The organism is Marinobacter shunpengi (assembly GCF_045449715.1).
Classification (GTDB): Bacteria; Pseudomonadota; Gammaproteobacteria; order Pseudomonadales; family Oleiphilaceae; genus Marinobacter.
This window is the reverse complement of sequence record NZ_JBJJLA010000024.1, coordinates 1-55,753: the sequence shown is the minus strand read 5'-3', so window position 1 is coordinate 55,753 and position 55,753 is coordinate 1. Positions and strand designations below refer to the sequence as shown.

The following is a 55,753-nucleotide window of genomic DNA, read 5'->3' as shown; positions in this document are numbered from 1 at the left end:
ACTCGGCCACCTCCAGGTTCTCCCGTACCGTCAGACCGGGAAAGATCCGCCGATCCTCAGGCACATAGCCAATACCCAGTCGGGCAATGCGGTGGGCGGGAATACCGGCAATGGAATGGCCATCAAAGGTGATACGGCCGTGTCTTGGGGGTGTCAGTCCCATGATGCTTTTGAGGGTGGTGCTCTTGCCGGCCCCGTTGCGACCAAGCAGGCAGACGGTCTCCCCTTCGTTCACCGAAAAGCTGAGCCCCTGCAGGGCCAGGCTTTCGCCATAATAGGTATGGATATTATCAACCTCGAGCATCATGCGCTGGCCTCCTCTTGCTCTTCCTCTCCCAGGTACGCCCGGCGCACTTCGGGATGGGCCCTGACCTCCTCCGGGGTGCCGAAGAACAGCTTTTCCCCCCGGTGCATGACCAGGATCCGGTCAGCCAGACCGAAGACCACGTCCATGTCATGCTCGGTGATCAGGAAGGTGTAGTCACCGGAATCCGCCAGTTGCCGGATCAGGGTGGTGGTGCGTCGGGTCTCATCCGGGGTCATGCCGGCGGTGGGTTCGTCCAGCAGTACCAGATGGGGACGGGTGGCCAGTACCACCGCAATTTCCAGCAGGCGTTTATCGCCGTAGCTGATCACTTCCGCCCGCCGTTCCGCCAGATCCAGGATTTGCAGGCGCTCCAACAGGCCCCGGGCTTCCTCCTGGACGGCGCGGTTGCGGCTGGCCAGATTGAACAGTTTGCGGCTGTGGCCGTGGAAGGCGGTCAACGCCACCTCAACATTCTCCTGTACCGTCATTTCCGGGAAGATATTATTGATCTGGAATGACCGGGAAACGCCCATACGGCTGATCCGGTGCGGTGCCAGCCCGGTGATGTCCCGGCCTTCGAGCAGGATACGGCCGTCACTGGGCATCATCCGTCCTGACACCATGTTGTAGAAGGTCGTCTTGCCCGCCCCGTTGGGCCCGATAATGGCAATGGTTTCCCGGGGTTGCAGCTCCAGATCTATCCCGGAGACGGCGGTATTACCCCCAAAGCGTTTCGTAAGGTTACTTATAGTAAGTATGGGATCAGTCATGTTTGTTGGTCCACCAGTCCAGCAGGGTTCCGAGGGCACCCCGGCGGAAGAACATCACCATTAACGCCAGCACGATACCCAGGAACAGCATCCAGGCCTCGGTAAAGCTGGTGATCCAGGTTTCCAGTAACACGAAGATGGCGGCGCCCACAAAGGGCCCCAGGAAATACCCGGTGCCACCGAGGATGGACATCAGTACCGGTTCCGCCGACATCGACCAGTGCATCAACTCCGGACTGGCCACCCTCAGGAACGGTGCGATCAGGGCGCCGGCCAGTCCGGCGAAGGTGCCGGCAATGGTGAACGAGGCCAGCCGGTAGCTGCGTACGTTCAGGCCACAGAAAGCCACCCGCTCCGGGTTCTGACGGATCGCCCTGAGAATCAGCCCGAAGGAGCTGCGGCTGATAAGGTAGAGCACCAGCAAGGCGATACCGACCACGGCGAGGGTGACGTGGTAGTAAACCGCTGGATTGCCCAGGGTCAGGTCCAGCCCGAGGCCGAACTCGCTGATCCGGAAGCCGGCAATGCCGTCACTGCCGTTGGTTACATCGCGCCAGGAATGGGCAATGGTGAATACCATCATGCCGAAGGCCAGGGTCAGCATGGCGAAGTAGACCTCGCTGAGCCGCACGCAGAAGAACCCGATCACCAGGGCAAGCAGCCCGGAGAGCGCCATGGCGGCCACCAGGGTGTAGACCAGTGGCCAGTCCAGGTGCAACAGAAGCATGGCGGTGGTGTAGGCACCCATGCCGAAATAGGCGGCGTGGCCGAAACTGAGCATGCCGGTAAAGCCGAACACCAGGTTGAAGCTGACGGCGAACAATCCGAGAATCAGGATCTCGGTGAAAATAAAGAGGTAAAAATACGGTGCGAACCAGGGCAAGGCGATCAGCAGTACCACGGCAAGCAGTAATACCCCCATCACGATGGTCTGTTTCATGCGCTTGCCCCCCTGCCCATGATGCCCGTGGGTCTGAACAGCAGCACCAGGGCCATGCCGAGGAAAGGCAGTAACAGGTTGAAGTCGGGCAGGTAGCGTCCGCCGAAACCGTAGATGGCGCCGAGAATCAGGGCCCCGATCAGCGCACCGGGGAAGCTGCCCAGGCCGCCGATGACCACCACAATGAACGACTCGATAATGATCTTGTCCCCCATGCCGGGATCGATGGTGCGCATGGGGGCCGCAATAACGCCGCCAACTCCGGCGAGCCAGGCGCCAAAGGCGAACACGCCTGTGACCACCAACCGGGTATTGATGCACAGGGCTTCGGCCATGTCCCGGTCGAGGGCGGCGGCACGCATGATCTTGCCAACCCGGGTACGATTGAACAGGTACCACAGCCCCGCCACGATGATCAGGCCCATGGCGATCACAAACAGGCTGTAGACCGGGTAGGGGCTGCCCAGCAGCGACACTGTGCCTTCCAGCAGTGCCGGCGGGTAGACGGTCTGTATATTGGAGCCGTAGATGCTGCGTACGCTCTCGCTGATGATCAGCAGGATGGCGAAGGTCAGCAGCAGGCTGTCCGCCACATCCCGGCCATAGATGAAACGCAGCATCAGGCGGTCGATCACCACGGCAATCACGGCGACGCCCAGGGGCGCGATCAGCAATGCCATCCAGAACGGCAGGCCGACCAGGGCAATCAGGGTGTACCCGAAATACGCCCCCAGCATGTACAGGGCCCCGTGGGCAAAGTTGATGATATTGAGCACGCCAAAGACGATGTTCAGTCCCACCGCAATCACAAACAGCAGCAGGCCCATCTCCAGGCTATTGAGTAATGCCGCTCCCAGGCCAGACATAGACACCTCGATTCAGTGATTGTCGGATCAGCCGGCTTCCCTGCCCTACTGATGATCCTTTGGTCCGGGGACTGGTTACAGGGAGCAACCGGTTTCGGACACGGGGCGGGCCACCTGTTCGCCATCAAACACCCTGACGTTGGTCAGGGTGCGAATGCCGTGTTCCGGGTGCATGGGACCGGAGACACCCCAGTTGGGACTGACCATGGCCTGGTTGTCGCCCTTGCGGAAGGTCACCTGGCCATTGGGGGCGTCCATGGTCATGCCGGACAGGGCGCTGGCCACTGCCGGGCCATCGGTGGTGCCGGCGGCTTCCATGGCCTGCTTGTAGGCATAGACCGCGGCGTAGGCGCCTTCGGCGTTGTAGCTCGGGGCACTGCCGTACTTATCGAGGTAGGCTTTGACGAAAGCCCGGTTGATGTCGTTGTCGTAGGCGTCATACCAGTACCGGGTGGACAGCCACACGCCTTCCGGCATCTGGTCACCCAGGGCGTCGAGCACCTCGGTGGCGGCCCCGACGGTGAACATCACCTCGTAGCCCTGCTCGAAGAAGCCCAGGTTGTTGGCCTGGCGGATAAAGTTAACCAGGTCGCCACCCCAGGTGGAAATGATGATGCCTTCCGGCTCGGCGTCCATGACACCGTTGATAAATGGGGTGAAGTCCTCGGCACCGAAGCGGGGAAAGGCGGTGTACTCCATCAGTTCCACCTCTGGCTTCATCTCCTTGAGGTAGTTGCCGAAGTATTCCCAGGTCTGGTGACCGAAGGCATAGTCCGGTCCTATGGTGGTCCAGCGGGTGGCGTCCAGCTCCGAGGCGATCATCGCTGCTGCCTTCTGGTTCTGGGCTACGTTGACGCTGATGCGGTAGGTGAATTCATTACACAGCGAGCCGGTGACATCCGGCGTGGCGGCGTGGGTGATGATCAGCGGCTTCTGCAGTTCCGGCACAGTAGGCACCATCCCCTGAGCCACACCGGAACTGTCCAGCCCGACCAGGGCGTCGACGTCATCCTGGTAGACCAGCTTGCGGGCCGCCTGGATGGCGGTGGCCGCCTTGCCCTGACTGTCTTCGTAGATGACTTCCACCTGACGCCCGAGAATGCCGCCGGAGGCGTTAATCTCCTCCACGGCGAGGTTGATGCCCCGCTGGGCAAACTCACCATAGGTGGCGGCGCTGCCGGACAGGATATAGATGCCGCCGAGGCGGATCGGATCCTCCGCGGTGGCATTGCCGGCCCCGAGGGCAAGGGTGGTCGCAGTAGCCGCGGAAACCAGCAGGTTCTTGGCACTGAACTGTTTCATGTTCGATCGCTCCTGACGTTGTTGTCTTTGTTGTTACTGAAAGCAGCTTTCCGGATACCGTCCCTTTGGGCTTGTTATGGCCTTCCCTGTGGTCCTGCAGCGGGAGATTCCCCGCTGGTTACTACGGGGCCAACTGGTCCCGCAGGATGTTCTTGCGGATCTTGCCGGTGGCGGTCTTTGGAAGTTCGCCGATCACCACCCGCTTGGGCACCTTGAACCGGGCCAGTCGCTCACGGCAGTGGTCGATGATCATCGCCTCGGTAAGTGAGCCGTCGTCGTGAGCCGGGGCCACGAAGGCGCAGGGCACCTCACCCCAGGTGTCGTCGGCCATCGCCACCACTGCGGCTTCGGAGACCGCCGGGTGCTGGTAGAGGGCTTCCTCCACCTCCAGGCTGGAGATGTTCTCGCCCCCGGAGATGATGATGTCCTTGGCCCGGTCGCGGATCTCGATGTAGTGGTCCGGGTGCACCACGGCCAGGTCACCGGAATTGAACCAGCCCCGGTGGAAGGCCCGGGTGGTAGCATCCGGGTTCTTCAGGTAACCCTTCATGATGGTGTTGCCACGGATGCAGATTTCGCCGAGGGTCTGGCCATCGTGGGGCACGGGCTCGCCGGTGCTCCGGTCGAGCACGGTAATGTCCTCCACCGACAGGGTCCGCACGCCCTGGCGGGCCATTTTCAGGGCCTTCTTATCCAGCGGCAGGTCCACCCATTCCGGCTGTGGCACACACAGGCTGGCGGGGCCGTAGGACTCGGTGAGGCCGTAGAGGTGAGTGATCTGGAAACCGATCTCCCCGGCCTTGCGGATCACCGCGCTGGGTGGCGCCGCACCACCGAGGGCAAACTGTGCCGGTGAGGATAGCCGCCTGCCCTGCCGGCCCAGCTCGGTCAGCACCATGTTCAGCACAATGGGTGCCCCACACAGGTGGGTGACGCCGTATCGCTCGATGCGCTGGTAGATCTCGTCCGCGTTCACCTGCCGCAGGCAGACATGGGTGCCCCCCACCGCGGTGATGGCCCAGGTATAGCCCCAGCCGTTGCAGTGGAACATGGGCAGGGTCCAGAGGTAGACGGTGCTGTCATTCATGTTGAAGGCCATGGCATCACTCATGGCCGCCAGGTAGGCGCCCCGGTGGTGGTAGACCACGCCCTTGGGGTTGCCGGTGGTGCCGGAGGTGTAGTTGAGGCTGATGGCGTCCCATTCATCCCCGGGCCCCGGCCCGTTGTCCCTGGTATCGGCGGCGGCGAGCCAGCCTTCGTAACCCTGGTCGGCGAGGCCGTCGCTGGCGCCGGCGTCCCGCTCCACGGCGATCAGCATCGGTCGCTCGTCCACCGACTCCAGGGTTTCCCGCACCAGGGATTCGAACCCGGTGTCATAGACCAGCACCCGGGCCTCACCGTGGTTGAGGATAAACCCCAGGGTGGCGGCGTCCAGGCGGATATTGAGGGTATTGAGCACGGCGCCGGCCATGGGCACGCCGTAGTGGGCTTCCAGCATCTCATGACTGTTGGGGCAGAGCATCGCCACGGTGTCGTCCCGACCAATGCCGGCGTCGGTCAGGGCATTGGCCAGACGGCAGCTCCGCTCCAGGAACTGGCGATAGCTGAGAGTCATGTCCTCGTCGATGACAGCTGTCTTGTCGGGGTAGACGGTGGCCGAACGCCTGAGGAAGCTTACCGGGCTCAGGGTCGCGTAGTTGGCCACGGTTTTACCCAGTTCATTGTATTTGTTCATGGGTGTAACCGTTATTGTCCGGGCCCCGTGGGCATCCGTTGTGGTTTCTGTGGTGTGGACGGGATCACAGCCATCGACGGGTGCCGGGGGTGTGCCTTTCGAGACCACCTGTTTTGTTGTTTGGGCTTAAGAGAACGTAGAGCGAGCGTTCGACATATTCAAATAACTATGCCATTGAATTTCGCTATGAAGGTCTTTGGAAAAAACAGGAAGGTATCGGAAGGCAGTATTTGTCGGGCATGCGGGGTCAGTGAGTGCTCGCTTTTAGACATTAGTCCAAGAGCGGTAACGCCAGGCAACAGCGTCTTCAGCTATCGCCCTTGCCTTGCCCGGCGGCACCGGGCGCTATCACTTCTTCCAGGGTGTGCCCGGTCAGGCGGCGGATGGTACGCCACAGATAGAAGAAGATGGCGATCATCATCACCATGGAGGGAATGGCAATCATCGGGTAGCTCACCAGGGTCATGCGCCCCAGTTCCTCGTTGAACGCCTGGGTGCCGGAGGGGCTGGTGACAATCCAGCGGGCCAGGATGTAGTTCATGATGGCGGAGAACAGGAAGGTGCCGGCGAAGAAATAACTGGCCTTCATCAGTCGGCTTTCGAACTCATCCTCGCAGTTCCTTTCCTTCAGGGATTGCTGGATCTTGTGTACATCCAGCACCGCGGGGTTATACAGCAGGGTCCGCACCAGTGGATATTTTGTACGGGTGGAAATCAGTACCGCCAGACCAATGACCAGTGGCACGGCGGCTTCCTTGACGGCCAGCCAGCGGGCGTCGATCTCCATCAGGCCGATACCACCGGTGAGCCCCACGCTGATGACACCCAGTACCGCGATAAAGTTCTTCTTGCGATAGCGGATCAGTTCGAACAGCCCCCACCCCAGGGGAAACGCCAGGCCGATCAGCAGCGCCCAGGTGCTGCCCAGATAGTCGTCGCCACTGAGCTTCATCAGGATCAGGGACGGGATAACGATGCTGACCAGCAGGTCGACCCAGGGGCGGGGTTTATGGTCTGGGATGGAGGATGTCTGTTCGGTCATGGAGCGGACCCTGTGGCGTGTTCGAATTGCATCTGATGATAACACGGGGTCGGTGCAAAGTTGGTGTCCGGAGATGGAAACCGGGGACCGGTCACGGCGGGTACCAGTCTCCGGACCTGGTGGGCATGTCGGCTTATGATTCCTGGTTCAGCTCAGGTGTCAGCAACCATTCGGCACTGTCATTCCAGACATCCATACGGGTGATCCTGCCATTGCGTACCTCGAAGCGGTCGAGGTAGCGGTTGCCGGCGAAGGGGCGACCATCGGGCCATTCCCCGTAGAGGGTGCCGTTGGAGTAAACCACGGTATGGTCCTCATGTTCGGTCCAGTCAAAAGGCCCGAGGGCCTTCTTCACCCACGCGTAGCGACCACTGTTGAAATCGGTGATTGCCTGGGGGCTGGCCATTGCACGCCCACCGGTAAAGGTAATACGCACGTCCGCCGCCATATAGGTGGCGGCAAGCTCCGGGTCCGGTGCCATGGAGGCTTCCAGAAAATTGCTAACAATTGTTATGGCTTCGTCTTTATTAGACATACGCTTTTCTCCAGGGTAATGATCACGGATTGGTTGTAAATTGCTCTATTTCGGTGCAGAAAACCACATAAAGCGCCTTTAAGGTGCCAGTTTTTAGATTTTCTTTCGATATAGACTTCATTTTACTGGCATCCATGTTGCTAGCAACATTCATACAAACGCTAGCAAACTGGAGAAAGACAATGGGTGTCAAAACACGTATTAAACACGGGATCCTGACCCTGGCCACCGCCAGTCTGGTTTCCCTGGCCGGTCTGGCACAGGCGGAGGAAACCCTCAAGGTCGGACTGGTGGCCGCCCTCTCAGGCCAGTCGGCCAAGTCTGGTGAAGCCATTACCCGCGGACTGACCATTGCCATCGACGAGATCAACGCCAACGGCGGTATTCTCGGCCAGCAGGTGGAACTGCTGCGTCGGGATGACGAAAGCAACCCCAACAAGGGCCTGCTCGCTGCCCGGGAACTGGTTCAGAAAGAAGAGGTGGCGGTACTGTTCGGTGGCCTGGACACTCCCGTGTCCCTGGCTATCGTGCCGCTCGCCAACCGCATGCAGTTCCCGTTCATGGGCGTCTGGGCGGCAGGCACCCCCATTACCCACAACGGTGCCGGGGAGAACTACGTGTTCCGGGTATCCGCCGTGGATGAGCTGGTGGATGAAGCCCTGGTGCAATACGGTATTGACCAGTACGACATGAAGAAGCCAGGGATGATCCTGATCAACAATCCCTGGGGCGAGTCCAATGAAAAGGGTTTCCGCAAGGCGCTGGAATCCCGGGGTATGGAATGGGCCGGTATCGAACGTTTTGAGAGTGGCGATACCGATGTCGTGCCGCAGCTCATCCGTCTGAAAGACTCCGGTGCCGATGCCCTGCTGATGGTGGCCAATGTTTCTCCGTCCGCCCAGGTGGTGAAGTCCCTGGACCGTATGGGTTGGGAGGTACCCATCGTCTCCCACTGGGGCCCGGCAGGCGGCCGTTTCAGTGAACTGGCCGGCGAGAACGCTGACAGGGTTCACTTCATCCAGACTTTCACCTTTGTGGAAAATCAGCAGGGCAAGGGCGCCGACGTCCTGGCGGCGCTGAAGGAAAAGTATCCCGAGATCCAGGGCCTGGCGGACGTCACCCCGGCGGTGGGTATCGCCAACGCCTATGACGCCATGCACCTGACCGCGCTGGCTATCGAGAATGCCGGCAACACCGAGGGACCGGCGATTCGCCAGGGCTACTACGATATCGACGCCTATGAGGGTCTGATCAAGACCTACCAGTCGCCCTTCTCGCCGGATCAGCACGACGCCGTGGGTCCGGAAGACTATGTGTTCACCCATTTTGTGGATGGCCAGATCGTACCCCTCGACCTGTAACACCCTTGACCGATAAGCCCCTGCACGGGGCCATAGCCGGTCGGGCCGAATCCCGGCCGGCGGAGGACACCACATGATTACCGCAAGCATCATCAGTGGCCTGGGCATGGGCAGCATGTATGCCCTGCTGGCCCTGGGTTTCCATATCACCTTTATCGTGTCCCGCACCGTCAACTTCGCCCAGGGCAGCGCGATGATGGTGGGTGCCGTGCTGGGCTATACCTTCTGCATCACGCTTGGGTTGCCCTGGATTGTCGCGGCTGCCCTCGCCCTGGGCCTGTGTGCGATCTACGGCCTGGCTATCGAGCGTTTCCTCGTACGTCCTTTCCATAGCCGGGGCTCCGAAGCCTGGCTGATGGCTACCGTGGCGGGTGGTCTGCTGGTGGACAACCTGGTGATGTTCACCTTCGGCAAGGAGCCGCGCCGCTTCCTGCTGGAGCCTGTGGATATCCGCCTGGAACTGTTCGGCACCGGGGTCGACCTGATGCAGCTGATCATTCCGGCGGTGGTGGCGGTGATCGTGATAGCGCTGATCCTGATCCGCCGCTACACGCGACTGGGCAAGGTGTTGGGCGCCACAGTCCAGAACCCGTCGGCGGCGCGAATGATGGGGATTCATGTGAACCGGGTGGTGGCGGTGTCCTTTGCCATCTCCACGGTGTTTGCCGGTATCGCCGGTCTGCTGATCGCGCCGCTGGTGAGCGTGCATTCCGAAATGGGCACATTGTTTGGTCTCAAGGCCTTTGCAGTGGCGATCCTCGGGGGGATTGCCAGTGCCAACGGTGTGGTGATGGCCGGACTGCTGTTCGGTCTGGCGGAGGCGCTGATCATTGTCTACCTGGGCTCGACGGTGGCCCAGATCGTGACCTTTTCCCTGGTGATCGTTGCCCTGGCCATCCGGCCCAACGGTCTGTTCGGAACCAGAACGCTGGTGAAAGTATGACTGCTTCGACAAGACCCTGGCTGGCGCCGGGACTGTTGGTCTTGCTGGCGCTGGGGGCCACCATTCTGTCGTTCACTCTCGGTGGATACGGACTGCTGGTGCTGACCCTGATTGCCCTGACCACCACCGTGTGCAGCGGCCTCAATATCCTGATTGGTCTCAGTGGCCAGATTTCGTTTGGCCATGTGGCGTTCTACGCCATTGGCGCCTACATCTCGGCTCTGATGACCATGGCAGGCCTGCCTCTTCCCCTCGCCATGGTCACCGCCGCCGTGGCAACCGCAGTGGTTGGCGCGTTGCTGGCATTGCCCGCGGTGAGGGTCAGCGGGCCCTACCTGGCGATGGTGACTATCGCCTTTGGCTTTATCATTCACCATGGTCTCATCGAATGGCGTTCCGTGACCGGCGGTGCCAATGGTCTGGCCGGTGTGCCCATGCCGGAAACTGGTCCGTTACCGGCAGATACCGGCCTGGCGCTGATGGCCTGCGCATTGATGGTGGCGTCGCTGGTGTTCTTTCATCGCCTGGTGGGCAGTGGCTGGGGGCGCGCGATCCGTTCGGTAAAGGCCACGGAGATCGCGGCCCGTTCCCTGGGCTTCAGTCCTTTGCAGACCAAGACCCTGGCTTTTGCCCTGTCGGCTCTGTTCGCCGGCGTGGCGGGGTCCTTGCTGTCGCCGCTGATGATGTTCATTAACCCGGAGTCCTTCCCCTTCACCCAGTCGATCCTGTTTGTGCTGGCGGTCATCGTTGGTGGCGCCGGTACGGTATTCGGACCGCTGCTGGGGGCCATCCTGATCGTGCTGGTGCCGGAACTGCTTTCCGGCATGGCGGAGATGCGGCTGTTACTGTTCTCCGGTGTGTTGCTGGCGGTGCTGTGGATTGCGCCGACTGGCGTGCTGGGTGTACTACAGGCAAGGTTTGCCCGACCCGCCAAACTCACCCCGGCTGAGCAGCCCGATCAACAACGCCTTGCGGATTTCCTCACCCGTCAGGGGACGGATACCGGCCTGGTGGTGGAGAATATCGGCATCCGTTTTGGCGGAGTGAAGGCCGCGGACAAGGTGAGTTTCAGTGCCACGCCGGGGTCGGTCACCAGCATTATCGGGCCCAATGGCGCTGGCAAGACCACCGTACTGAACATGGTCAGTGGCTTCTATGCCCCGGACAGTGGCCGGATTACCCTGGACTCGGACCTTGCTGGCCTGCCGGCCTGGAAAATCGCCCGGGCGGGCATTGGCCGGACCTACCAGACCACCCAGCTGTTTGCCGGAATGACCGTGCTGGAGAACCTGCTGGCCGGTATGCAGCAGGGAAGACTGGAGGATTGCTGGCACCGGCCGGATCCGGACCAGGTGGCCATGGCCATGGATCTGCTGGCCCTGGTGGGGTACCGGGGCTCGGTGCATACACCGGCCGAGGCCCTGCCCCACGTGGACCGCCGTCTGGTGGAGATTGCCCGCGCCCTGGCCCTGGCACCCAAGGTGCTGTTGCTGGACGAGCCGGCGGCGGGCCTGAGCCGGGCCGACACGGACCGGGTGTCCGAACTGCTGCGGACCATCGCGGGCTACGGCATCGCCGTGATCCTGGTGGAGCACGACATGACCATGGTGATGTCGGTCTCCGATCGCATCCTGGTGCTGGACTCCGGCCGTCCCATTGCCTGGGGTGAACCGGAGGAGGTGCGCGACAATCCGGATGTGGTACGGGCCTACCTGGGCAGTACCGATTACCAGGCTCCACCCCGACCGGAGCCCTGGAACGGCAGCCGCGACGCCACCCTGTTCGTCAAGGACCTGGTGATCGACTACGGTGCCGCGCCGGTGGTGGAGGGTGTCAGCCTGGTGGTGAATCCCGGGGAGCTGATCGCCATCCTTGGGGCGAATGGCGCCGGCAAGTCCAGCATCCTGCAGACCATCGCCGGCCTGCATCCGGCCTCCGGTGGTTCGATGGTGCTCAACAACGTGAGTATCGAAAGCCTCGATGCGGCCCGTATCGCCGGCAAGGGCCTGGCCCTGGTACCGGAAGGCCGCCAGGTATTCCCGGAGCTGAGCGTGCGGGACAACCTGCGGATGGGGGCCTATACCCGAACCGATCAGGGCAACCTGAATCAGGACATCGAACGTATCCTGGAGCGCTTCCCACGCCTGAGGGACCGTATCGACAGTCCTGCCGGACTGTTGTCCGGTGGCGAGCAGCAGATGGTGGCCATCGGCCGCGGTTTGATGGCGAAGCCGTCGATCCTGTTGCTGGACGAACCCTCGCTGGGGCTGGCACCGGCCATGGTGGCGGAGCTATATGATGCCCTGGCCGCACTGCGGGATGAGGGCGTCACCCTGCTGCTGGTGGACCAGATGGCCAACCTGGCGCTGCAGGTGGCCGACCGGGCCTACGTGCTTGAAACCGGTCGCGTGGTGCATTCCGGCAGCGCTGAGGATTTGCGTAACGATCCCGAACTGGAAGCCGCTTATCTGGGAGAGAATGTCGCATGAGCGTGATCCACTTTACCAACCTGCGTCTGCCCGAGCGCCCGCAACATGTTGCGGAACTGCGAGTGGAGGACGGGCGCTTTGTCAGCCGGTTCAGCGACGCAGCTTCACCCCGGACCATGGACCTGGGCGGACACCTGGTGCTGCCGGGTCTGATCGAAACCCATATCCACCTGGACAAGGCCTGTATCATGGACCGCTGTCAGCTCAGTGAGGGCACCCTGGACGAGGCCGTCTCCAGCACCAGCAAGGCCAAGGCCGGATTCACCGAAGCCGACGTCTACCAGCGGGGTGCAGGAATCCTTGAACAGGCCATCACCCAGGGCACTACCCATATGCGCACCCATGTGGAGCTGGACCCCGGCATCGGCCTGACCGGGTTCCGGGCGATTCAGCGCCTGCAGCGGGACTACGCCTGGGCCATCGGCCTGGAAATCTGTGTGTTTCCCCAGGAAGGGCTGCTTAGCAACCCGGGTACCGAGGCGCTGCTGTGCGAGGCCCTGGAGAGTGGTGCCACGGTGCTGGGGGGCTGCCCCTACATGGACAGTGATCCTCCGGGCCAGATCCGCCGGCTGTTCGAACTGGCCCGCCACTATGACTGTGACCTGGACCTGCACCTGGATTTCGACCTGAACCCGGAGGGCATGACGATTCCGGAAGTGATCCGCTGCACCCGGGAACATGGCTGGCAGCACCGGGTGACCATCGGCCATGTCACCAAGCTGTCGGCGTTACCCCCGGAGACCTTCCGGGAAACCGCCCTGGCCCTGGCCGAAGCCGGAGTGCAGGTAACGGCCTTGCCCTCCACCGACCTGTTCCTGACCGGTCGCGATGCCAGCCATAACGTCCCCCGGGGCGTGGCGCCGCTACCGAAACTGCACGATTGTGGCGTGACCTGTTCCCTGTCCACCAACAATGTTGGCAATCCGTTCACGCCCTTTGGCGATGTCTCTTTGATCCGCCAGGCCAACCTGCTGGCCAACGTCTGTCACCTGGGCACCCCGGCGGAACTGGCCCGGTGCCTGACCTGGGTGTCGGAAGAATCCGCGAGGATGATCCGCCTGCCGGATTATGGCCTGACGCCGGGCTGCCATGCCGATTTCCTGGTGGTGGATGCCCCCACGCCGGCGGATGTGATCGGTGAGCTGGGTCAGCCGCTGATGGGATTCAAGGCCGGCCGGCAAACCTTCGAGCGGTCTCCGGCGACCCTGTTGCGGCCCTGAACCTATTGTGAATGCCGACTCGCTGGCGGATCAGGCATTGGAGAGTACGGCCTTGAGATCCACTTCCGGCTCCCGGTTGTCCTCCAGCGCCAGTTCCGCTTCCAGATGATCCAGATGGTGCTCCATCAGCCTTACGGCCCGGGCCCTGTCGCCCTCTGACAGGGCTTGCAGGATGCCGCGATGCTCGTCGTGCTGGCAGGAGGGTTCGTCGTTGCGCTGATACAGGGCGACGATCAGTGAGCTGCGTACCATCAGATTGTCCAGTATGTCGGCCAGCACGCTGTTGCCGCTGATTTTCCCCAGCAACTTATGAAAGGCACTCAGTTCCCCAATGATGGCCCGACGGTCGCTGTCCCGGGTGGCCTTTCCTTCAGCCCTCATATGGGCGTCCACCTGGCGTGAAAACTTGCGCATCCGTTCCGGAGTGATGGACTTCACCACCGCCCCTTCGATGGCACGACGGGCCACGAAGATTTCCCGTGCCTCCTCTGCCGTGGGCTGGGACACATGGGCGCCACGGTTGGGCTCGATGGTGACGATCTTCTGCAGGGCCAGGCGCTGGAGGGCGGCCTGAACGTGGTTGCGGTTGGCCTTGAGGGAATCGACGATCTGGGCCTCCACCAGCCGGGTGCCGGGGGGCAGCAGGTGTTGGGCAATGGCCCGGGAGAGGGATTCGATGATCCGTTCGACTTCCTTCTGTTTACTGGTGCGTAGCGGGGTACCCATGGGTCGTTGGTTCACTGGTCCGTTGGCAGGAAAGAGGATCGGCGCGCGTGCCGCATTATCGCTAGCAATCTATCTGCTTCGTATTATCTTCCCCCGAGGGCCCAAGAGCAAACCCTGGCCCTCCCTGGGGCATGGCTGCTTCCTGATAGTGCATGCATAACTGAAAGACCTGGCCGAAACGCTAGCGATAGACCGGGCATGGCAATGCATGGCCTCTGTACATTGCGGATTTAAATAGGATTTCTTGGGATTTTAGGAAGGCGACATATCCTTGGCTTATCGATTGCATGCACTTCGGTAACCATTCACACCATGGAGCATGCAAAATGAATCGTCGGGACTTCCTCAAGGGCGCCACATCGCTTTCCGTCGGGGCCAGCATCCTGCCACTGTTCAAGGTACTGCCGGCCTCCGCCGCCAGTCAGGAGACCGCCGTGGTGGTCATCGGTGGAACCATCAACAGCCTGGACATCCATCGCAGCGGTACCAACCGGGACAGCTACCAGGTGGCCATCAACTGCTACGACCGGCTGGTATCCTTCGGCACCAAGCAGATGCCGGACGGTTCATTGAGCTACGACTATGACAACGTGGTCCCGGAACTGGCGGAATCCTGGGAAATCAGCGACGACGGCACGGTGATGACCTTCACCATCCGTGAGGGCGCTACCTTCTGGGACGGCAAGCCGGTCACCGCCCACGATGTGAAGTGGTCACTGGACCGGGCGGTGTCACTGGGTGGCTTCCCCACGGTGCAGATGAAGGCCGGGCGTCTGGAAAAACCGGAGCAGTTCGAAGCAGTGGACGACCGCACCTTCCGCATCACCCTGCCGTTCTCCTCCAAGTTGGCGCTGCCGGACCTGGCCACACCGATCCCCATCATCATCAACTCGCAAGTAGCGAAGGCCAACGCCACCGAGGACGATCCCTGGGCCACCGAATACCTGCACCGCAACCCGGCCGGTTCCGGCGCCTACAAAGTGGCCCGCTGGGATGCCGGCCAGCAGCTGGTTTACGAGCGCAACGACAACTGGGCCGGTGGTCCGGTACCGGGGTATGCGCGGGTCATCCTGCGGGAAGTGCCCGCCCAGTCCACCCGCCGCGCGCTGATCGAGCGGGGCAGCGTCAGTGTGTCCCAGAACATTCCCAACAAGGATGCCAAGGAACTGGCCAGCAAGCCGGGCGTGAAGGTGGTCAGCACGCCAATCGAGAACTGCATTTTCTCCCTGTGCACCAACGTCGATTTCGAGCCTTTCAAGGACAAGCGGGTGCGTCAGGCCGTGGCCTGGTCAATCCCCTACGAGAAGATCTTCGAGCAGGCCGCCTATGAGCAGGGTGTGCCCATGTGGGGCGGTACCCCGACTGTGGACGAAATCAGCTGGCCGCAGAAATCCCCGTACAGCCAGGATCTGGAGAAAGCCAAGGCCCTGCTGGCGGAAGCGGGCTACGAGGATGGCTTTGATGTACCGCTGTCCTTCAACCTGTCCCACGCGGACTGGGCGGAACCGGCGGCACTGCTGATCCAGCAGGGGCTGGCGGACGTTGGCATTAACGCTACCATCGAGAAAATCCCCGGTGCCAACTGGCGTACCATCGCCCTCGTGGAGAAGAAACTGCCTCTGCACCTGGAGAACTTCGGCGGCTGGCTGAACACCCCTGACTATTACTTCTACTGGGCCTATATCAAGGGCAACCTGTTCAACTCCTACAACTACGACAACCCGGAAATGGCCAGGCTGGTGGACGACACCCTCGATATGGCCATGGACCACCCGGATTACGCCCCCAATGTGAAGCGCATGATCGAGTTGGCGTTCGATGAGATCCCGCGGATCCCCTTGTGGCAGCCGACCCTGAACGTGGCGCTCAACGAGTCGGTGGGTGGCTACGAGTACTGGTTCCACCGCCAGATGGACATTCGTGCCCTGAAGCCCGTCTGACCGGATCCACAGGAGAGCTCCCTTGTCATCAATATGGCTGAAAGTGCGCAGCGTTGCCCTGCGCCTGTTACAGGCCGTACCCACTGTGTTTGGCATCCTGGTGGTGTGCTTCCTGCTGACCCGGGCGTTGCCCGGGGATCCGGCGGCCTACTTCGCCGGTGATATGGCAGATGCCGAGTCTATTGAGGAGGTTCGCCAGAACATGGGGCTGGACAAGCCCCTTCCGGTGCAGTTCGTCACCTACATCAGGGACCTGGTCCAGGGGGATCTGGGCATGGCGATCTCTACCGGCCAGCCGGTGATGTCGGAGTTGGCCAGCCGACTGCCCGCCTCCCTGGAACTGACCCTGGGGGCGTTGCTGCTGTCGTTCATGATCGCGGTGCCACTGGGCGTACTGGCCGCGACCCGGCCCAATACCTGGGTCGATCATATATGCCGATTTCTGGTAACCGCCGGGGTTTCCCTACCCACCTTCTTTACCGGCCTGGCACTGATGTACGTGTTCTATTACCTGCTGGGGTGGGCGCCGGCGCCCATGGGCCGGCTGGATATGATGTACCTGCCACCTGAGCCGGTGACCGGGTTCCTCACCGTCGACGCCATCATCGCCGGTGAGTGGGAGATACTGGGTGCGGCCCTGGCGCAACTGGCGCTGCCGCTGATCACCCTGGCCCTGTTCACCCTGGCGCCCATCGCCCGCATGACCCGGGCCGCCATGCTGCAGACCCTGTCCAGTGACTTCGTGCGGACCGCCCGCGCCGCTGGCCTCAGTGGCCGCCGGGTACTGGTGACCTACGCCTTCCGCAATGCGCTGCTGCCGGTGGTGACTACCCTGGGCATGGTGTTCTCCTTCGTGCTCGGTGCCAATGTGCTGGTGGAAAAGGTTTTTGCCTGGCCCGGCATCGGCTCCTTTGCAGTGGAGGCGTTGGTGGTGTCGGACTACGCGGCGGTGCAGGGCTTTGTGCTGTCCATGGCGCTGTTATTTGTCGCCCTGAACCTGCTGATCGACGTGATCTACACCCTGATTGACCCCCGTGTGGGTGAGGAAGGCTGAGCATGACCAGTATGACCACTCCCGCCTCCCCGAAACTGGAAGGTTCGCCCCGCATCAGCTACTGGCAGCACCTGCGCCATGTGATGTCGGAAAATCCGGTCACCGGGCTGGCCTTCGGCCTGTTCGCGTTGTTCATCGGCATGGCCCTGTTCGGGCCCTACCTGGTGCCCTACGATCCGTTGAATACTGGTGTCGGCCCGGCGCTGCAGGCGCCAAGCACCACCCACTGGTTCGGTACCGACCAGCTTGGGCGCGATGTCTTCTCCCGGGTGGTGGTCGCCACCCGACTGGATCTGCTGATTTCGGTATCGGCGGTGGCCATCTCCTTTGTGCTGGGCTCCATCATGGGCTCGTTCGCCGGCTACTTCGGTGGCTGGACCGATCGTATTACCGGCCGGGTGGTGGACACCATCATGGCGTTCCCGCTGTTCGTGCTGGCCATGGGTATTGTGGCGGCGGCGGGCAACACCGTGGAGAACATTGTCTACGCCACCGCCATCATCAACCTGCCCTTTTACGCCCGCATGGCCAGGGCGGAGGTGAGCATCCGCCGTAACGCAGGGTTTGTGCAGGCAGCGCGGCTGTCCGGTAACTCCGAGTTGCGGGTGCTGTTCGGCCATATCTTCCCCAACACGCTGCCGCCGATGATGGTGCAGATCTCCCTGAATATGGGGTGGGCCATCCTCAATGCTGCCGGCCTGTCCTTCATCGGTCTGGGCGTGCAACCGCCGGCCCCGGAGTGGGGCATCATGGTGGCCGAGGGTGCCAACTTCATTATCTCCGGCGAGTGGTGGCTGGTGATCTTCCCGGGCATGGCCCTGATGCTGGCGGTGTTTACCTTCAACCTGATCGGCGATGGCCTGCGGGATCTGGTGGATCCCCAGCGCCGCACCTGAGGATCCCGGCTATGAGACATACTTCAACCATACCGCTGCTGGATATCCGGCACCTGAGTGTGGATTTCGTGACCCGCAAGGGCACGGTCCGCGCCATCGACGACATCTCCGTGGCGGTGGACAAGGGCGAGACCCTGGGCATCGTCGGCGAGTCCGGTTCAGGCAAGTCCGTCACTTCCTATGCCGTGATGCGGATCCTCGACCGGGCCGGACGCATCGCCGGCGGCAGCATCACCTATGGCGGTATTCCGCTGCACAAGGCCCGGGAAAAGGACATGCGGGACATCCGTGGCCGCGAGATATCGATGATTTTCCAGAACCCCCGCGCCGCGCTGAACCCGATCCGCCGTATCGGTCAGCAGGTGGCGGATGTGCTGATGGAGCACAACCAGGCCTCCCGGGGTAATGCCCGGCAAAAGGCTATCGAGATGCTCCAGGCGGTGAAAATCCGTGATCCGGAGCAGCGCTACAACGCCTACCCCTTCGAGCTGTCCGGCGGCATGTGCCAGCGGGTGGTGATCGCCATCGCCCTGGCCTGCCGGCCCCGGTTGCTGATCGCCGACGAGCCCACCACCGGCCTGGATGTGACCACTCAGAAGGCGGTGATGGACCTGATTGTCGAGCTCACCCGTGAGTACGACATGTCCACCATCCTGATCACCCATGACCTGGGGCTGGCGGCGGCCTATTGCGACCGACTGGTGGTGATGCAGACGGGCAAGGTGATCGAGGCCAACGGCTCGGCGGAACTGTTCCACAGTCCCCGCCAGGACTACACCCGGCAGTTGCTGCAGGCGACGCCCCACCGGGATTCCCTCGTGCGCGACCTGTTGCCGCCGGCGATGAAGGCCCAGGCCATGCCCTTACCAGAGGAGCGCGCCACGGGCGAGCCGATACTCACCGTTAGCAATCTGCGCAAACAGTTTGGCAAGTCCGGTGCCGAAGGCAGCCACCTGGCGGTAGAGGATCTGTCGTTCCAGATTCGTGAAGGCGAGAGCCTGGGCCTGGTGGGGGAGAGTGGCTGTGGCAAGTCCACCACCTCCGCCATGATCATGCGACTGCTGGATACCAGCGGCGGAACCATTGAATTCCTGGGTGAGGATATCGCGCCGGTACGGGCCTCGAAATTCGCCTCACACCGCCTGCGGGGCAAGCTGCAGATGGTGTTCCAGGACCCCACCGACAGCCTGAATCCCCGTTGGAGCGCGGCCCAGTCCATTGGCGACCCCATCCGTCGGCTCACGCCGGAGGTCAGTCGTAAAGACCGGGAACAGCGGGTGTTTGAGATCGCCGGGCTGGTTGGCCTGCCATTGCACCTGCTTGACCGATTTCCCCACCAGCTCTCCGGCGGCCAGAAAGCCCGCGTCGGCATTGCCCGGGCCATTGCCCTGGAACCCAAGCTGCTGATCCTGGATGAGCCCACTGCCGCCCTGGATGTTTCCGTGCAGGCAGTGGTGCTCAACCTGCTGGAGGATCTGAAACACCGCCTGGGTATGAGCTACCTGTTTATCAGCCACGATCTCAACGTGGTGCGCCTGCTGTGTGACCGTATCATGGTGATGCAGAACGGTGTGGTGGTAGAGGAAGGCGAAGCCGGCCAACTGCTGGACGCCCCCGCCACCGATTACACCCGTACCCTGCTGGCGGCGATTCCCCACCCACCGGAAACCACCCCGGTAGCTGAGGAAGGCATGCTATGACCCGGCTTCCCCTGCAACCGGAGCGTGCCGGCAAGGGCACCGTGGTGGACAGCATTGTCCAGACCCTGGCGGACGACATCATCAGTGGTCGCCTGACCCCAGGCACCAAACTGGATGCCCAGGCCATGGCCCAGCGGTTCGGCGTGTCCCGCACCCCCATCCGGGAAACCTTCGGCCACCTGGCGGCCATGGGCCTGGTCACCCACCGCCCCAACCGGGGTGTGATTGTCGCCACCCTGTCACCCGGTGCCCTCAGCGATCTCTATGAAGCCATGGCGGAACTGGAGGCGGCGCTGGCCCGGCTGGCGGCTCTGCGCATGAACAGCGATCAACGCCAGGCCCTGCTCGAACTGCACCAGGAGTCCGTACACCTGGTACGGGACGGCACTGCCGACGACTATGCCCGTTACAATCAGCGTTTCCACGCCCTGATTTTTGAAGGCGCCCAGAGCAGTCAGCTCCAGCAGTTGGCGGAAGCCACCCGGCACCGGCTGGCTCCATTCCGCCGGGCCCAGTTCCGCCTCACCAACCGGGTCAGTAAATCCTGGGAGGAACACGACGCCATTGTCCGCGCCATCCTGGCCGGTGACGCCGACGGCGTGGCACGCCTGATGCGCCTGCATGTGCAGACCGTTAGTGCCATGTCCGCGGAGTTCGTTGCCGAGCACCAGCCGCCTCACGAACAGGGGAGAACGTCTACCTCATGAAGGCCGAATCCCACAAAGGAGTCATCTGCACCCCGGATGCCCGCGCCACCGAGGCCGGTATGGAAGTCCTCAAGGCCGGTGGCACCGCCATCGACGCCGCCACCGCAGCCGGAGCGGTGCTGTCCGTGGTATGTCCCCATATGACCGGACTGGGTGGTGATGCCCTGTGGTTGCTGAGTGACGGCAGGCAGGTGGATACCTTGCTGGGGCTGGGGCAGGCCGGACGTCGCCTGCCGGATGCCGGCGCGATCGCCATGCGCGGTCCCGCCTCGGCAGCCACCACCGCTGGCGCCCTCCGCGGCTGGTCCATGGCTCATGAATGGAGTGTTCACCGCTGGGGCTCGGCCCTGACCTGGCCGGATCTGCTGGAACCGGCTATCGCCCTGGCCCGGGACGGTTACGGGGTGTCGGCGTCCCAGGTGTTCTGGCAGGACCAGCGCCGGGATCTGATCCGAGACCTGCCGGACCTGACGGCGCTGTGTTGTGGTGCAGACGGCGAGCTGCTGTCCGAAGGCACCAACGTCACCCGTCCTGAACTGGCTACCACCCTGGAACATCTGGCCCGGGTCGGACTGACGGACTTCTATGAGGGTGAGCTGGCCACCGCGCTGGCAGAGGGTTTTGCCCGACTCGGTAACGGCCTTACAAGGGATGATCTGGTGGCCACCCAGTCCTGGCATAGCGAGCCCCTGAGCATCCGCTATCGGCAGGGAACGCTGTTCAATTTCCCGCCGCCGAGCCAGGGCCTGTATACCCTCAGCGCACTCAATGCCCTGAATCATGTGGACATGGCGGCACTGGAAAATGGTGGCGCCGACTATTTCCATTACCTGGTGGAAGCCATCAAGGCGCAGCTCAAGGAACGCAACCGCAAGCTGTGCGACCCTGCCGGCGGCACACTGGATACCTGGCGCCTGCTCAGCCGCGAGCGGGCAGCAGCCAACTATGCGGCTATTGATCCTGAGGTGGCCGTGCCCTGGCAGGAACAAGGCAGACCCGCCGATACCGTCTGGCTGGCGGCCAGCGATGCCAATGGCCGCACCGCCTGTTTGATGCAGAGCCTGTTCCACGATTTCGGCTCTGGCTGCATGGTCGGCGACACCGGCATTCTCTGGCTTAACCGGGCCGCCGGCTTCAACCCGGCCCCGGCCCACGCCAACGCCTGGGCTCCGGGGAAGCGACCGGCCCACACCCTGAATCCTTCGGCTTACCTCGCCGATGATGGCCGGCAATTCTATTTCGGCACCCAGGGTGGCGACGGCCAGCCCCAGACCCAGATGGTGCTGGCCACCCAACTGGTGGACTACCGGCAGTCCATCGACCGCGCACTGAAGGCGCCCCGATTCCTGCAGGGGCGCAGTTTCTTCGGCAGCAGCGAGAACCTGAAGCTGGAGCGGAATATCCCACCCGCTGTCGGCGAGGCGCTCGTGCAAAAGGGCCACGATATTGAATGGATTCCCGAACTCAGCCCCTTCACCGGCCTGGCCGGCGCCATTGCGGTACACTTGGACGGTTGCCGGGAAGCCATGCACGACCCCCGGGGCGAAGGCACCGCCCTGGGTCAGTAAACACTCACTCTGTACCAATCACAACCAATACAAGGACACACCATGGACATGATCATCGCCTGCTCCACCCTGGGAATCGTCGCCGGCATACTGGCCGGCATGCTGGGGATCGGCGGCGGCGTCGTCATCGTACCAGCCCTGGTGCTGATACTCTCCGCCCAGGGCTTCCCGTCAGAATTCATCGTGATCACCGCAGTGGCCACGTCCCTGTGCACCATCATCTTCACTTCGGTCTCGGCTGCCCGGGCCCAGATCAAGCGCAAAGCGGTGGACTGGACCATCTTCCGGCTGTGGGCGCCCACGGTGGTGGTGGGCAGCTTCCTCAGCGGCTTTATCGCCGCTCGCCTGCCAGCGGCGGTGCTGGAGATCGGGATTGCGGTGTTCCTGCTGGTGATCTCAGTGATCATGCTCAGTCGCTGGGTACCAGACCCCGCCCGCACCATGCCCGGCAAGGCCGGCACCACCGGCCTGGGCCTGTTCAGCGGCGTGCTCTCCGGCCTCGCCGGCATCGGCGGCGGCAATGTCATGGTGCCACTGATGGTGTTCTTCAATGTGCCCATGCAACGCGCGGTGGCCACCTCCAGCACCCTGGGCTTCCCGCTGGCGGTGGTGGGTACCCTGGGTTACGTCATCTCCGGCTGGGGCCAGTCCCCGGCGGACTGGTCCCTGGGCTATGTCTACCTGCCGGCGGTGGCACTGATTGCCCTGTTCACGGTCTTGCTCGCCCCGGTGGGCGTGGCCCTGAGCCACAAGATCCCGGCGCCGACGCTGAAGCGGTGCTTTGGCGGATTGCTGTTGCTGGTGGCGGGGCGGATGTTGGTTAATGCGCTGTGAGGCCGGGCCTTACGGTAATTCGTAGATCCAGACAGGTCGAACGGCGCTCTCCGGATTATCGGGATCCTGGTCCAGGACTATGGCAACGACGCCGTTGTGGCTGACACGAACACTGTCCCGGTGATGGATGGGCACCTCTGCTTCAGCATGTAGCATAGCTTTCTCGATGCCCCATACTTGCAGCCCCTGACGGGATGCAATAACTAACCGGTTGTCCGTCAGAAAAAGCCCCAGTACTGGATCCGGTATGACAATCTCCTGCACCATTTCAAACGGGTCGAGATTATAAAGACGCACTTTCTCGTCCCAGGCGAGGGCGAACAAGGGCTTTTCCGGATGCATTGCCGTGGCGCGCTTCTGGCCTTCTGAACCAAATGAGCGGGGGCATTGATCAACCTCCTCAATACCCGGAAGTTTCCAGACTTTGCACCGAAAGTCGTCACCCTGTGCAACAACGTAGTCGTCATCGGCAGTCAGTAGAAGCCTGGGTGCTTCAAGATCAGACTCCCATTGCAGAAGTTCGTCCAGAACCGGGTTATGCAGGGCTATGGCCCCGTCCATGCTTGTGGAAAGAACGGCGCCCTCGTCAGTCATCAGGTTGATACCGAAACGGGGGTAGAACTGAGCCGAATAGCTTTCCTGCGTTTTCCAGTTGACGACAGATCTGGACGCCGAGGTGAACAGGTACTGCCCACGGCCATGGGTAACCCCACCGATCGACAGGCGAGCCAGTTCCTTTTGAGGGTCAACGCTGAACACTTGCACATAGCTAGCGGCGATATCGGATGGTCGTTGCGATTCAGATCCTGCTGACTCAACGAAATACAGCCCCGAACCAAGGAACCCACCTGTGCTTATCATTTCACCGGTATTTCCGGCGGGAATGTCACGATGAATGAGTTCACCAGTCGTTACATCGTACAGCTCAAGCCAGTTTACAAAGCTATAGGACTCGCCCTGTGGCTGCCGTGTTCCAAGGATGCTAAGTAGATAATGACCGTTATCAGATATATCAAACGCATGCAGGCCAGGACCGAGGCCATCATCTTCCAACGTCTCGGGAACGTTCAGTTCAATAGCTCGTACCGGTTGGAGCATTTCCCTATCGGTGGATGCTGATGTTTCAGCACTGACGACGCCTTCAGTCTGGTAGGAGCAGGCTGTGAGCAGGAAAACTATTCCTGAAGCAATACTGGCGACCTTCATTGCTGCTGCCTTTCGGGGAATGCGCTGATAAAACCGTAGTAGTACCGTAGAAAATGCGTAGGCGTCAGGTTGTGGATACGGTCATTGATCGGTATGCCCTGGGGTGTCCCCCAGGAAGCAACGCTGAAGTCCAGTCTGCAATCCATCGGATCAGACGGATGTACGTTTTCCGAGAATGGTGCCGTGCAGTTGTCCAGATCCATTTTTGTACGCTGTACGATCCAATGGTCCGGTGTTGGCGCGATGGTTTTGGGTGTGCCCTTGTCAAACTTGTTGATTGCCAGCTCTCCCCCTACCCGGGTCAGGATTGCCGCCCGAATAAACAGGCACACATAATGATCTTTGAGGAACTTCTGGTTTGCATTAAGCAGGTTGTTTAACGAGGGGTTGGTTACAAGCGACGAATGATCTTCACAGTTGGTAAACAGACCTGACCCCTGAAACCAATCCATCATGGCGCCAGGGAAAGTAATGCCTGACACGTTGGATCCGGGATTGCGCATGCGAAACCAGGTGTTTGTAGAGTCCCTTAATCCGGCGAGAGTGACCCAATCCAAGGCTGGTATCGATATTCCCCCGAGGCCGATGCTATCCGTGGCATTTCGGCAGGCCGAACTCGGGGTAACGAGGAGTTGTCCAATCTTTGAGTTGCCTTCAAGAGCCAGTTCGAGCGCGTATCTCTCGTATACCCTGGGAAACGATTTTGCCACACAGTACATAAAAGCTGCGGGGCCACAGAGAGGTGCATTGCCCTGTCGAACGGTTTCCGGGTTTTGCAGGCGTGCGTCCAATGTACGGAGATAACTTCTTCCTGAAGAGATGCAAGAGAATGCGAAATCGCGAGCTGGAAGACGTGCAACTTTTCGTCGGAGTTCCAGATTCGTCAGCGTACTTGGTCTGGTAGCAACGGAAGGTGAGCCCATTCACGGTTCCTTGTGATAGAGGGGTTATAACGTCCTTGATTCTGACTGCTCAGTGACACAGAAAGTACGGCAGTTCGAAAGGTAACGCAATAACCTCACTGTACAATTCGATGCACAAAGTGCTTTGGCGGCTTTGCTGTGGAATGGGCTAACAACGAGATGCAAGCTTGACCGTGGAGTATGCTCCCCCCTTTTCTTACGGGGCGAGGAGTCTGTTTCCAACACGCTGAGCCAGCTTCCCTATTCAGCAAGGTTGTGAGGTTTCTCCCTTTGTCTCGTTGGAGGCGGTCTTGCTATCACTGCTCCCTTCTCCGGGAACGGACGTAATTTTCAGGTAATGCTTTCCGAGGAGGCCATTACCAGAGCGGAATTGCTCCTGGAGATAGCCGGCCGGGCGTCTGGACGCGACCGAAACCACGGTCACCTTGATGGCCTCGCCATCATGGAACACGATCTTGATGGTCTCTTCGCCCACGGAAAACAGTTTGGCCAGGATTCCAGGATGGTAGGGAATGACCCGATGGGCGGACTCCAGGAGTGAGCCGTCGCTATCGATCAGCGAGAGATGAAATCCTTCCTCGAACGGACAGTTGTCGGTTGTCACGACGAGCAACCGACCATCGTTCAGGCTGAAGGCCTTTTCAAGAACGATGCCCGGGAGTTTAGCGACGCAACCACCATGAGAGTCCAGCAATGCGGAATGCGTCTCTGATAGTGGGGTGACTGAAAAGTGCGGGCATTCTTCCATGGCAAGCCTCTGTCTCAGTGCTGGTCGGGTCTTAGAGGGTCATTCCGACATTACCTGATCGATATGACGGCACCAGGCGTCAGTATCCCGTGCCGGCACATCCGGCTGTTCACGAATACCGAGTCTGAACTCGACCACCGACTTCCATTCCTCCGAGCCGACATCCGGGCCATGTCCATGACCGTCGCCGGTGGGCACTTCCGCCTCGACGGCCTCATACCAGGCCTCGCTACACGGTGCGGGCGAGCCTGACGCCGAACGGTCTTCACCATTGCCAACCGCACAACCGGCGGCGGAGGCGAGGAACAATCCGGCCCACAACAGGGTTCCATTGGTTGTGTGTTTCATTGGCGGATCCTTCGGATATCTGTGAGGGAGCGATAGTTCCAGTCTAGCGGATGCCCGTGGTTTTCCCATCCAGACTCAACTGGTTCTTCTCTGTCCAGTATGCCTGCAGGCCATCCTCTCCCTTTTTGCTGGCCCAGTTGGTCAGCGTGTCCCGCTCGCCCCGGAAGTCATAGTAGGGGACGCCGAATCCGCAGGAGGTCTGCACAAGTTCAATACCCAGATCAAAAACCTGGCGCGTCCCGAGATAGTCTGGAAAGTGGTCGACAAGATCGTCCCAGCCATCGTCCCTGGGATGAATCACATCAGCCCTGCCATAGACCCTGAGAATCAGGGGCTGCTTGCCAAAGGAGCAGAACATGATCGTCATGCGACCGTTCTCCAGCACATGGGCGGCGGTTTCGTTGCCGCTACCGGTCAGGTTCAGCCAGATAAGACGGTTGGGGCCCAGAACCCTCAGGCTGTCCATGCCTTTTGGAGAGACGTTCACAAACCCCTCAGCGCCTGCGGACCCGACAAAGAACAGATGCTGGGCATTGATGAAATCCGTATGATCCGGGAGCAGTTCCTCGAACTGTTTTGCCATGGTGTTATCTCCTTACTATCCTTGGCATCTGGATGGCCTTCACTGCGGATTTAAATGTCATTGCAGCTTCCCAAGGCAAAGAAGGGCCATGGGCTCCCGTTCCGGGGACAGCTTGAGTGCCTCACTGGCCCTGGCGTCATCGAACCCCGCGACCAGAACACAGCCTAGCTCAAGGTCGGTGGCATGGAGGTGAACATTCTGGGTCAATGCGCCGGTTTCCATATAGACGTATCGCTTACCCCGTTCACCCACGGGTGGTTGGGATTCGAAGTGCCGAACCGTACCGGCCAGATCGGCGACGACACCCAGTACGGCAGCGGACTCCGCCAGCCATGGCTGATCGCCAATACCCACCGCGTTAATGATTTCATCGGATGGCAGGCCCCCAGCAATCTTTAATGAATGGCTGTCGCCAAGGTAATCATAGATTCCGGGTTCCAACCCCTCAACGCGACGGACCAGCACACGGAGTTGCAGGGGATACAGACCACCGGCGGACGGCGTTGTCCGTTTGCCGTCCGGTCGTGTCACTCCCTGTGCGGCCCAGAGTAACCGCGACAGGTGTTGAATGGGGATGGGTGAATCGGAGTATTCGCGAATGCTACGGCGGGTTCTGGTGCACTCGACCAGTGAATGGATGCCCTGTGTATCCGGTGCCGGTAAATCCAATATCACCCTTCTAACCTCCATGTATCTGGTGTTTGCGTGGACGAAGAATCGATATCAGGTCGGATGGATCTGCCCTTTTCTTCGTGAACCCAGAGCCACACTCCGTCGTGATCAGCTTATGAACTCGGACATCGCGCGGCTATGGGCTTGGTCCTCCGTTTCAAGACCGGCTTTTACTCCCTTTCTGTTTCGCTCCGGCTGGTTCTGGCTCGCCTTCAACTTGCCGGTCAACGTCTCAATCTCGATTTCGATGCCTACAATCGCCTGAACCAGACGTTCGGTGAAATCCGAAGGGGCGTCATCCACTGCCCAGGGCTCATCCCTCTTCGACTCGTGTTGCTTTGTCAGCTGTCGAAGGTGCTGATGCAGCCATGCTGGGTCTTCGACACTCCGGGCATACCCTTCCGCATGGACAGCCAGATAGTTCCAGGTTGGTACCACCCGGCCGGTCTCTTCCTTGGTTCGGTACCACGACGGTGACACATATGCATCAGGCCCCTGGAATATCGCAAGGACTCGGGCGCCGTGTTGCAGGCGCTGCCATACCGGATTCTTCCGTGCTACATGGCACTGCAAAAGCCCAGGAGAGCCATCTTCTGTACCACTCAGGTGGAAAGGAACGTGGTTTGCCTCGATGCCTTCCCCGTCTGCGACAATCAGCAGGCCAAAACCATAGTCGCGGATATACTGGTGAAGCTGCTGGTTGCTGTCTTCTCTGAAATGTTCAGGCACGTACATTGGTTATGGCTCCTTCCTGGCCGTCAGAGGGCATTTATCTGTTGCGGTTTCATCAACCGACTCCACTAGGTAAGGCCTTTCGCATGTACACCCGATCCAGCCCCTGTTCGGTGCGGCGGTCGTATTCCTCATAACCAATCCGTGTGTACAACTCCCGGTTCTCTGACATCATTGTGTTTGTGTACAGGTAGATGGAATCGTAGCCTGCGGACCGGGCACGCTGCTCGGCGAGTTCCAGAAGCGTCCGACCGACACCCTTGCCTTGCATCCCTGGATTCACGGCAATGTTATCCAGCAAGAACCCTTCCCGGGTCTGGGCCAGAACCAGAACACCCTGGATCTCCTGGTCTACCAGGGCGACAAAGACGTCGAAGTCCCGGATGACCTTGTCATAATCCTGCATCATTGGTCCCGGCGGACGGCCAATGCGTTCCTCGTAGTGCCCATAGGCGCTCGTTACGCAGTTTTTAATGGCCTCAGCATCTGCCTCGACCGCCGCATGAATGGAAACAGCCATAGGGTGATGGTCCATGATTACGCCGGATTGGTCTACAGGTCAGCAAGCAAAGCTTTATCTGGTACTGGCCGCAAGCCGTGCTCCCAAGGCTACGAATAACGCACCGAGACTTCGATCCATCCATAGGCCCATTCGTCGATTATTCCTCAAGATCGCCCCCAGCTTCGAGCCTGCCAGAACCAGGGGTGGCTCTATGAACGCCGCCACAACGATTATCAGGCTTCCGTGCAACAGCAACTGAGCGCCAACGGGGCCGGCCCCCGCCACCACGAACTGGGGCAAGAACGCCAGGAAAAACATGGCGACTTTCGGGTTAAGGGCTGACACCAGCACGCCCTGCCAGTAGATCGATGTGATCGGAAGCTCACCATCTCCTTTACTGGAGATAAAAGAGTCACCATTCGACAGCAGCATTTTGATACCAAGCCATATCAGATACGCAGCGCCTATCCACTTCACCAGCGAGAACGCCAGCGCAGACGTCGCAAGGATCGCCGAAAGACCGACCGCCGCCATAACGACATGCAGAGCTGCGCCGGACCAGATGCCAAACATCGCCGCAAATCCGCCTCGACGTCCGCTACGCAGCGTTTGGCCCAGAATGAAAGCGATATCCGGCCCCGGGGAAAGGTTGAGGAGAACCGCTGCAGACAAAAAAGTGATCCAGTGAACGACTGTGTAATCAAACATGTTGGTGTTCCCGTCGGTCGGTACGAAGGCGCCCTTCTGTGTCCCGGATTTTATACTGCTCAGCTGCGATGACTGATTTCGTAGTGTCTCTGAACACCAGCCGCAATTCGCCCCCAGTTCGAGTTCGTTACCCGTAGTTGGTGAGCTTCAAAAGCGCCTTGGTCAAGAAATTCCTCGTAAACATGGAATACATTCGGATTCTCAGGGTCCTGATTTACGTTAAAGATCAGGCAACCTGACTCTTTCCGAGTCTGCTCAATGTGGTTTGGCAGTTCCTGGAGAACAAGATCCAGATCTCGACCTGGAACAACAATGTGTCCGCTCAGAATGACCCTGGGCATTACCAGAACCACAGTCCGCTGCCATGACTATCTTTCTGCTGCCACTGTTCAGGAATTCGCTTCACAACCGCCGGCCTTGAGAACACGTTTCGTTGAAGCCGGAAACTTTTCCATCAGCCCGGCGGGGCGAATAGGTCTAGGGACAAAGTTACCACCGCAATTCGGGCACTGATCGTTCAGAACACCGGATGCACAGGACCGGCAAAAGGTGCACTCGAAGGTGCAGATGACGGCCTCTGTGGACTCGGGCGGCAAATCCTTGTCGCAGCACTCACAGTTGGGTCTTAGTTCAAGCATTTGGCTCTCCTTGCTGACTCACATCATCTCCGCCCTTTCATCCAGGCATTCATCGGAGCCCATCTCGAACTCCCGACAGATCCAGGGGCGATTCTCATAGATGGTGCACAGGAACGTGTCCCTATCCAGGGCGGAGCACCAGCCATCCGACAGGCGCCGCATGGTCTCACCGCCCCATTCATCCCGGGCGATATGCCGCTCGGGAACGCCAGTGTCGGTAATCAGCATGACTTCCAGGCGGCAGCAACAGGCCCGGCAATTGGAGCAGGAGATTTCCGGCATGCTTACATCGTTAAGGGGAATCGTCATGAATCTACCGCCGTGCGTGCCTTCAGCTTACGAGTATCCATCTGGCCAGTCTAGCGAAGTGCCTGGGCCTTTGATTGGACACTGTAACAGTTGAACCTCGGCGGGGACTCAAGTCATGGCGGGTTGTGGCGAAAACCGACGGTCCCAGGTCCGCTCCAGTGCCTCGAACAGGCTGTCGGTGGTCAGCGCCAGCAACCCGATCAGGATCGCGCCCTGAAGTACGTAGGCGGTATTGTCATTCACCAGCCCGGCAATGACCGGATCGCCCAGTGTGCGTGCACCGATGGTGGAGCCGATGGCGGCGGTGGCTATATTGATGGTCACCGAGGTGCGGATGCCCGCCAGGATCACCCGGCCGGCCAGTGGCAGTTCCACCCGGACCAGGACCTGCATCGGCGACATGCCCATACCTTTTGCCGCCTCCCGTACCGCCGGATTGATGCCTTCCAGGCCCGCCAGGGTATTGCGCAGGATGGGCAGCAGGCCATAGAGGATCAGCGCGACCAGGATCGGTGCCTCGCCAAAGCCGAGCACGGGTACCGCCAGTGCCAGCACGGCCACCGGCGGGAAGGTCTGACCGATGGACGCCACCTGGCTGACCAGGGGCAGGAAGTCCCGACCTGAGTGGCGGGTGACGAAGATGCCGCCGGCGACGGCAGCGACAGTGCCAACGGCTGCCGAGATGGCGACCAGCATCAGATGGTTCTGCAGCAGGAACAGGAAGCTCTCCCGGTCGTAGATCACCCGCTGTTTGCCCGGCTCCACCCAATGAAACAGCGGTTCCAGAACCGGCATGGCGGCGCTAAGCCCGCACAGCACGAGGGCGAACAGTATGGGAGGCAACCAGGCGCGCATCAGGCGCCTTCCTGAATAATGCGTTCGCGGCTGATCACACCGGTCTCCTGACCCTGTGCGTTGAACACCGCCACCTGCGGCAGGTCCTGCCAGAGCATGATGGACAGGGCCAGTCGCAGGTTGTCGTCCTCCTTGACCCCCTCGGCTCCGGTTTCCGACGACTTTGGTGAGCCATGGCGGGTCATCAGGTCGCGTACTGGCCGCAGGCTCATCAGCTTCAGGCCGCGATCCTGCTTGCCGACGAGGTTTTCCACGAACCCGGACGCGGGTCGGCGGAGGATATTCTCCGGGGTGTCGTGCTGGATAATGCGCCCCTGATCCATCACCGCAATCCGGGTGGCCAGTTTCAGGGCTTCATCGATATCGTGGGTGACGAACACGGTGGTCTTGCGGACCTGTCTCTGGATGCGCAGCATCTCCTGCTGGAGGTTCTCCCGGGTAATCGCATCCAGCGCGCCAAAGGGTTCGTCCATCAGCAGGATGTTGGGGTCTGCCGCCAGGGCCCGGGCAACGCCCACCCGCTGGGCCTGGCCGCCGGACAGTTGCTGGGGATATTTGTGGGCGTGGGTGGCCGGATCCAGGTCCAGCAGGGTCATTAGCTCATCAACCCGTGCATCGATCCGTTCCTTCGGCCACTTCAGCAACCGGGGTACCATGGCGATGTTGCGGGCCACGGTCCAGTGGGGGAACAGCCCGGTACCCTGGATAACGTACCCCATGTTCAGGCGTAACTGCTGTGGATTCATGGTGGCGATGTCCTCACCGTCCACCAGGATCTCACCGGAGGTGCGGGGCAACAGGCGGTTGATCATGCGCAGTGTGGTGGACTTGCCACAGCCGGAGCTGCCCACCAGCACGCAGACCTCACCCGTCTCGATGGTCAGGTCGATGCTATCCACCGCGACGGCATCGCCAAAGCGTCGAGTGACATTCTTCAGTTCGATCATCCGGATGTTTCCTTTTCCATATCAGGCCGTTGCCGCAGTCGGTCTGAAGCTCGCCGCCAGCATCGTCAGCAAGGCATCGACCAGCAGCGCGAGGGCAATGGTGGGCAGGGCGCCGAGCAACACCAGATCCATTGCCGCCTGCCCCAGCCCCTGGAAGATAAAGCTCCCGAACCCGCCGGCACCGATCAGGGCTGCAACCGCCGTCAGGCCGATGGCCTGGATGGTGGTGATACGCACACCCTCAATCATCACCGGCAGCGCCAGAGGCAGCTTGACCTGGAAGAACAGCTGGCGTTCCGTCATGCCCATGCCCCGGCCAGCATCCACCAGGTGCTCCGGCACGTCGGTAATCGCCACGAAGGTGTTGCGCACCATGGGCAGCAGGCTGTAGGCGATCAGTGCCAGAAGGGCCGGTGCCCAGCCGATGCCACGGATACCCAGCGATTGCAGCAGTGGGAACGCCGAGGACAGCGCGCTCAGCGGAGCAATGAGTAGCCCGAATACCGCCAGACTGGGAATGGTCTGCAGAAAGCTCACGGCCCCGAGGATGGGGCGTTGCCAGGCCGGGCTGCGGATCATCTTCAGGGCCAGCACGAAGGCCAGCCCCGCACCGATGCCCACGGCACCGAACGCCAGCGCCAGGTGCGCCCAGAGGGCCTGCGCAAACGCATCGGGCCGGGCGTTGTATTCCCGCACCAGAGACAGGCTCTCCAGACCATCGCCACTGAAAAGCACCAGCCAGCTACCCACGATCACCAACAGCAGCAGGAGTTGCCGCCACCGCCTTGCGCTCAGGCGGCCCAGGATCTCGATCAGCGTCAGGGACAGCAGGAATAGCAGGCACCAGAATCCCGCCCCGACAGAGGAGCGTGCATAGGGGCTGTCTTCGGGCAGATGGCGGGCAGCGAAGACGTCCAGCAGCAACGGCATCATCGCCAGTGACAGGGTCACCAGGGCAAGAAGGACTTCGTAACGTCGCCGTAACGGCAGGACGGAGAGCGCAATGCAGGCGGTCAGGACCAGGGTCACCAGCCCCGCACCGTTCCAGCCCACCGCCGACAGCAGCCCATGACCGGTGCCCGGGACAATACGGTTCGGCTGGATGGTGCCGAAGTCCAGAAGCCACACGAGTGCCAGCGCCAGTAGGCCGAGTGCCGGAATGACCCGGTTGGGCAACGTCCGGATTGAATCAGGCCGGGTAAAGGACAAACCTCAGTCCTGAGCCAGGGAATCCAGATAATCGCGGGCCACGGTTTTGGCGGGCACTCCGTTCACTGCTACCTGCCCGTTCAGGCGCTGGAGGGTTTCCAGGTCCAGGGATTCAAAGATAGGTGCCAGGACCTCACGAATCTCCGGGTAGGTCTCCAGCACCTCGGCGCGCACAATGGGTGCCGGCTGGTAGACCGGTTGTACCCCCAGGGTGTCCTCCATCACTTTCAGATCCAGGGCATCAAGGCCGCCATCGGTGCCGTAGGTCATGGCGCCGTTAACGTCGTTATCATTCAGCGCCGCGGCCCGCAGTGTCGCGGCGGTATTGCCACCGGAGAGGATCAGCAACTGGTCGGACCCCAGCGTGAAGCCGTAGGCCTCCTGGAAGGCGGGCAAGGCACTCTCGGATTCGACAAACTCGGCACTGGCCGCAAACCTGAAGGCGCCACCGTCATTGATATAGGTCGCCAGGTCTTCCAGGGTCTTCAGGTCGTTATCCCGCGCCAGATCCCCACGCACACTCATGGCCCAGGTATTGTTGGCCTCGGCGGGCGTCAGCCAGATGATGTTGTGCGCTTCCTTATCCAGGCTGGCGGCCTGCTGGTAGGCCTTGTCGGCGTCCTTCCAGATATCCCGGTCGGCCTGGTCATGGAAGAAGGCCGCGTTGCCGGTGTATTCCGGGTAGAGGTCGATCTCCCCGGCCTTGATGGCATTTCGCACAATGCTGGTGCCGCCCAATTGCAGGCGGTTCTCCACCGGAATGCCGGCCTCTTCCAGGCTCTGAAGGATCATCTGGCCCAGCACGGCACCTTCCGTATCTATCTTGGACGACACTACCACCGGATCCGCGGCCATGGCCGGTGCGGTAATCAGCATAAGGATAACAGCCGCAGTGCGGCGTATGCGGGAGAGTGGGGACACGGCCATTCCTCTTGGTCGTTGGGGAATTTCGCGGTTTTTGTGTTGTCGCAAAACCGTAAGTGACTTTGACGACAGTTATTCTCAGTCTATTGGACGTCTGTACGAAGGCAAGGAGGAATTGGCTTGCCTTCGCGAGATTGCCCGTTCTGCCGCCGATTGAAGTGCGCGGACCTGAAGGAAATCGTCGCCTGGCATGATGCCCGGGACGCTGGATCAAGCAATCAGGTCAGAACCGGTGGTGGGTTTAATCGTTAACCGCTTTTCTTTCTCACAGAGAAACGTCGCGCCCAGACGAGGCCGGCAAGTCCTGCTGCCAGCAGAGCCAGACTACCGGGCCCGCTGACCGGATAGGGGGAAATATGGGTTTCAAAGAAACCGCCCGAAAAGCCTACATAATGATCAAAATACGATATGTGTACGCCACCATCTGAAATGGACCAGTCAGGCGCTGAAAAGGTATACCCAAACTCGGTCATTGAAACGCCGTAATAGTCGTCGACAGCGAAGTACAGGCCACTGATGATAGCGCTTTCCACGACTCCTGACCTGGCGATGCCCCTGCTGGCCTCCTGCAAGGCCAGGGACGGATAGAAAAAGGTGTCAAATCGTTCGACAGGGGGGTGACCACTCTCGTCCCAGGCGATTGGCGAGGCCCAGTACGAACCTTTGCCATAATCATAGCCTTTGAGGTCAACCACCAACTTTGAACCGTCATCGAAAAAAGCGGTGTAGTTGTCGATAATGATCGCATTTGACGGCTGAGAGACCAGTACCAGCACCAGAAACGCGGTTACCGCGAAAGCCCGGTTCATGAAATCCATGACAATAATTCCTTGATCGATTTCAAAAAGAATTTGAATCCTGGTGTCAGCAACATTGAGACCAACAATTCAAAAGTCTTTTTGGTGAGGATGATGCAGGGTGACCTTCTGCTCTTTCAGATCAAGCTGTAAAGAAAATCGACGTTAGTGGCAGAACTCAGGAAGGCTCGTTGTTGACCATCATTCGCCACAGAGATGCCGCTCAATAAATCTGTGGGCAAGCCCTGCCACCCGTTGTTTTCCCTGTGGCCATGGCACTGGCCAACCTCCGGGTTTGGAGTCCTGTACCTAGTGCTTGTTGATTTCATGGCACCCCCTGCTATATTCGATATCGAATATTAATAAAGAAAAACGAAAATAATCGAAAGCATTCGGCTCGGTAACGCTAACAACAATAACCGGAGAACGAAGATGCAAGGTACAGAATTTCCCAGGGGCAACAGCCTCGCTGGCAAGGGTTTCATGGCGGTCATCGGCGTAGTGCTGTCGGGAGGGATGGTAATGGCGGATGCCAGTGAATGGCGTGTGATGGAAGCCTCTGATGGTGCGGAGGTTCACTACCGGTACTGGGCGGCAGATTCCGACCCCCATGCCGTGGTGCAGGTGATTCATGGGGCAGCGGAGCATAGCGGGCGCTATGATCGTTTTGCCCAATTCCTGAATCAGCATGGTTATGCGGTGTATGCCACGGACCACCGTGGGCACGGCCGCACCCGGGTGCGCTCCGGGGAACTGGGGGATGCGGGCCCCGATGCCTGGAATCATTTTGTGAAGGACGAGATGCAACTGAGCACCATGATCCAGGGGGAACATCCCGATGCGGACCTGGTGCTGTTCGGTCACAGCATGGGATCGTTCATCGCGCAGGATTACATCACCCGGCAGCCGGGGTTGATCGACGGTCTGGTGCTATCCGGCACCGCCTATGGCCCGCCCCCGCCCCAGGACCTGCTGGTCGCCGTTGATGCGGCAGCCGAAGAGGCCCCCCTGGCGGACTCGCAGATCTGGGCCGGCATTTTTATGGACTTCAACAAACCGTTCAGTGATGAGCCCGGCTTTCAATGGCTGAGTCGTGATGAGGCCGAAGTCCGGAAATACGTGGACGATCCCCAGTCCGGGTTTGCGTTCAGCAACGATCTGGTAAAGGATTTCTTCCACGGTATGGCGGATCTGCGGGATCCCGCCCGGGAACAGGAGATTCCCGAGGACCTGCCTGTTCTGGTTATCCAGGGGGAGCTGGACCCGGTTGGCGCCAACCTGGAGGCCACCAACGCCCTGCTGGAGCGATACAAAGCGCTGGGACTGACCCGGATGGAACACCACTTCTATGACGATGCCCGCCATGAGCTGCTCAACGAAACCAACCGTGAGCAGGTGCAGGAGGATGTCCTGACCTGGCTCAATGAACTGACTCGCTGACCTGACCAGGGGGGCAGAAGTTGGTAGGGACGGTTGCCTGACACGGGCGCTGGGTACTGCACGAAAGACTCTGCTTGTTTCTTGGTGCAGTACGCAGTGGGCTAATCCGGACGGCCTCCCCTCTGCATCTGCCGCTCAATGAACGCGGTAGTGATATCCGGCTGGGTAATCGGCAGCATGTGGCCACCCTCAATCATCTCCAGCTCAACACCCGGCACCCGGTCGGCCATCGCCTGCCCCTGTTCCTTTGGATCCAGGATGCGGTCATCACAGCCATAAAGGATGCCGATGGGCAGCTCCAGATCGCCATAACGCTGCTGCATGGCAGGCAGGATGTCTTCCAGCGCGTGCATGTCCGATGATGCCGCAATGAAGTGGCTGGGGCGCACACTCAGGTAGCCACCGCCGCGCACGGCAAAGTCATCGGGTACGTCTTCCGGCCCGAACACGATATCCAGCACCTGGTCGCTGCGCCGGACGGACAGCGGGGTTGCCAGTGTCCAGCCGGCCAGCTTGCGCAGCCAGGGTAGGCGGATGTTCAGCGCGGCAAAGGCCTCGGATGGGCTCTCCGGCAGATGCGTCAGTGGCGCAATCAGGGCCAGGCGGCTGACCTTGTCCGGGTGGCGCAGGGCAGTGGCCAGGGAGACGGCACCCCCCAGTGAATGCCCCACCAACATCGGTCTGTCGAGGTCAAGTGCGTCAATGACGCCGGCGACCACATCCGCCTGCACCGCCAGCGAGGCGGATGAGCGATCGGGGCGTACCGAGTAACCGCTGCCCGGCCGGTCAATGGCCACTACCCGATAACGGCGGGCCAGCTGGCCCATAACGCTGTAGCCGAAGTGCTGGGCCACGCCACTGAGGCCGTGGATGAGCAGGATGGTCTGCTCCCCGCTGCCCTGTTCGATGTAGTGGATGCGATTGCCCATGATGGTGACGAACCGACCCTCCGGCGGCATACCGAGTTCCACACGCTTGGCGATGAATAACGTGTAGAGAGACAGACCGATCACAAGGGTTAACATGACGATCAGTACAATACTGAACAGATAACTCACGATGGGGCCTTATTTGAACTGCAGGACGCCGTCGTCGATACGGCTGTACTGGATGGTGAGCTTGTCCTTCAGGTAATTCTGATGTACCTGCCAGGGTGCACGGTCGCCCTGCCTTGGCAGGATATCAGCGGCCCTCATCACATAGCCCGACGTGAAATCCAGGAACGGCCGGTCACCCACCGTTGGATCCCGTCGCGGCACGGCCACGCGGTGGCCCTTGCGGTCCATGTAACGCAGCAGCCGACAGGTATAGTCGGAGGTCAGTTCTGCTTTGAGGGTCCAGGAGGCGTTGGTATACCCGAAGGTTACGATCATGTTGGGAATGTCGCTGAGCATCATGCCCTTGTAGGACATGCAGTCGCCAAAGGCGATTGGTTCACCATCCACCGTCAGCGTCACGTCGCCCAGGGCATTGAGCTTCAGGCCAGTGGCAGTCACGATGATGTCGGCTTCCAGCTCCTCCCCGGAGCTGAGCAGGATGCCCTTGTGGGTAAAGCGTTCGATGGTATTGGTCACCATGGAGGCCCGCCTGGCCCGCACGTCGTGGAACAGGTCCCCATCCGGAACGGCGCACAGGCGTTGGTCCCAGGGTTTGTAGCTGGGGGAGAAGTGCTTCATGTCGACGTCACTGCCCACCTGGGTCTGCACCATATGGATCAGTCGCTGCCTGAACATCTCCGGCTTTTTGCGGGCAACGCCATAGAAGAACGAGCCTAACAGTACGTTTTTCCAGCGAGTGGTCCGATGGGCGAGGGGCAGGGGCAGCACGGTCTGCAGGGATCGGGCAATGCCATCGGTCTGCGGGCGGGATACCACGTAGCTGGGTGAGCGCTGCAGCATGGTCACATGGGCGGCCTTCTCCGTCATGGCCGGCACCAGGGTGACAGCGGTGGCGCCGCTGCCGATAACCACCACACGCTTGCCCGTGTAATCCAGGTCTTCCGGCCAGAACTGCGGGTGGATGATCTGCCCCCCGAACGCCTCTTCCTCCGGGAAGGTGGGGCGATGGCCTTCGTCATAGCTGTAGTAGCCGGAGCAGGAGGAGAGGAAGCGGGCCTGGTACTGCTCCTCGTGCTCCTGGCCGGCTTCGTCGGCGGCCATGGCCGTCACGGTCCAAAGCGCGTCTTCGCTCGACCAGCTGGCGGAGACGACCCGGCGCTGGAAGCGGATGTTGTGGATGGCGCCGGACTCTTCGGCCAGCTCCTCGATATAGCGCTTGATGTCTGGCCCGTCGGCGATGGCCTTGCGTCCCGTCCAGGGTTTGTAGCTGTAGCTCAGGGTGTACATGTCCGAGTCGGAGCGGATGCCCGGGTAACGGAACAGGTCCCAGGTACCGCCAATGGCCCGGCGGCGCTCAAGGATGAGGTAGCGCTTGTCGGGGCACTGGTCTGTCAGGGCATGGGCGGCGCCGATTCCGGACAGGCCGGCGCCAATGATCAGGACGTCCAGCGGTGAGGGTTGGAATTGTTCTTGTGTGCTGTTCATGTTGTTATCCCGTGAATGGGGCAATGGTGACAATCTAGATTGTCAGGTAGGATTTGGCAATCCCTGTTGTCAGAATGGTGCCCATGACTACGCCGACCAGTACCAGAAGACGATATCGTGGTGCCGATGTGGAGGAGCGCCGCGCAGAGCGCCGTCGCCTGCTGATTGATGCCGCCACCAGGGTATATGGCTGCAACGGCTACCGGCATTCCGGGGTCAAGCAGGTATGTGACGCGGCGGGGCTGACCCAGCGGTACTTCTACGAATCCTTCAACCACAGCGACGAGCTGCTGATCGCCTGCTACGAGCAGGCCGCCCAACGGGTGCGTGACCTCAACATGGCGGCTGCGGAAGCCGCCGGCAGCGACCCGCTGGAACGCAGCCGGGCAATGCTGCGCGCCTACTTCCAGTTCCTGAAGGACGAACCCAACCTGGCGCGCCTGATGCTGATCGACATCCGCGGCATCAGCCCCGAAGTCGACCGGGCCATCGAGCGCGCCCTCCACGCCAGCAGCAAAGACATGACCAGGGCCCTCGCCCAGCCCGGCCAGCACTTCGACGAAATGCTGCAGGCCGGCATACTCGGAGGCGTTATCCACATTGCCCTGTACTGGATGGAGAGCGGCTATGCACAGCCGGTGGAGGTGGTGACGGAAACGGCGATGAAGCTTGGGGTGTCGTTGCTGGAGTGATGGACCTGGGACAGGAGCGGAGAACGTAAAAACCGCAAGTGACGTTTAAGACAGTCATTATCTGTCTATCGGACGTCGGGCGAGCACGTGGGAACTGGCTCGCCTCCCCCATACCTTTTGCCCCTACGGAATGTCGACTATGATGATTGTGCCGGGATGAGTGTTGGAAACGGGAATGGGACTCCGGGGGACAACGCAACACCCCGTGCCCACTCCCGCCTGTGCTGCAAACGGACAAGCGCCGTTCCCTACTTGTGAATGATTTCGTCCTTCAGGGAATAGGCAATACCCAGGACTTCATCGCAGACCGGGCCCGGGTAGTCCATCTCGTTCATGGCCTGCATGATATCGTCGACCACGGCCACAAATTCGGCCGCACTGACGTTCATTCCGGTATGCGTCTCCAGCATTGACCGGCCCGTGTACTCCACGGGGCCGCCGGAACCGGCCGCGAGAAACTCCTTGACCTTTTCGCGGGCATGGTCCGTTGCCTCCTCGGTCAGGGCCCGGTACCTGGGGCCGGCAACGTTATTCTGGAGGTGCAGGTCGACAATGCGGTTTACAAGCTTGTCGATACCGGCTTGGCCGCCGAGTCTGTCATAAAGGGTTTCGCTCATGGCAGTTGCTCCTTTTCCTTGGGGGGTTGGACAGGTGCTCCGGGCACCTACCCTTATGGGCGTAACAATCCTTGTTACATTGGAACAGGGAGGGTTGAGTGATGGAGGATGCGGACCTTTCTCCGATACAGGCCGCGCTTGACGCCGGCGACTTCGCCGGGGCAAGGGACAGGCTCGCCGCTCTGTCCGTTGCGCCATCCGCCGAGCTGTTGGAGCTGCGGGCCCAGGCGGCCTACGGGAGCGGCGACCTGGAAGGCACGCTGACCGCGTATGGTGAGCTCTACCGCTTTCACCTGGATGGGGGTGACACCCACGCGGCGGCGTTTGCCGCGGTTATGGTGGGCATGTACCTGATGATGGATACCGGGTTGATGGCCACCGTACGTGCCTGGCTGTCGCGGGCGGAACGCCTGGTGGATGATGCGCCTGACAGCCCGGTGTGGGCATGGCTCGCCGCCGTGCGGACCTACGAACGCCTGATGTGTGGCGATATGCCAGGCACTGGACAGTGGGCCCGGCGGGCCATGGATGAAGGGCACCGGCACGGTGTGGCACCGCCTGCCATTATCGGCCAGGTGGCCCTGGCAAGGGTTAGCATCTACAACGGCGACGTCGATGAAGGCCTGAGCTCGCTCGATGATGTCGCCGTGGAACTGAGCGCTGGTCATCTCGATCCCCTGACCGCCGGGCAGATGTGGTGCGAGGTGATCTGCGCGATGCAGTGGATCGGTCACCATGACCGCGCCGAGGAATGGACCGAAGCCATGGAGCGCTGGCGCCAGGGGGCCGCATTCGGGGGGCTCAATGGCCGCTGCCGGGTACACCGGGCGGAAATCATGCGGTTGCGGGGGCCTTGCGACGCCGCGGAGGAAGAGGCGCTGCAGGCCTGTGAGGAGCTGCGCCCCTGGATGCGGCGGGAATTCGGTTGGCCGCTGACCGAGCTGGGCAATGCACGGCTGCGCAAGGGCGATTTCGCTGGCGCCGAAGAAGCTTTCCTGGCAGCCCACCAGAACGCCTGGCTGCCGCAGCCCGGGCTCGCCCTACTCCGGTTGGCACAGGGACGGGTCGACGAAGCCGCCTCGATGATCGACACGGCGCTTGAGCACCCCTTCGATATCCCCTCCAAGGAACGCCCCCCCTCGGGCAGCCTCCAGCGGGCCCCCCTGCTTGAAGCCCAGGTGGTTATCGCGCTGGCGGCCGGCAAGGATGACGACGCTCGCGCCGCCGCCACCGAGCTGGCCGACATCGCCGGGAAATACCAAAGCCGCACATTTCAGAACTCCTCGCTGGCCGCATTGGGTCGACTGGCGCTCAGCGACGGTCGGGCGAACGACGCCATCCGGCTGCTCACCGAAGCCGTCATGGAGTGGGCCGAACTGCGAATGCCCTACGATGCCGCAAGCCTGCGTGTTGTGCTGGCTGCGGCGCACCGGCTCGCGGGCGACGAGCAGACAGCGGACATGGAGCTGGAGGCCGCCTGCCGGACGCTTGAGGATCTCAACGCAAAACCCTGGGCGGAACTGGCCCGCCAACAGGAACCATCGATATCGAAACAAGCGTCCACCGACACCGAGCATGGCGTCTTCCGTTGCGAGGGAGAGATGCGGACGGTGACTTTCGGCGGCGGCACCGTGCGCCTGAAAGACCTCAAGGGCATGCGTTACCTGGAGCGGCTGCTGGCGGAGCCGGGGCGGGAGTTCCACGTGCTGGACCTGGTGGCGGTGGAACGCGGCGCCCTTCCTTCCAATACGACATCGGACGCGCCCCGTATGGCGGCGCAGTGTGGCCTGGAAGTGTTCGACTCAAAGGCCCGCGAGGCCTACCGGCAGCGGCTGGCGGAGGTGGAAGAGGACATCGAGGACGCCGAGAGCCAGAACGATTTCCGCCGCGCTGAACTCGCCCGTGCCGATCGCGAGTTCCTGGTGGACGAACTGCGCCGCGGCGTCGGCCTGAACCACCGGGCCCGGACCGTCGGCGACGGCGTGGAGCGGGCCCGCACCGGCGCGACCCGCTCGCTGCGCTACGCCCTTGACCGAATCGCCCGGCACCACCCCCGTCTGGGCGAACACCTGACACGGACCATACGGACCGGCACCTACTTCGCGTACGAGCCGGATCCCCGCGCTCCGTTGAAGTGGACGACGTGAGCGGGTCCGGGCAACAGGGTTGCCCGGACCCGGTAATCACTGTCCTACTCGGTGTAGCCGACGATGGATACATCAACAGGCAGGTTGCCAACGGCGATCGATTCCACCGCAGTGAGCGAGCCATCTCCGGCAACGTTGAAACGAGACACCATCTGATTGCCCTTCAAGGCGAGCAACAACTGCTGGCCGTTGGGGGCGAGACCCGGCCCGGCAGGTACCGAATCGGTTATAAGGCCGTCAAAGCCTGCTTCCTCACTGAGCCAGGCAATGGACTGTGCCACTTCATTCACGGCGTAAAGAGTATGGGCGGGGGACATCAGAAGATGAATACCGCCGTTTCCGGCCATGGTGCCCTCCGAAGCGAGTGAGCCGTCATCATCCACCAGAAATTTTTCCAGCCCATTGCCTGCGGTATACAGCGTCTGACCATCGGCGCTGACCGCAATGGCTCTGGCGTTGGCTATTGTCGGCTTGACATCCAGTTTGGTCAGGGAGCCGTCCAGAGTGTCAATTGCAAATGGCACAATCAGGGCTGGGTCATCGTTATTGACGGCCCAGAGGTAACGACCGGTGGGGTCAATGCTCAGGTCAACCGGATCAATGTGCCCCACGGGATACTGCTGGTATTCACTCAAGGCTCCATAACTATTGATGTTGTGGAGACTGACGGTGTTGTTGTGTTTGCTGATCACATAGAGAAAGTTACCGGAGGGGTGTACCGCCAGCGCTACGGGTTCAAGATCGGTTGCGACAGGAACATCAATGGCCACCAGTTCATCCTCCTCCTTGTCCACATGGATGGCAGTAGCGCGACGGAACTGGGATACCGTGTTGTCGTTGGTGTTGGCCACATACAGATACTTGCCGGTGGGATGGGTGGCGATGGCGCTGGGGTTGTCACCGGTCAGAGGGTTGGTGTCTCCCAGCGCAGTCATCGTGCCGTCGTCGTCCATCAGGAACTGGCTGATATTGTCGTTACCGCTATTGACCACATAGGCGGCGGTGTTGTGGGCTGTCAGCGCCTCGCCCGTGGTGAACACCATATCGGTCGGGAAGCCATCCACTGGCAGACGGTTCGGGGTGGCAGGCGACAGGGTGCCATCTTCGCCGATGTCAAAGGTGAGTATGGCACCGGCGTTATGGTCTGCCAGATACATTCGGTCGCTGGTTGGGCTGGCCATCAGATTACCAGGAGATACGGCGTTATCCACGTCAATGGCATAGCCGGGCAGCGGTTCCAGAGTGCCATCGTCGGTGATGCCGAACTGCCAGACTTTGTCGTTGGTATTGTCTGAGACATAAAGAAACTGACCGCTGTTATCCAGCGATACTCCTTCAAGCTGCCCGACTTCAAAAATATTCTCCCCGCCATCGTCGGCCAGCCCCAGGAATTCGAGGCTGCCGCCCTCCTGAATGCGGTATTGGGACAGGGTGCCGTCAAGACGATTGATGGCGTAGAGGGTTTGTGTATCGGCATGAAGCGCCATTCGCCAGGGGCCATCACCGGCGGCAATGCTGTCTACATAGGTGAGTGAGCCATCGGACGCCACATCAAAGCGGCTGATGCTGTCCTGGGCATTGTCGGCTGCGTAAACCTGTTGGCCATTGCTGCCCATGGCCAGATCCACATAACCGGCCCCCAGATAATCCGGACCAACAAAATTGTTCGGCATTTCTTCCAGCTCACCATCGTCATCGAAGGTGAGCTGGTAAAGGCCCATATCATTATGGTCGGCGATATACAGTGACTGGCCGGAAGGATGTATCACCACATCCCTCAGGTCGTTTCCCAGTGGCAGGCTGTTCTCGCTTGTCAGTTGTCCGCGTGCGTCTAGCGTGTAATGGTAGGCGGCACCGCTCGACAGTACCAGGGTTTCGTCATGGCCTGGGCGCAGGGCAACGGAAACGGCACTCGAGTTGTTGGGGATCTTGTCGGCCAGCCGCATCATGCCGCTGTCGGCGTGCACCGCGTAGCTCGACAGGGATTGGTTATTGTAGGAAGTCACCAGCGCGTAACGTTCCACATTGCCAAGGGATGCAGGGGTGTCGTCACTGCTATCGTTTTCATCACTGCTATCGCTGGTGTTGCCGCCACTGCCGCCGTTATCACCGTTGTTATCGGTGTCAGTACCCGATGTGGTTGATCCGCCGCTACTGCTGCCCCCACACGCGGTCAGTTGCAGCGCCAATAGCAAGGCGCTGCCCAACAGAAGAATGCGTGAGAGTATTGTTGTCCTGTTATTCATACCGCTCTCCATAAATCCATCGTAAAAGGCGGGCGAGTCCCGCTGTCCTGGTTTGGTACGTACCGCTGATCAGGGTAAAGAAAGCCACAGCCGCATGGCTTGGAGGATGGGGTGGGACTATAAGCCCCTGGAAAAGGCGCCTGGGAGAAGAGAGTCAGAAAGCCTGCGAATGGCCCATGTCCGATTTCGCCTTTTCACGCATTTCTTTCGGCGTCATGGAGAAACGGCGGCGAAATGTCCGGTTGAACCAGGAAATATCGCCAAAGCCTGCTTCCAGTGCAATGGCGGTGATGGAGCGTCCGTCGTGGCAGGGAGAGGTCAACAGGGAGCATGCCAGGTCGAGCCTCATACCCAGGACATAGTCTGTGAAGTTGGTGTTTTCCCCATAGAAAAGATTACGAACAAAGCGCTTGCCAATACCATGTCGTCTGGCAATCCAGTCAATGGATAATGCGGGGTTTCCCAGGTTGGTGGCGATATCGGATTTGATGGCGGTAAGCCGGGCAGCACGACCGCCCCGCTGTTGGGCAAGTTCCGTTTCTTCTTTTGCTCCACTGAGCAGCAGGTTCAGCAGGTCGTACAGGTGTGAACTGATGCTCGCTTCCGTACTGGCTTCATAGTCAGCCTCCTCATGCAGCAAGGAGGCCACGTAAGTCCGGAGCAATCGGAGTTCGGGCGAGTTTTCGAGGCCATACCGCAATGCCCGGTCAAGCTTGCCGAGCCGGGGGGCCAGTCTCTCGCGTGGAACGGCAATCTCCAAGGTATGGCTGTTTTTTGCCGCGCTAATGAAAGCGGTTTTATCAGCGGCAAGCATGACAGCGTTACCGACATTGGCATCGGTATAAGAGCGGATACCGGCCTGCCCGGAGCACACCCTGCCTTTGAGCGTGAGGCCCAGCTTCAGCATATCGGCATCCCGCTCAGAAGCGCCGAGCAGACGGTTCACATAAGGTGATGACTTTGCCTCAAGCACACAAAGGCCGCCCGATAGCGGGCGAATATGCAAATCCACGAACGGCAGCGTCTCGCCAAGGGGCGCATAGTCCACTCGGGTAGAAGTGGCCTCGTAAAAAGCCTGGACCTCTTCCTTGAAAGCCGATGCGGGCTTGCCTTTTGCCGAAAACCTCAGGACCATAAACCCTCCTCCATTCAGGCATATGGAATAATATCTGGCTCGGCTGATTGCCGGACTACTATTGTGTCAGGGGCAGATGGTGCATTTTATCACGGTACCTTGAGCCTCGCCCCCGGTTAGAGTGGACGACGTGAGCGAGCTCATGCTTTTCCTGAGGGTGACTGCCCCTATTCTCCGTCCTCCCGCTGCATCTTCTCACGCCGAGCCAGTTCCGCCGGCGTGGGAGGATCCATGGCAAAGTCGCCGGTTGCCACCGCGCCGTCCCGCACATAATGCGCGATCACAACACCGTTGGGCGACACCCGACTGGTGGTAAGCCTGAACGCCGTCGCCTTCGCGCCATCATCAAACAGTTTCTTGCCCGCTCCGAGCACCACCGGAAATATGAACAGGTTGATCTCGTCGACAAGACCACTCGCAAGCAGCGTATGGATCAGGTCAGTGCTGCCCTGTGTGACCAGTGCCGGCCCATCCTCCTGCTTCAGCCTGGCAACGTCCGATGCCGCATCCCGGAGGGCCACCGAGCCCTTCCAGGTCAGCTCCCGCCCCTTCCGGGTTGCAACGTACTTGTTGATGGAATTGAAGGCTCTGGCGATGGAATCATCCGGCCCACCCTCGGCATATGGCCAGTGCGCCGCAAAGATCTCATACGTCTTCCGTCCGAGCAGCAGGTCGAATGGCGGACTGAACAGCCTGTCGATCTCCTCGCCGAACACCTCATCCACCATCGGGCCACCCAGCCGCCGTAGCTGAAACCGCCTGTCGGGTCTTCCTGGGGGCCGCCTGGTGCCTGCATAACGCCATCCAGTGAAACCATGGCACCGACAATCACTTTTCTCATGGGCTTATCCTCCTGAATCATTGCTTACACCCTGTAGTCGCATGGAGCGCTGCCTGATCGACAGGGTGCCAGGTGTCAGTTGAATGTGATTGCCCCTATCCTGGACCTGACGGAAGCCATGGAATTCGAAGAGTCATACCGGTGGCGGATTGCGTTCGGCGAACTGGCCGTTCCAGTAGGGATAGTAGGGATAGGGCGGGGTTACTGCACTCGCCACGTCCAGACGTGCGACCTGGGATTCGTCAAGCGACCAGCCGACCGCGCCGAGATTCTGCTTTAACTGGGTTTCATCCCGTGCACCAATCAGAACCGACGACACGGTCGGACGTCGCAGCAACCAGTTAATCGCCACCTGTGGCACGGTCTTGCCGACTTCTTCGGCGATCTCGAAAAGTACGTCCAGCACCCGATAGAGTCGTTCGTTCGGTACCGGCGGCGCGAATCCTTCGGTCTCGTGAAGACGGCTGCCGGCGGGTAGCGGCTGGTCACGACGAATCCTGCCGGTCAGGCGGCCCCAGCCCAGTGGGCTCCACACCAGGGCGCCCAGGCCCTGATCCTGCCCCAGCGGCATCAGTTCCCACTCGTAATCCCTGCCCACCAGGGAGTAGTACGTCTGGTTCGCCACGAAGCGCGCATAGCCATAACGCTCCGCGACGCTCTGGGACTTCATCAGCTGCCAGCCAGAGAAATTGGAAGCCCCCAGGTAGCGTACCTTGCCGGCCCGCACCAGATCATCCAGGGCCGACATGACGTCTTCCACCGGCGTCATGGCGTCGAAATGATGCAGCTGCAGCACATCGATATAGTCTGTTCCCAACCGCTTCAGCGCCCGCTCGGTGGCGCGGATCAGGTGATGGCGGGAACTGCCGGCGTCGTTGACGTCCTCTCCGCTGCGCAGCGACATTTTGGTGGACACAATCACCCGGTCGCGGCGGCCTTTGATCGCCTCGCCAAGAATCGTCTCCGAGGCGCCGTCGGAATAGACATCCGCAGAATCGAACAGATTGACGCCAGCGTCCAGGCAGATGTCGATAAGCCGCTTCGCTTGCGCCACGTCGGTATTGCCCCAGGCGCTGAACAGCGGCCCCTTACCACCAAAGGTGCCGGCCCCGAAGCCCAGTGCCGGCACTTTGAAACCGGACCGTCCCAGATAACGATATTCCATCACACTTGCTCCTGGTCGCAGACAATTGGCGGGAGGGGCCGCATGGCCTCGCCCCGCTCTCGCTTGATGGCCCAGGCGGCCACTGCCAGCCCGGTCAGAGTCACCAGGGCGGCGGCGCCGGGCACTGCGGTAAAGCCGCCACCCTGCTCGATCACCACACCGCCCAATCCGGCGCCCAGGGCGTTGCCCAGGTTGAACGCCCCGATATTGAAGCTCGACGCCAGGCTGGCTGCGCCCGTTGCCCGGTTCAGTACCCACAGCTGCAAAGGCGCCACCGTGGCAAAGCTGGCTACACCCAACAGACCCACGAAGGCTACCGTCGCCCATTGATGGCCGAGCGCGAAAGCGAACAGTCCGAGGACCGCGGCCAGACCCGCGAGGGTGATCAGCAGAGCCGGCGCCAGCCCCCGGTCGGCAAGACGGCCGCCGAGCAGGTTCCCTGTGATCATGCCGACCCCGAACACCAGCAGGATCAGCGACACTGCATCCTGGGAGAAGCCGGCGATGCTGGTCAGGATCGGCTGGATATAGGTGAACACGGTGAACACCCCGGCGAAGCCGAGCACCGTCATCAGCAGCCCCAACAGCACTGTCGGTCGGCCGATCACCGCCAGACTGTCGCGCCAGCCCGTTTCTTCGCCGCCGCCACTATCGCGGGGCACCATGAGAGCGATCACCAGGGTCGCCAGCACACCCACGCCAGTGACCGCCCAGAAAGTGGCACGCCAGCCGTATTCGTGCCCCAGCCAGGCGCCGGCGGGCACACCCAGCAGCGTCGCCACGGTCATGCCGGTGAACATGATGGCAATGGCGCCGGCCCGCTTGTCCGGCGCCACCAGGCCGGTGGCGACCACCGAGCCAACACCGAAAAAGGTGCCGTGCGCCAGGGAGGTCGCTACCCGGGCAGCCATCAGCATGGGATAGTTCAGCGCCAACGCGCAGGCCAGATTACCCAGCGTAAAAATAACCATCAGCGCCACCAGCACCGTCTTACGCGGCCAGCGGGCGCTGGCGATGGTGAGCAGCGGCGCGCCCACGAACACGCCCAGGGCGTAGCCGGAGATCAGCAGGCCGGCGCGGCCGATGCTCACGTTCAGGTCAGCGGCCACTTGTTCCAGCACACCCATGATCACGAATTCGGTGGTGCCGATGCCGAAGGCACCGACGGTCAGCGCATACAGCGCCCAAGGCACGGGGCGCGAAGAGGTTGAAGCAGTCATCGTAACGTCCATCAGAGATTGATGACCCGAATACTAGGCCCGGCCTGGTCTCCATGATACCTTTAGTATCTTCAATCACTTTCAAGGTTTCATTGATAATGTGCCCGCCATGGACCGTCTGAGCGATATCGCCCTGTTTCTGCGCGTGGTGGATCTGGGATCCATCAGCGCCGCCGCCCGCAGCCTTGATCTGTCGGTGGCGGTTGCCAGCCAGCGCCTGCAGCGCCTTGAAAAGGGCCTCAACGTACGGCTGCTGCACCGTACCACCCGGCGCCTGCACCCGACCCCGGAAGGCCTGGCACTGGCGGAACAGGGCCGCGACCTTGTAGAGGGCCTGGAAGCGCTCACCCAGGACCTGCGCGGCAGCGCCGAAAACGTCACCGGCACCCTGCGTGTCACCATGCCCCACTCCTTTGGGCGGCAGTACATCTCGCCATTGCTGCCGGACTTCCTGAACCGCTATCCCCGGCTCGATGTACACGTCAGCCTCACCGACCAGGTAGTGGATCTGGTTGGTGAAGGCTATGACCTGGGCATTCGTATCGGTGTTCTGGAGGATTCCAGCCTGGTGGCCCGGCGCCTGGCCGACGACCGGCGGGTGTTGTGCGCCGCCCCCGGCTACCTGGAACGCCACGGCACCCCGCAACGTCCCGCCAACCTCGCTGACCACCAATGCCTGGTGCTCTCCAGCAGCCGACGGCGGCAGGACGTCTGGCACCTCACCGACGACCAGGGGCAAAGCGAGGCGGTACAGGTAGGCGGTCGCATACGCAGCAATCAGGGCGAAATGCTCACCGAGGCGGTGCTCGGTGGTCTGGGTATCGCCCAGCACTCGGTGTGGCATATCCACGAGCACCTGAGCAGCGGTCGACTGAGCGTGGTGCTGCCGGACTACCGGCTAATGGAAACCGGCATCCACGCGGTGATGCCCCAGCGGCGGCTGGTGCCGCCTCGGGTGCGGGCGTTCGTGGCGTTTCTGGAAGAGCGGCTCGCTGAGCATCCGGTCTGGGCGTTGCAGGTGGGAAACCAGTAAGTAGTACCGGATAGTCACCAGACGACACTTGGCTACTCCCGGGCACGTCCGCCCTCGGTCGTTGGAATTACCTGCCAAAAGATCTCATTATAGGAAACAGGGAGGGACAGGCCATGCACCAGGATAATGTTCCGTTATCGGATAACAGCTTGCCTGAGCACAGTGAAGGTATCCGGGTAGGCCGGGAACTGCTTGAGGCTACAAGACCCTATGTTGAGGAGTCTGCTGCCACAAGCTGGTGGCATGTCTGCTCTACCTTTGCATTGATGATCGCCGCCCTGACATTGGCCGGAATGATTCCGTGGTGGCCCCTCAGAGCGGTGTTCTCGGTGCTGGGCGCCCTGCTGATGGTTCGCGCCTTCATCACCTTTCACGACTACCTGCACGGCGCGATTCTCAAGGATTCGCGGATTGCCTACTGGCTCTTCCATGCCTACGGCGCCCTGGCCCTGGCGCCAACACGCTCCTGGCGCGCCAGTCACAATTATCACCACGGCCATGTGGGACAGATTACGGATGCCACCGTGGGGGCTTTTCCTCTGATCACCGCCCGCATGTGGCGGGACGCAACGTGGTGGCAGCGTTTCACTTATCGCGCGCAGCGCAATCCACTGGTGGTGGTGTTCAGTTACCCGGTTGTTTTCGGTATTAACATCACGCTGCTGCCCCTCCTGAAGAACCCACGCAAACATCTCGACTCGCTGACTGCGCTGCTCAGTCATTTCGGTTTGATCGCCGTGCTTTTGGGAGTTGGCGGGTTCAGCCTGGCTTTCTTTGTCGTTCTGCTCCCCATGGCCCTCGCCTCCGCAATGGGGTCTTACCTGTTTTTTGCCCAGCACAGTTTCCGGCGCATGCAGATTGCCTCGCCCGAAGCCTGGAGCTACTACCGGGGGGCTCTGGAATCATCAAGCTACATGCGTATGAACCGGGTTATGCAGTGGTTTACCGGCAATATCGGCTACCACCATATTCACCATCTCAACGTTCGAATTCCCTTCTACCGCCTTCCCGAAGCGATGGCGGCCATTCCTGAACTGCAATCACCGCTGACGACCACCCTTGCACCCGGGGACATTGCCGACTGCTTCCGGTACGCCCTCTGGGATGAAGACAAACAGCGAATGGTGTCCTATCGGGAGGCCCTCGGTTGAGTCTCCGCCTGGGACCTGCTGGTTAATCAGGGACATATTTAACGGAAATTTCAGGCCCCTCGGGGGAGTTGTGGAAATCAATACATCTCGCAACCTCTACAGTCACTTCTTAAACGCAACTATCTGCAACCTTTTCCAGGCTCGCAACAGTTTCCAGGCAAGCGCGAGCCACTTCTTTCTCCTTTCCTATGAAGTGTTGAGCAAAAAAAATCAACATGGTCTTCGTGTTCATGAAAATTATGGGGCGTAAGCACAGAAGAAAAAACTGGGATATCTGATGTCAACTGTACTTGCATAAGACCATCTATAACGGCCGAAGAAACAAAGTCATGACGATAAATGCCACCATTGGTGATAAGGCCACAAGCAATAATAGCCCTGTATTTTCCTGATTGAGCCAGAATTTTAGCGTGGAACGGGAGTTCAAATGCACCAGGAACTTCGAATGTATCGACTTCAGTATCTGAAAATTTCTTCTTGAGCAAAATGAGATTTTATTGCTTGCACGGAATTATCAACAATCGCCTTGTGCCAGCTTGAGGACACGATCGCGATTCTCAAAATTTTTGTAGCTCTTGGATTTTGATAACTTAATGTTGCAGCAGGCTGATTCATAATTTCCTCATGAAAGAAGAGTTAGTGAATCAGAGCGAACGCGTATGCAACAACTCTATCTAGGATAAGGGTTGTGTATGCACGATCTCTTTCATCCGGACTATGACCGTCGGCTCTGGATTTTGACCAGATCTGCTGACCCCAAGTATTACTTGGGCGCTCGTGGGCTTCTGTTATAAACAGATAGACATAGCGACTACTGACCCGGTAACCATCGAGACACAGCATTTGAGAGTGTCGATCCTCGCGCCCCAATGCCTGTTCCAGTTACTCTGTCGCAAGCTTAGCCCAATCCCGGTTTGGTTAGTCCAGCTTCGGATTGTTTGGCCCATTTCGCGACCAGAACTCCTGTTTGCGTATAGACTGTTGCAGCCTTCGATTCCTTTCGGCCCAGGATTAGACGTATGCCCGCAAGCTCCGTTCACCGCCTCAACATCGTGCGCGCAGCTGCAAAGCTGTTTCGCAAGAATGGTTATTCGAAAACCGGTCTGAACGAGATCCTTGCTGAAAGCAAGGCGCCAAAGGGTTCCCTTTACTACTACTTCCCGCAGGGCAAGGAACAGTTGGGCGAGGAAGCCTTGCGGCTTTCTGCCCGGATGGCGGTCGACACTCTGGAACAACTTCGCCGGGAAAACCCCACCGCAGCGTCTCTGCTACGGGCCTTCGCAGCGCTTCTGGCAGAATGGATGGAGCGGTCTGCATTCCGTGATGGCTGCCCGATGGCGACGACCATACTGGAAACCGTGCCGCAGTCCGCAGCGCTAAGCCTCGCGGCACGGGAAGGGTTCGCGGCCTGGCGAGGGATATTCGAAGACATGTTGCGCAGCGACGGCGCAAAACCAGACGACGCGTTTCGCCTGGCCAATCTGGCAATAGCTGTACTGGAGGGCTCCCTGATCCAGGCCAGGGTAGCGCAAGATTGCAGTCCCATTATCGAGTCCGCCGAAGAAATCGCTGCCCTGATGAGCCTTCGCTCGAACCGCCCCTGACACCTGGAAAACCGCCTGCCCGGTTTCGTCACCATTGCGTGTAGCCCTGAATCTTGATAATTATAATGACTGGTCTACATAAGACGCAATGACGACTTCAAGTGACAGAAGGTGACTCCATGGACAGCAACAAGACAGTGCCTGCCGGATTTTCCCGTCATGACCGCCGTAGTGGCCTGACCGATCCCTGGGAGCCGCTGTTTGCAGCGACCACGGACCGGACCTTCAGTCTGGGGCTCTACGCCGACACACCCCATGTGAATAGCCGGGGCTTCGTGCATGGAGGTCTTCTCTCCGCACTGGCGGACAACGCGATGGGGCTGAGCTGCGCCCGGCAGATAGACAATGTTGGCGGGCTGGTAACGGTCAATCTGAGTATCGATTACCTGGGAACCGCGCGCAAAGGCGAATGGCTGGAAATAAGAGCTGAGCCTTCACGCATCGGACAATCGCTCTGTTTCGCCGAGGCAAGGATTCTGTCTCACGGCACACTCTGCGCGACGGCAAAAGCGGTATTCAAGGTTTCGCTACTCAATAGCAACAAGGAGAAACAGGTATGAACGATACAGATGACCTGCTTGGCAGGATCCGGAACATATCCCGTCTCGCAGAATTCAATCAATGGCTGGCTCTTGAAGTAACCTCGGCTACTCCGGGGGAAGTAGAGCTCCAACTGCAGTGGAAAAAAGAGCTCGGACAATACAACGGCTTTCTGCATGCCGGTATCCAGGGAGCATTGATCGATACCGCGTGCGGCTTTGCCGCCGTCACACTCAGCGGGAATGTCCTGGCGTCCCAGTTTACCGTGCGCTGCCTGCGCCCAGCGGAAGGGCAGAGCTTCAGGGTGGTCGCACGCGTGGTCAAACCGGGGCGCCAGCAGGTATTCAGCACAGCGGAGCTTTATGCGACCAACGACGGTGTGGAAAAACTCGTTGCTACAGGCGATACGCTACTGGTGCCCGTACAGGCCTGAGTCAAAGGCTCTTCCGGAACGCCCGGGGACTTACTTGTGTTGCACGAACATCACCGCAAAGCCCCGCGCATCCAGTTGTTGCTTCAATAGACCCATTTCGAGGCTCTGGTACCTTGTCCGATGCGAGAAATTTCAGGCTTCTTTCGGGAGTGTCTGTCCATGTGATGTGGCTGGCGGATGCCACGGAATTCGAAGTCCGATATCAGGACAACCGTAGAGCCCATCTGGACCGACGACGATTGGCGGCCAGTAACGCCGTGCCTGACGTCACTTTTCGACCAGTATCCGTATGCTACTATCGGTAAATCAGGTAAAAAAGGAATGAACCAACACCTCAGCGACAAGGAATGTAGCCATGACAGCATGGATTATTGCCTCAAACGATCTGCAGAAATTCCATTCGTTTCGACCAGAAAAGAACGAATTCACCATCCGTCGAGCTTCCTACCTGCCCGTTGAGGGAATTGGGGTTAACGGTACTTTCTTTATCAGGGGATGGGTTGCTGTTCGGGGAAACAATCTCTTCGTAAGCGCTTCCGGTTATTCCGCGCCCATGGAGCTGGCGGCGAACAGTGGTGCCTTCAATTTTTACGGCAACGTTACGCTGCTTCGCGATGGCGAGACTCTGATCAAGAGATCCCTCGAGATGGGGGCAAACGAACTTTGGGCCGACGACGAATACTCGCCCATCGGATCCGCCTCTTTCATGATCCCGCCAAGCCATGATCCTTCAGCCTACTCTGTAAGGATTGAGGCCAGCTACACCTTCTCTTCCTCAAGTGGTTCAGCCGTTCCCATGCCTCAGTTCGCCCGTACTGTCATCCAATTGATGGGGGTGGAACGATGAGAAAGCAGCTTTTGTTTGTGACCATGCTGCTAGCTATTGCCAGTTGCGGGTCCCATGCGAACCAGACTCCAGCGGAACTGAACTCAGAAGCCCTGGAGATCATGCAGGCGGGGGCCGATCAGGGCGAGTTACAGCAGGTTCTGGAACTCACCAGTCAGGCCATCGAGAAAGACAAGGATTTCCTGCCAGCGCGGAATACTCGGGTGAACGCGTTGCTGCAATTGGGCGATATGGACCGTGTGGTCCAGGAAGCTGAGGCCATTGCTTCGATCAATAACACTCCCGGGAACCAGTTGTATGTCTGCATGGCTCGTGAAGTTGCGAATGCAGGCTATCCGGGGCAACAGTCCTGTTATTCAGGGGTTATCGATCTAATGGAAGAGAACGGGCGTTCCGCTGACGCCGATGCCAACTACCTGATGGCCATGAAGCTGGCCAATCACCCGGACTTCGAGTCCCATGTCTGGCAGTACATCGAAAAGCAGGAGTCAGAGTCTGCCAGACAGGTGGCAGAGTACCTGTTTATCGAAAGTAGCCGGGAGGAAGTGCTCCATTCCTATTTCTCACTGTAAGTTTGTTGTCGAGTGTTCGGCATCGCCATGCGCCCATTAAGGGCGCGAACTTAAACCCCAGACAACCCCACAACCCAATCAATAACCGGCGCCGGATAAACCCCAATCACCAGAATCAGCACCGCCACAACCAGCAGAGTCAGCCCCCCAACCCTACTCCCCCAGTCATTGGTTGCATCCCGACGACGCATCCACGGTTCCGGCAGGTACAGGGTCACCATCACCCGCAGGTAATAGAACAGCCCGATGGCGCTACCGGCGACGATGCCGCCCACCAGCCACTACTGGCTGTCCGCCACACCCAGTGCAATCACGTAGAACTTGCCGATAAAGCCGGCGGTCAGGGGAATGCCTGCCAGGGACAGGAAGCTGACGGTCATCACCGCTGCCAGCCAGGGCCGGCGCCAGAACAGGCCGCGGTAGTGGTGCAGGCCGGCAGCATCCTCGCCACCAAAGGGACTGGATACCATGGTAACCACACCGAACGCCGC

At 60.4% G+C, this 55,753-nt stretch carries 55 protein-coding genes and 2 pseudogenes (1 of these 57 cut by a window edge); 21 read left to right on the top strand and 36 right to left on the bottom strand.

The features are described 5' to 3' along the window. The 8 genes from ACJO3T_RS17090 to ACJO3T_RS17055 all read right to left on the bottom strand — a co-directional run. Window positions 1-307 carry the beginning of an ABC transporter ATP-binding protein gene (locus ACJO3T_RS17090; RefSeq protein WP_406964856.1) on the bottom strand. It extends 398 nt beyond the left edge of the window, so only the first 307 of its 705 coding nucleotides appear in the window; it begins with the start codon at window positions 305-307; its stop codon lies off the left edge, out of view. Further along, on the bottom strand, window positions 304-1,077 hold the full coding sequence (locus ACJO3T_RS17085; RefSeq protein WP_406964855.1) for an ABC transporter ATP-binding protein: 774 nt from the start codon (window positions 1,075-1,077) through the stop codon (window positions 304-306). Before ACJO3T_RS17085 ends, ACJO3T_RS17090 begins: the two co-directional genes overlap by 4 nt. Beyond that, on the bottom strand, window positions 1,070-2,017 hold the full coding sequence (locus ACJO3T_RS17080; protein ID WP_406964854.1) for a branched-chain amino acid ABC transporter permease: 948 nt from the start codon (window positions 2,015-2,017) through the stop codon (window positions 1,070-1,072). The genes ACJO3T_RS17085 and ACJO3T_RS17080 overlap by 8 nt, the downstream gene beginning before the upstream one ends. After that, complete coding sequence (locus tag ACJO3T_RS17075) at window positions 2,014-2,883, bottom strand: branched-chain amino acid ABC transporter permease (protein WP_406964853.1); 870 nt, start codon at window positions 2,881-2,883, stop codon at window positions 2,014-2,016. The genes ACJO3T_RS17080 and ACJO3T_RS17075 overlap by 4 nt, the downstream gene beginning before the upstream one ends. Before the next feature lie 75 nt (window positions 2,884-2,958). Beyond that, the gene (locus ACJO3T_RS17070; RefSeq protein WP_406979249.1) at window positions 2,959-4,185 is read right to left on the bottom strand and encodes an ABC transporter substrate-binding protein; all 1,227 of its coding nucleotides are present in this window, start codon (window positions 4,183-4,185) and stop codon (window positions 2,959-2,961) included. A gap of 121 nt (window positions 4,186-4,306) precedes the next feature. Next, complete coding sequence (locus ACJO3T_RS17065; RefSeq protein WP_406979248.1) at window positions 4,307-5,920, bottom strand: long-chain-fatty-acid--CoA ligase; 1,614 nt, start codon at window positions 5,918-5,920, stop codon at window positions 4,307-4,309. A gap of 307 nt (window positions 5,921-6,227) precedes the next feature. Further along, window positions 6,228-6,962 carry a VC0807 family protein gene (locus tag ACJO3T_RS17060; protein ID WP_406979247.1) on the bottom strand — a complete coding sequence of 245 codons (735 nt, stop codon included), beginning with the start codon at window positions 6,960-6,962 and terminating at the stop codon, window positions 6,228-6,230. Between the two features lie 133 nt (window positions 6,963-7,095). Next, entirely contained in the window at window positions 7,096-7,497 is a 402-nt protein-coding gene (locus ACJO3T_RS17055; protein WP_406979245.1) for a nuclear transport factor 2 family protein, read from the bottom strand. 182 nt (window positions 7,498-7,679) lie between these two features. On the opposite strand from ACJO3T_RS17055, the gene ACJO3T_RS17050 reads away from it, so the two are divergent. The 4 genes from ACJO3T_RS17050 (at window position 7,680) to ACJO3T_RS17035 (ending at window position 13,510) form a co-directional block, all read left to right on the top strand. After that, a complete protein-coding gene (locus ACJO3T_RS17050; RefSeq protein WP_406979244.1) occupies window positions 7,680-8,858 on the top strand; it encodes an ABC transporter substrate-binding protein in 1,179 nt (392 codons plus the stop codon). Between the two features lie 73 nt (window positions 8,859-8,931). Next, complete coding sequence (locus tag ACJO3T_RS17045) at window positions 8,932-9,801, top strand: branched-chain amino acid ABC transporter permease (protein WP_406964846.1); 870 nt, start codon at window positions 8,932-8,934, stop codon at window positions 9,799-9,801. Then, on the top strand, window positions 9,798-12,290 hold the full coding sequence (locus tag ACJO3T_RS17040) for a branched-chain amino acid ABC transporter ATP-binding protein/permease (protein WP_406979243.1): 2,493 nt from the start codon (window positions 9,798-9,800) through the stop codon (window positions 12,288-12,290). The genes ACJO3T_RS17045 and ACJO3T_RS17040 overlap by 4 nt, the downstream gene beginning before the upstream one ends. After that, entirely contained in the window at window positions 12,287-13,510 is a 1,224-nt protein-coding gene (locus tag ACJO3T_RS17035) for an amidohydrolase family protein (protein ID WP_406964844.1), read from the top strand. Before ACJO3T_RS17040 ends, ACJO3T_RS17035 begins: the two co-directional genes overlap by 4 nt. Before the next feature lie 30 nt (window positions 13,511-13,540). Here the strand turns inward: ACJO3T_RS17035 and ACJO3T_RS17030 are convergent, their stop codons facing one another. Further along, window positions 13,541-14,236 carry a GntR family transcriptional regulator gene (locus tag ACJO3T_RS17030; protein ID WP_406964843.1) on the bottom strand — a complete coding sequence of 232 codons (696 nt, stop codon included), beginning with the start codon at window positions 14,234-14,236 and terminating at the stop codon, window positions 13,541-13,543. Between the two features lie 326 nt (window positions 14,237-14,562). On the opposite strand from ACJO3T_RS17030, the gene ACJO3T_RS17025 reads away from it, so the two are divergent. Genes ACJO3T_RS17025 through ACJO3T_RS16995 form a run of 7 tightly spaced genes read left to right on the top strand, consistent with a single transcriptional unit; the run spans window position 14,563 to window position 22,935 of the window. Next, entirely contained in the window at window positions 14,563-16,176 is a 1,614-nt protein-coding gene (locus ACJO3T_RS17025; protein ID WP_406964842.1) for an ABC transporter substrate-binding protein, read from the top strand. Window positions 16,177-16,198: 22 nt separating this feature from the next. Beyond that, window positions 16,199-17,230, top strand: coding sequence for an ABC transporter permease (locus ACJO3T_RS17020; protein WP_406964841.1), 1,032 nt, complete (start codon window positions 16,199-16,201; stop codon window positions 17,228-17,230). A gap of 2 nt (window positions 17,231-17,232) precedes the next feature. Continuing rightward, a complete protein-coding gene (locus tag ACJO3T_RS17015) occupies window positions 17,233-18,126 on the top strand; it encodes an ABC transporter permease (RefSeq protein ID WP_406964839.1) in 894 nt (297 codons plus the stop codon). Window positions 18,127-18,137: 11 nt separating this feature from the next. Beyond that, window positions 18,138-19,826, top strand: a complete 1,689-nt coding sequence (locus ACJO3T_RS17010) for a dipeptide ABC transporter ATP-binding protein (protein ID WP_406979242.1) — start codon at window positions 18,138-18,140, stop codon at window positions 19,824-19,826. After that, window positions 19,823-20,533, top strand: coding sequence for a GntR family transcriptional regulator (locus ACJO3T_RS17005; protein WP_406964835.1), 711 nt, complete (start codon window positions 19,823-19,825; stop codon window positions 20,531-20,533). The genes ACJO3T_RS17010 and ACJO3T_RS17005 overlap by 4 nt, the downstream gene beginning before the upstream one ends. After that, window positions 20,530-22,101, top strand: coding sequence for a gamma-glutamyltransferase family protein (locus ACJO3T_RS17000; RefSeq protein WP_406979241.1), 1,572 nt, complete (start codon window positions 20,530-20,532; stop codon window positions 22,099-22,101). Before ACJO3T_RS17005 ends, ACJO3T_RS17000 begins: the two co-directional genes overlap by 4 nt. A gap of 42 nt (window positions 22,102-22,143) precedes the next feature. Beyond that, on the top strand, window positions 22,144-22,935 hold the full coding sequence (locus ACJO3T_RS16995; RefSeq protein ID WP_406964833.1) for a sulfite exporter TauE/SafE family protein: 792 nt from the start codon (window positions 22,144-22,146) through the stop codon (window positions 22,933-22,935). Between the two features lie 9 nt (window positions 22,936-22,944). Here ACJO3T_RS16995 and ACJO3T_RS16990 read toward each other — a convergent pair whose 3' ends face one another. The 17 genes from ACJO3T_RS16990 to ACJO3T_RS16910 form a co-directional block, all read right to left on the bottom strand. Continuing rightward, entirely contained in the window at window positions 22,945-24,141 is a 1,197-nt protein-coding gene (locus ACJO3T_RS16990; protein ID WP_406979240.1) for a WD40 repeat domain-containing protein, read from the bottom strand. Continuing rightward, window positions 24,138-25,064: a hypothetical protein gene (locus ACJO3T_RS16985; RefSeq protein ID WP_406979238.1), complete on the bottom strand. Its 927-nt coding sequence runs from the start codon at window positions 25,062-25,064 to the stop codon at window positions 24,138-24,140. Before ACJO3T_RS16985 ends, ACJO3T_RS16990 begins: the two co-directional genes overlap by 4 nt. A gap of 244 nt (window positions 25,065-25,308) precedes the next feature. Next, window positions 25,309-25,812, bottom strand: a complete 504-nt coding sequence (locus ACJO3T_RS16980; protein ID WP_406979237.1) for a hypothetical protein — start codon at window positions 25,810-25,812, stop codon at window positions 25,309-25,311. Between the two features lie 39 nt (window positions 25,813-25,851). Further along, window positions 25,852-26,160, bottom strand: coding sequence for a hypothetical protein (locus ACJO3T_RS16975; RefSeq protein ID WP_406979235.1), 309 nt, complete (start codon window positions 26,158-26,160; stop codon window positions 25,852-25,854). A 43-nt stretch (window positions 26,161-26,203) separates the two neighbouring features. After that, the gene (locus ACJO3T_RS16970; RefSeq protein WP_406979234.1) at window positions 26,204-26,743 is read right to left on the bottom strand and encodes a pyridoxamine 5'-phosphate oxidase family protein; all 540 of its coding nucleotides are present in this window, start codon (window positions 26,741-26,743) and stop codon (window positions 26,204-26,206) included. A gap of 57 nt (window positions 26,744-26,800) precedes the next feature. Beyond that, a complete protein-coding gene (locus ACJO3T_RS16965) occupies window positions 26,801-27,433 on the bottom strand; it encodes a SagB/ThcOx family dehydrogenase (RefSeq protein WP_406979232.1) in 633 nt (210 codons plus the stop codon). Between the two features lie 90 nt (window positions 27,434-27,523). Continuing rightward, window positions 27,524-28,150 (bottom strand): FMN-binding negative transcriptional regulator, encoded by a 627-nt coding sequence (locus ACJO3T_RS16960; protein WP_406964825.1) that lies wholly within the window; start codon window positions 28,148-28,150, stop codon window positions 27,524-27,526. Window positions 28,151-28,202: 52 nt separating this feature from the next. After that, the gene (locus ACJO3T_RS16955; RefSeq protein ID WP_406964824.1) at window positions 28,203-28,667 is read right to left on the bottom strand and encodes a GNAT family N-acetyltransferase; all 465 of its coding nucleotides are present in this window, start codon (window positions 28,665-28,667) and stop codon (window positions 28,203-28,205) included. Window positions 28,668-28,721: 54 nt separating this feature from the next. Further along, window positions 28,722-29,357 (bottom strand): LysE family translocator, encoded by a 636-nt coding sequence (locus ACJO3T_RS16950; protein WP_406964823.1) that lies wholly within the window; start codon window positions 29,355-29,357, stop codon window positions 28,722-28,724. Window positions 29,358-29,416: 59 nt separating this feature from the next. After that, window positions 29,417-29,698 (bottom strand): putative quinol monooxygenase, encoded by a 282-nt coding sequence (locus ACJO3T_RS16945; RefSeq protein ID WP_406964821.1) that lies wholly within the window; start codon window positions 29,696-29,698, stop codon window positions 29,417-29,419. 48 nt (window positions 29,699-29,746) lie between these two features. Beyond that, window positions 29,747-29,995, bottom strand: a complete 249-nt coding sequence (locus ACJO3T_RS16940) for a DUF1272 domain-containing protein (protein WP_406964820.1) — start codon at window positions 29,993-29,995, stop codon at window positions 29,747-29,749. An 18-nt stretch (window positions 29,996-30,013) separates the two neighbouring features. Next, window positions 30,014-30,304 carry a YkgJ family cysteine cluster protein gene (locus ACJO3T_RS16935; RefSeq protein ID WP_406964819.1) on the bottom strand — a complete coding sequence of 97 codons (291 nt, stop codon included), beginning with the start codon at window positions 30,302-30,304 and terminating at the stop codon, window positions 30,014-30,016. Window positions 30,305-30,412: 108 nt separating this feature from the next. Beyond that, a complete protein-coding gene (locus ACJO3T_RS16930) occupies window positions 30,413-31,159 on the bottom strand; it encodes an ABC transporter permease (protein WP_406964818.1) in 747 nt (248 codons plus the stop codon). Beyond that, entirely contained in the window at window positions 31,159-32,106 is a 948-nt protein-coding gene (locus ACJO3T_RS16925; RefSeq protein ID WP_406964816.1) for an ABC transporter ATP-binding protein, read from the bottom strand. Before ACJO3T_RS16925 ends, ACJO3T_RS16930 begins: the two co-directional genes overlap by 1 nt. Window positions 32,107-32,127: 21 nt before the next feature. Then, window positions 32,128-33,315: an ABC transporter permease gene (locus tag ACJO3T_RS16920; protein ID WP_406964815.1), complete on the bottom strand. Its 1,188-nt coding sequence runs from the start codon at window positions 33,313-33,315 to the stop codon at window positions 32,128-32,130. A 3-nt stretch (window positions 33,316-33,318) separates the two neighbouring features. Further along, window positions 33,319-34,242: a glycine betaine ABC transporter substrate-binding protein OsmF gene (gene osmF / locus ACJO3T_RS16915; RefSeq protein ID WP_406964814.1), complete on the bottom strand. Its 924-nt coding sequence runs from the start codon at window positions 34,240-34,242 to the stop codon at window positions 33,319-33,321. Window positions 34,243-34,487: 245 nt separating this feature from the next. Further along, entirely contained in the window at window positions 34,488-35,057 is a 570-nt protein-coding gene (locus ACJO3T_RS16910) for a hypothetical protein (RefSeq protein WP_406964813.1), read from the bottom strand. 411 nt (window positions 35,058-35,468) lie between these two features. Here ACJO3T_RS16910 and ACJO3T_RS16905 point away from each other — a divergent pair, with 411 nt between their 5' ends. Then, entirely contained in the window at window positions 35,469-36,476 is a 1,008-nt protein-coding gene (locus tag ACJO3T_RS16905) for an alpha/beta hydrolase (RefSeq protein WP_406979231.1), read from the top strand. Window positions 36,477-36,577: 101 nt separating this feature from the next. Here ACJO3T_RS16905 and ACJO3T_RS16900 read toward each other — a convergent pair whose 3' ends face one another. Then, window positions 36,578-37,501 (bottom strand): alpha/beta fold hydrolase, encoded by a 924-nt coding sequence (locus ACJO3T_RS16900; protein ID WP_406979229.1) that lies wholly within the window; start codon window positions 37,499-37,501, stop codon window positions 36,578-36,580. A gap of 42 nt (window positions 37,502-37,543) precedes the next feature. After that, a complete protein-coding gene (locus ACJO3T_RS16895) occupies window positions 37,544-39,019 on the bottom strand; it encodes a flavin-containing monooxygenase (protein WP_406979228.1) in 1,476 nt (491 codons plus the stop codon). Between the two features lie 83 nt (window positions 39,020-39,102). Between ACJO3T_RS16895 and ACJO3T_RS16890 the strand changes: the two genes are divergently transcribed. Continuing rightward, window positions 39,103-39,711: a TetR/AcrR family transcriptional regulator gene (locus ACJO3T_RS16890; protein ID WP_406964809.1), complete on the top strand. Its 609-nt coding sequence runs from the start codon at window positions 39,103-39,105 to the stop codon at window positions 39,709-39,711. A gap of 248 nt (window positions 39,712-39,959) precedes the next feature. Here ACJO3T_RS16890 and ACJO3T_RS16885 read toward each other — a convergent pair whose 3' ends face one another. Continuing rightward, window positions 39,960-40,328 (bottom strand): truncated hemoglobin, encoded by a 369-nt coding sequence (locus tag ACJO3T_RS16885; protein ID WP_406964808.1) that lies wholly within the window; start codon window positions 40,326-40,328, stop codon window positions 39,960-39,962. A 101-nt stretch (window positions 40,329-40,429) separates the two neighbouring features. Between ACJO3T_RS16885 and ACJO3T_RS16880 the strand changes: the two genes are divergently transcribed. Then, the gene (locus ACJO3T_RS16880; RefSeq protein WP_406979227.1) at window positions 40,430-42,475 is read left to right on the top strand and encodes a tetratricopeptide repeat protein; all 2,046 of its coding nucleotides are present in this window, start codon (window positions 40,430-40,432) and stop codon (window positions 42,473-42,475) included. A 44-nt stretch (window positions 42,476-42,519) separates the two neighbouring features. Here the strand turns inward: ACJO3T_RS16880 and ACJO3T_RS16875 are convergent, their stop codons facing one another. The 5 genes and pseudogenes from ACJO3T_RS16875 to ACJO3T_RS16855 form a co-directional block, all read right to left on the bottom strand. Beyond that, a complete protein-coding gene (locus ACJO3T_RS16875) occupies window positions 42,520-44,721 on the bottom strand; it encodes a lactonase family protein (protein ID WP_406979226.1) in 2,202 nt (733 codons plus the stop codon). Between the two features lie 154 nt (window positions 44,722-44,875). Further along, on the bottom strand, window positions 44,876-45,856 hold the full coding sequence (locus ACJO3T_RS16870) for a helix-turn-helix domain-containing protein (protein WP_406979224.1): 981 nt from the start codon (window positions 45,854-45,856) through the stop codon (window positions 44,876-44,878). Between the two features lie 167 nt (window positions 45,857-46,023). After that, window positions 46,024-46,697: pseudogene (locus ACJO3T_RS16865) on the bottom strand (dihydrofolate reductase family protein). A gap of 133 nt (window positions 46,698-46,830) precedes the next feature. Then, complete coding sequence (locus ACJO3T_RS16860) at window positions 46,831-47,862, bottom strand: aldo/keto reductase (protein ID WP_406964803.1); 1,032 nt, start codon at window positions 47,860-47,862, stop codon at window positions 46,831-46,833. Next, entirely contained in the window at window positions 47,862-49,082 is a 1,221-nt protein-coding gene (locus tag ACJO3T_RS16855; protein ID WP_406979223.1) for an MFS transporter, read from the bottom strand. The genes ACJO3T_RS16860 and ACJO3T_RS16855 overlap by 1 nt, the downstream gene beginning before the upstream one ends. Window positions 49,083-49,191: 109 nt before the next feature. Here ACJO3T_RS16855 and ACJO3T_RS16850 point away from each other — a divergent pair, with 109 nt between their 5' ends. Both ACJO3T_RS16850 and ACJO3T_RS16845 read left to right on the top strand, forming a co-directional pair. Beyond that, complete coding sequence (locus ACJO3T_RS16850; RefSeq protein ID WP_406964799.1) at window positions 49,192-50,115, top strand: LysR family transcriptional regulator; 924 nt, start codon at window positions 49,192-49,194, stop codon at window positions 50,113-50,115. A 149-nt stretch (window positions 50,116-50,264) separates the two neighbouring features. After that, window positions 50,265-51,266 carry a fatty acid desaturase family protein gene (locus ACJO3T_RS16845; RefSeq protein WP_406964798.1) on the top strand — a complete coding sequence of 334 codons (1,002 nt, stop codon included), beginning with the start codon at window positions 50,265-50,267 and terminating at the stop codon, window positions 51,264-51,266. A gap of 119 nt (window positions 51,267-51,385) precedes the next feature. Here the strand turns inward: ACJO3T_RS16845 and ACJO3T_RS16840 are convergent, their stop codons facing one another. Then, window positions 51,386-51,751, bottom strand: coding sequence for a 6,7-dimethyl-8-ribityllumazine synthase (locus ACJO3T_RS16840; protein ID WP_406979221.1), 366 nt, complete (start codon window positions 51,749-51,751; stop codon window positions 51,386-51,388). Between the two features lie 534 nt (window positions 51,752-52,285). Between ACJO3T_RS16840 and ACJO3T_RS16835 the strand changes: the two genes are divergently transcribed. From ACJO3T_RS16835 to ACJO3T_RS16815, 5 genes are all read left to right on the top strand, one after another. Next, on the top strand, window positions 52,286-52,870 hold the full coding sequence (locus tag ACJO3T_RS16835; RefSeq protein WP_406964796.1) for a TetR/AcrR family transcriptional regulator: 585 nt from the start codon (window positions 52,286-52,288) through the stop codon (window positions 52,868-52,870). Window positions 52,871-52,989: 119 nt separating this feature from the next. Continuing rightward, the gene (locus tag ACJO3T_RS16830; protein ID WP_406979220.1) at window positions 52,990-53,430 is read left to right on the top strand and encodes a PaaI family thioesterase; all 441 of its coding nucleotides are present in this window, start codon (window positions 52,990-52,992) and stop codon (window positions 53,428-53,430) included. Then, entirely contained in the window at window positions 53,427-53,843 is a 417-nt protein-coding gene (locus ACJO3T_RS16825) for a PaaI family thioesterase (RefSeq protein WP_406964794.1), read from the top strand. Before ACJO3T_RS16830 ends, ACJO3T_RS16825 begins: the two co-directional genes overlap by 4 nt. A 355-nt stretch (window positions 53,844-54,198) precedes the next feature. After that, window positions 54,199-54,690 carry a hypothetical protein gene (locus tag ACJO3T_RS16820; RefSeq protein ID WP_406964793.1) on the top strand — a complete coding sequence of 164 codons (492 nt, stop codon included), beginning with the start codon at window positions 54,199-54,201 and terminating at the stop codon, window positions 54,688-54,690. Next, window positions 54,687-55,262 (top strand): hypothetical protein, encoded by a 576-nt coding sequence (locus ACJO3T_RS16815; RefSeq protein ID WP_406964792.1) that lies wholly within the window; start codon window positions 54,687-54,689, stop codon window positions 55,260-55,262. The genes ACJO3T_RS16820 and ACJO3T_RS16815 overlap by 4 nt, the downstream gene beginning before the upstream one ends. Window positions 55,263-55,312: 50 nt before the next feature. Here the strand turns inward: ACJO3T_RS16815 and ACJO3T_RS16810 are convergent. Continuing rightward, a pseudogene (locus tag ACJO3T_RS16810) lies at window positions 55,313-55,753 on the bottom strand (proton-conducting transporter transmembrane domain-containing protein); the annotation flags it as partial.

Excerpts from the sequence above, each read along its gene's own strand:
- ACJO3T_RS16900 (WP_406979229.1), bottom strand. The coding sequence starts at position 37,501 with ATGTTAACCCTTGTGATCGGTCTGTCTCTCTACACGTTATTCATCGCC.
- ACJO3T_RS16880 (WP_406979227.1), top strand. The coding sequence starts at position 40,430 with ATGGAGGATGCGGACCTTTCTCCGATACAGGCCGCGCTTGACGCCGGC.
- ACJO3T_RS17010 (WP_406979242.1), top strand. The coding sequence starts at position 18,138 with ATGAGACATACTTCAACCATACCGCTGCTGGATATCCGGCACCTGAGT.
- ACJO3T_RS16990 (WP_406979240.1), bottom strand. The coding sequence starts at position 24,141 with ATGAAGGTCGCCAGTATTGCTTCAGGAATAGTTTTCCTGCTCACAGCC.
- ACJO3T_RS17000 (WP_406979241.1), top strand. The coding sequence starts at position 20,530 with ATGAAGGCCGAATCCCACAAAGGAGTCATCTGCACCCCGGATGCCCGC.
- ACJO3T_RS17065 (WP_406979248.1), bottom strand. The coding sequence starts at position 5,920 with ATGAACAAATACAATGAACTGGGTAAAACCGTGGCCAACTACGCGACC.
- ACJO3T_RS17040 (WP_406979243.1), top strand. The coding sequence starts at position 9,798 with ATGACTGCTTCGACAAGACCCTGGCTGGCGCCGGGACTGTTGGTCTTG.
- ACJO3T_RS16870 (WP_406979224.1), bottom strand. The coding sequence starts at position 45,856 with ATGGTCCTGAGGTTTTCGGCAAAAGGCAAGCCCGCATCGGCTTTCAAG.
- ACJO3T_RS16855 (WP_406979223.1), bottom strand. The coding sequence starts at position 49,082 with ATGACTGCTTCAACCTCTTCGCGCCCCGTGCCTTGGGCGCTGTATGCG.
- ACJO3T_RS17055 (WP_406979245.1), bottom strand. The coding sequence starts at position 7,497 with ATGTCTAATAAAGACGAAGCCATAACAATTGTTAGCAATTTTCTGGAA.
- ACJO3T_RS16955 (WP_406964824.1), bottom strand. The coding sequence starts at position 28,667 with ATGGCTGTTTCCATTCATGCGGCGGTCGAGGCAGATGCTGAGGCCATT.
- ACJO3T_RS16950 (WP_406964823.1), bottom strand. The coding sequence starts at position 29,357 with ATGTTTGATTACACAGTCGTTCACTGGATCACTTTTTTGTCTGCAGCG.
- ACJO3T_RS16935 (WP_406964819.1), bottom strand. The coding sequence starts at position 30,304 with ATGACGATTCCCCTTAACGATGTAAGCATGCCGGAAATCTCCTGCTCC.
- ACJO3T_RS17070 (WP_406979249.1), bottom strand. The coding sequence starts at position 4,185 with ATGAAACAGTTCAGTGCCAAGAACCTGCTGGTTTCCGCGGCTACTGCG.
- ACJO3T_RS17045 (WP_406964846.1), top strand. The coding sequence starts at position 8,932 with ATGATTACCGCAAGCATCATCAGTGGCCTGGGCATGGGCAGCATGTAT.
- ACJO3T_RS16825 (WP_406964794.1), top strand. The coding sequence starts at position 53,427 with ATGAACGATACAGATGACCTGCTTGGCAGGATCCGGAACATATCCCGT.
- ACJO3T_RS16980 (WP_406979237.1), bottom strand. The coding sequence starts at position 25,812 with ATGGAAGAATGCCCGCACTTTTCAGTCACCCCACTATCAGAGACGCAT.
- ACJO3T_RS17025 (WP_406964842.1), top strand. The coding sequence starts at position 14,563 with ATGAATCGTCGGGACTTCCTCAAGGGCGCCACATCGCTTTCCGTCGGG.
- ACJO3T_RS16815 (WP_406964792.1), top strand. The coding sequence starts at position 54,687 with ATGAGAAAGCAGCTTTTGTTTGTGACCATGCTGCTAGCTATTGCCAGT.
- ACJO3T_RS16895 (WP_406979228.1), bottom strand. The coding sequence starts at position 39,019 with ATGAACAGCACACAAGAACAATTCCAACCCTCACCGCTGGACGTCCTG.
- ACJO3T_RS17035 (WP_406964844.1), top strand. The coding sequence starts at position 12,287 with ATGAGCGTGATCCACTTTACCAACCTGCGTCTGCCCGAGCGCCCGCAA.
- ACJO3T_RS16995 (WP_406964833.1), top strand. The coding sequence starts at position 22,144 with ATGGACATGATCATCGCCTGCTCCACCCTGGGAATCGTCGCCGGCATA.
- ACJO3T_RS16875 (WP_406979226.1), bottom strand. The coding sequence starts at position 44,721 with ATGAATAACAGGACAACAATACTCTCACGCATTCTTCTGTTGGGCAGC.
- ACJO3T_RS16930 (WP_406964818.1), bottom strand. The coding sequence starts at position 31,159 with ATGCGCGCCTGGTTGCCTCCCATACTGTTCGCCCTCGTGCTGTGCGGG.
- ACJO3T_RS16970 (WP_406979234.1), bottom strand. The coding sequence starts at position 26,743 with ATGGCAAAACAGTTCGAGGAACTGCTCCCGGATCATACGGATTTCATC.
- ACJO3T_RS17075 (WP_406964853.1), bottom strand. The coding sequence starts at position 2,883 with ATGTCTGGCCTGGGAGCGGCATTACTCAATAGCCTGGAGATGGGCCTG.
- ACJO3T_RS16940 (WP_406964820.1), bottom strand. The coding sequence starts at position 29,995 with ATGCTTGAACTAAGACCCAACTGTGAGTGCTGCGACAAGGATTTGCCG.
- ACJO3T_RS17030 (WP_406964843.1), bottom strand. The coding sequence starts at position 14,236 with ATGGGTACCCCGCTACGCACCAGTAAACAGAAGGAAGTCGAACGGATC.
- ACJO3T_RS17060 (WP_406979247.1), bottom strand. The coding sequence starts at position 6,962 with ATGACCGAACAGACATCCTCCATCCCAGACCATAAACCCCGCCCCTGG.
- ACJO3T_RS16860 (WP_406964803.1), bottom strand. The coding sequence starts at position 47,862 with ATGGAATATCGTTATCTGGGACGGTCCGGTTTCAAAGTGCCGGCACTG.
- ACJO3T_RS16975 (WP_406979235.1), bottom strand. The coding sequence starts at position 26,160 with ATGAAACACACAACCAATGGAACCCTGTTGTGGGCCGGATTGTTCCTC.
- ACJO3T_RS17085 (WP_406964855.1), bottom strand. The coding sequence starts at position 1,077 with ATGACTGATCCCATACTTACTATAAGTAACCTTACGAAACGCTTTGGG.
- ACJO3T_RS16835 (WP_406964796.1), top strand. The coding sequence starts at position 52,286 with ATGCCCGCAAGCTCCGTTCACCGCCTCAACATCGTGCGCGCAGCTGCA.
- ACJO3T_RS16925 (WP_406964816.1), bottom strand. The coding sequence starts at position 32,106 with ATGATCGAACTGAAGAATGTCACTCGACGCTTTGGCGATGCCGTCGCG.
- ACJO3T_RS16905 (WP_406979231.1), top strand. The coding sequence starts at position 35,469 with ATGCAAGGTACAGAATTTCCCAGGGGCAACAGCCTCGCTGGCAAGGGT.
- ACJO3T_RS16820 (WP_406964793.1), top strand. The coding sequence starts at position 54,199 with ATGACAGCATGGATTATTGCCTCAAACGATCTGCAGAAATTCCATTCG.
- ACJO3T_RS16885 (WP_406964808.1), bottom strand. The coding sequence starts at position 40,328 with ATGAGCGAAACCCTTTATGACAGACTCGGCGGCCAAGCCGGTATCGAC.
- ACJO3T_RS17050 (WP_406979244.1), top strand. The coding sequence starts at position 7,680 with ATGGGTGTCAAAACACGTATTAAACACGGGATCCTGACCCTGGCCACC.
- ACJO3T_RS16910 (WP_406964813.1), bottom strand. The coding sequence starts at position 35,057 with ATGGATTTCATGAACCGGGCTTTCGCGGTAACCGCGTTTCTGGTGCTG.
- ACJO3T_RS16850 (WP_406964799.1), top strand. The coding sequence starts at position 49,192 with ATGGACCGTCTGAGCGATATCGCCCTGTTTCTGCGCGTGGTGGATCTG.
- ACJO3T_RS16890 (WP_406964809.1), top strand. The coding sequence starts at position 39,103 with ATGACTACGCCGACCAGTACCAGAAGACGATATCGTGGTGCCGATGTG.
- ACJO3T_RS16945 (WP_406964821.1), bottom strand. The coding sequence starts at position 29,698 with ATGCCCAGGGTCATTCTGAGCGGACACATTGTTGTTCCAGGTCGAGAT.
- ACJO3T_RS16965 (WP_406979232.1), bottom strand. The coding sequence starts at position 27,433 with ATGGAGGTTAGAAGGGTGATATTGGATTTACCGGCACCGGATACACAG.
- ACJO3T_RS17080 (WP_406964854.1), bottom strand. The coding sequence starts at position 2,017 with ATGAAACAGACCATCGTGATGGGGGTATTACTGCTTGCCGTGGTACTG.
- ACJO3T_RS17005 (WP_406964835.1), top strand. The coding sequence starts at position 19,823 with ATGACCCGGCTTCCCCTGCAACCGGAGCGTGCCGGCAAGGGCACCGTG.
- ACJO3T_RS17015 (WP_406964839.1), top strand. The coding sequence starts at position 17,233 with ATGACCAGTATGACCACTCCCGCCTCCCCGAAACTGGAAGGTTCGCCC.
- ACJO3T_RS16830 (WP_406979220.1), top strand. The coding sequence starts at position 52,990 with ATGGACAGCAACAAGACAGTGCCTGCCGGATTTTCCCGTCATGACCGC.
- osmF (WP_406964814.1), bottom strand. The coding sequence starts at position 34,242 with ATGGCCGTGTCCCCACTCTCCCGCATACGCCGCACTGCGGCTGTTATC.
- ACJO3T_RS16960 (WP_406964825.1), bottom strand. The coding sequence starts at position 28,150 with ATGTACGTGCCTGAACATTTCAGAGAAGACAGCAACCAGCAGCTTCAC.
- ACJO3T_RS16985 (WP_406979238.1), bottom strand. The coding sequence starts at position 25,064 with ATGGGCTCACCTTCCGTTGCTACCAGACCAAGTACGCTGACGAATCTG.